The 57,671-nt window shown below is 23.8% G+C and carries 47 protein-coding genes and 2 pseudogenes (2 of these 49 only partly in view); 32 read left to right on the forward strand and 17 right to left on the reverse strand.

Features of this window, described 5'->3' with window-relative positions:
* The 14 genes from D500_RS04130 to D500_RS04195 all read right to left on the reverse strand — a co-directional run.
* Positions 1 to 4,016, reverse strand: the 5' portion of a protein-coding gene (locus D500_RS04130) for a PDxFFG protein (RefSeq protein ID WP_008363104.1). The gene continues 1,876 nt to the left of window position 1, outside the view; the window shows 4,016 of its 5,892 coding nt (coding positions 1-4,016); it begins with the start codon at positions 4,014 to 4,016; its stop codon lies beyond the left edge, outside the window.
* A 456-nt stretch (positions 4,017 to 4,472) separates the two neighbouring features.
* Positions 4,473 to 5,114, reverse strand: a complete 642-nt coding sequence (gene nusG / locus D500_RS04135; protein ID WP_008363102.1) for a transcription termination/antitermination protein NusG — start codon at positions 5,112 to 5,114, stop codon at positions 4,473 to 4,475.
* 17 nt (positions 5,115 to 5,131) lie between these two features.
* Complete coding sequence (gene secE / locus D500_RS04140) at positions 5,132 to 5,464, reverse strand: preprotein translocase subunit SecE (RefSeq protein WP_008363100.1); 333 nt, start codon at positions 5,462 to 5,464, stop codon at positions 5,132 to 5,134.
* On the reverse strand, positions 5,464 to 5,625 hold the full coding sequence (gene rpmG / locus D500_RS04145) for a 50S ribosomal protein L33 (RefSeq protein ID WP_008363098.1): 162 nt from the start codon (positions 5,623 to 5,625) through the stop codon (positions 5,464 to 5,466). Before rpmG ends, secE begins: the two co-directional genes overlap by 1 nt.
* Before the next feature lie 60 nt (positions 5,626 to 5,685).
* On the reverse strand, positions 5,686 to 6,420 hold the full coding sequence (rlmB, locus tag D500_RS04150) for a 23S rRNA (guanosine(2251)-2'-O)-methyltransferase RlmB (RefSeq protein WP_008363097.1): 735 nt from the start codon (positions 6,418 to 6,420) through the stop codon (positions 5,686 to 5,688).
* Between the two features lies 1 nt (position 6,421).
* Positions 6,422 to 7,747, reverse strand: a complete 1,326-nt coding sequence (cysS, locus tag D500_RS04155) for a cysteine--tRNA ligase (RefSeq protein ID WP_008363095.1) — start codon at positions 7,745 to 7,747, stop codon at positions 6,422 to 6,424.
* Positions 7,748 to 7,755: 8 nt separating this feature from the next.
* Positions 7,756 to 8,682 (reverse strand): ECF transporter S component, encoded by a 927-nt coding sequence (locus D500_RS04160; RefSeq protein ID WP_008363093.1) that lies wholly within the window; start codon positions 8,680 to 8,682, stop codon positions 7,756 to 7,758.
* 144 nt (positions 8,683 to 8,826) lie between these two features.
* Positions 8,827 to 10,119, reverse strand: a complete 1,293-nt coding sequence (locus tag D500_RS04165) for a lipoprotein (protein ID WP_008363091.1) — start codon at positions 10,117 to 10,119, stop codon at positions 8,827 to 8,829.
* Positions 10,120 to 10,183: 64 nt separating this feature from the next.
* Positions 10,184 to 11,500 (reverse strand): replicative DNA helicase, encoded by a 1,317-nt coding sequence (dnaB, locus tag D500_RS04170; protein WP_008363089.1) that lies wholly within the window; start codon positions 11,498 to 11,500, stop codon positions 10,184 to 10,186.
* Positions 11,501 to 11,502: 2 nt separating this feature from the next.
* On the reverse strand, positions 11,503 to 11,946 hold the full coding sequence (rplI, locus tag D500_RS04175) for a 50S ribosomal protein L9 (protein ID WP_008363087.1): 444 nt from the start codon (positions 11,944 to 11,946) through the stop codon (positions 11,503 to 11,505).
* A 123-nt stretch (positions 11,947 to 12,069) separates the two neighbouring features.
* Positions 12,070 to 12,630, reverse strand: coding sequence for an aminoacyl-tRNA hydrolase (pth, locus tag D500_RS04180; protein ID WP_008363084.1), 561 nt, complete (start codon positions 12,628 to 12,630; stop codon positions 12,070 to 12,072).
* 12 nt (positions 12,631 to 12,642) lie between these two features.
* A complete protein-coding gene (locus D500_RS04185; protein WP_008363082.1) occupies positions 12,643 to 12,963 on the reverse strand; it encodes a hypothetical protein in 321 nt (106 codons plus the stop codon).
* An 89-nt stretch (positions 12,964 to 13,052) separates the two neighbouring features.
* Complete coding sequence (locus D500_RS04190) at positions 13,053 to 14,090, reverse strand: ribose-phosphate diphosphokinase (protein WP_008363080.1); 1,038 nt, start codon at positions 14,088 to 14,090, stop codon at positions 13,053 to 13,055.
* Positions 14,091 to 14,887: 797 nt separating this feature from the next.
* Positions 14,888 to 15,649 (reverse strand): DUF3800 domain-containing protein, encoded by a 762-nt coding sequence (locus D500_RS04195; protein ID WP_008363079.1) that lies wholly within the window; start codon positions 15,647 to 15,649, stop codon positions 14,888 to 14,890.
* A 417-nt stretch (positions 15,650 to 16,066) separates the two neighbouring features.
* On the opposite strand from D500_RS04195, the gene D500_RS04200 reads away from it, so the two are divergent.
* The 3 genes from D500_RS04200 to D500_RS04210 all read left to right on the forward strand — a co-directional run bounded on the left by D500_RS04200 (position 16,067) and on the right by D500_RS04210 (position 18,543).
* Complete coding sequence (locus D500_RS04200; protein WP_008363077.1) at positions 16,067 to 17,047, forward strand: aspartate--ammonia ligase; 981 nt, start codon at positions 16,067 to 16,069, stop codon at positions 17,045 to 17,047.
* A gap of 58 nt (positions 17,048 to 17,105) precedes the next feature.
* Positions 17,106 to 17,729, forward strand: coding sequence for a hypothetical protein (locus D500_RS04205; protein ID WP_008363074.1), 624 nt, complete (start codon positions 17,106 to 17,108; stop codon positions 17,727 to 17,729).
* A gap of 406 nt (positions 17,730 to 18,135) precedes the next feature.
* Entirely contained in the window at positions 18,136 to 18,543 is a 408-nt protein-coding gene (locus tag D500_RS04210; protein ID WP_230197102.1) for a hypothetical protein, read from the forward strand.
* A 1,290-nt stretch (positions 18,544 to 19,833) separates the two neighbouring features.
* Here D500_RS04210 and D500_RS04215 read toward each other — a convergent pair.
* Positions 19,834 to 21,237, reverse strand: a pseudogene (locus tag D500_RS04215) (IS3 family transposase).
* Between the two features lie 191 nt (positions 21,238 to 21,428).
* Between D500_RS04215 and D500_RS04220 the strand changes: the two are divergent.
* The 23 genes and pseudogenes from D500_RS04220 (at position 21,429) to D500_RS04520 (ending at position 49,480) form a co-directional block, all read left to right on the forward strand.
* Positions 21,429 to 22,856, forward strand: coding sequence for a hexose phosphate transporter (locus D500_RS04220; RefSeq protein WP_008363574.1), 1,428 nt, complete (start codon positions 21,429 to 21,431; stop codon positions 22,854 to 22,856).
* Between the two features lie 312 nt (positions 22,857 to 23,168).
* On the forward strand, positions 23,169 to 24,119 hold the full coding sequence (locus tag D500_RS04225; RefSeq protein WP_008363575.1) for an HU family DNA-binding protein: 951 nt from the start codon (positions 23,169 to 23,171) through the stop codon (positions 24,117 to 24,119).
* Positions 24,120 to 24,201: 82 nt separating this feature from the next.
* The gene (locus tag D500_RS04230; RefSeq protein WP_008363577.1) at positions 24,202 to 26,856 is read left to right on the forward strand and encodes an HAD-IC family P-type ATPase; all 2,655 of its coding nucleotides are present in this window, start codon (positions 24,202 to 24,204) and stop codon (positions 26,854 to 26,856) included.
* Between the two features lie 57 nt (positions 26,857 to 26,913).
* Positions 26,914 to 28,455 (forward strand): APC family permease, encoded by a 1,542-nt coding sequence (locus D500_RS04235; protein ID WP_008363580.1) that lies wholly within the window; start codon positions 26,914 to 26,916, stop codon positions 28,453 to 28,455.
* Entirely contained in the window at positions 28,427 to 29,107 is a 681-nt protein-coding gene (locus D500_RS04240; protein ID WP_008363582.1) for an ECF transporter S component, read from the forward strand. The genes D500_RS04235 and D500_RS04240 overlap by 29 nt, the downstream gene beginning before the upstream one ends.
* 144 nt (positions 29,108 to 29,251) lie before the next feature.
* The gene (locus D500_RS04245) at positions 29,252 to 30,823 is read left to right on the forward strand and encodes an APC family permease (protein WP_008363584.1); all 1,572 of its coding nucleotides are present in this window, start codon (positions 29,252 to 29,254) and stop codon (positions 30,821 to 30,823) included.
* Between the two features lie 102 nt (positions 30,824 to 30,925).
* Positions 30,926 to 31,522 (forward strand): CDP-diacylglycerol--glycerol-3-phosphate 3-phosphatidyltransferase, encoded by a 597-nt coding sequence (gene pgsA, locus D500_RS04250; protein ID WP_008363586.1) that lies wholly within the window; start codon positions 30,926 to 30,928, stop codon positions 31,520 to 31,522.
* Positions 31,522 to 32,220: a 16S rRNA (guanine(527)-N(7))-methyltransferase RsmG gene (gene rsmG, locus D500_RS04255; protein WP_008363588.1), complete on the forward strand. Its 699-nt coding sequence runs from the start codon at positions 31,522 to 31,524 to the stop codon at positions 32,218 to 32,220. Before pgsA ends, rsmG begins: the two co-directional genes overlap by 1 nt.
* Before the next feature lies 1 nt (position 32,221).
* A complete protein-coding gene (locus D500_RS04260) occupies positions 32,222 to 32,425 on the forward strand; it encodes a DUF951 domain-containing protein (protein WP_008363590.1) in 204 nt (67 codons plus the stop codon).
* Between the two features lie 17 nt (positions 32,426 to 32,442).
* Positions 32,443 to 33,537 carry a redox-regulated ATPase YchF gene (gene ychF, locus D500_RS04265; protein WP_008363592.1) on the forward strand — a complete coding sequence of 365 codons (1,095 nt, stop codon included), beginning with the start codon at positions 32,443 to 32,445 and terminating at the stop codon, positions 33,535 to 33,537.
* The gene (locus D500_RS04270; protein WP_008363594.1) at positions 33,509 to 34,216 is read left to right on the forward strand and encodes a YgjP family zinc-dependent metalloprotease; all 708 of its coding nucleotides are present in this window, start codon (positions 33,509 to 33,511) and stop codon (positions 34,214 to 34,216) included. The genes ychF and D500_RS04270 overlap by 29 nt, the downstream gene beginning before the upstream one ends.
* A 66-nt stretch (positions 34,217 to 34,282) precedes the next feature.
* Entirely contained in the window at positions 34,283 to 36,052 is a 1,770-nt protein-coding gene (locus D500_RS04275) for a YfcC family protein (RefSeq protein ID WP_008363596.1), read from the forward strand.
* Positions 36,053 to 36,119: 67 nt separating this feature from the next.
* Positions 36,120 to 37,531, forward strand: a pseudogene (locus D500_RS04280) (IS3 family transposase).
* A gap of 117 nt (positions 37,532 to 37,648) precedes the next feature.
* Positions 37,649 to 39,484, forward strand: a complete 1,836-nt coding sequence (locus D500_RS04285; RefSeq protein ID WP_008363352.1) for an ABC transporter permease — start codon at positions 37,649 to 37,651, stop codon at positions 39,482 to 39,484.
* Between the two features lie 17 nt (positions 39,485 to 39,501).
* Positions 39,502 to 40,713: an aromatic motif membrane protein gene (locus D500_RS04290; RefSeq protein ID WP_008363351.1), complete on the forward strand. Its 1,212-nt coding sequence runs from the start codon at positions 39,502 to 39,504 to the stop codon at positions 40,711 to 40,713.
* Positions 40,700 to 41,530 carry an aromatic motif membrane protein gene (locus D500_RS04295; RefSeq protein ID WP_008363350.1) on the forward strand — a complete coding sequence of 277 codons (831 nt, stop codon included), beginning with the start codon at positions 40,700 to 40,702 and terminating at the stop codon, positions 41,528 to 41,530. Before D500_RS04290 ends, D500_RS04295 begins: the two co-directional genes overlap by 14 nt.
* Position 41,531: 1 nt before the next feature.
* Complete coding sequence (locus D500_RS04300; protein ID WP_008363349.1) at positions 41,532 to 42,416, forward strand: aromatic motif membrane protein; 885 nt, start codon at positions 41,532 to 41,534, stop codon at positions 42,414 to 42,416.
* A 125-nt stretch (positions 42,417 to 42,541) separates the two neighbouring features.
* Positions 42,542 to 44,413, forward strand: coding sequence for an ABC transporter permease (locus D500_RS04305; RefSeq protein WP_008363348.1), 1,872 nt, complete (start codon positions 42,542 to 42,544; stop codon positions 44,411 to 44,413).
* Position 44,414: 1 nt separating this feature from the next.
* The gene (locus D500_RS04310) at positions 44,415 to 45,119 is read left to right on the forward strand and encodes an ABC transporter ATP-binding protein (RefSeq protein ID WP_008363347.1); all 705 of its coding nucleotides are present in this window, start codon (positions 44,415 to 44,417) and stop codon (positions 45,117 to 45,119) included.
* Positions 45,097 to 46,461, forward strand: coding sequence for an aromatic motif membrane protein (locus D500_RS04315; protein ID WP_239759438.1), 1,365 nt, complete (start codon positions 45,097 to 45,099; stop codon positions 46,459 to 46,461). The genes D500_RS04310 and D500_RS04315 overlap by 23 nt, the downstream gene beginning before the upstream one ends.
* Positions 46,448 to 47,281 (forward strand): aromatic motif membrane protein, encoded by an 834-nt coding sequence (locus D500_RS04320; protein ID WP_008363609.1) that lies wholly within the window; start codon positions 46,448 to 46,450, stop codon positions 47,279 to 47,281. The genes D500_RS04315 and D500_RS04320 overlap by 14 nt, the downstream gene beginning before the upstream one ends.
* Positions 47,268 to 48,137: an aromatic motif membrane protein gene (locus D500_RS04325; protein ID WP_008363611.1), complete on the forward strand. Its 870-nt coding sequence runs from the start codon at positions 47,268 to 47,270 to the stop codon at positions 48,135 to 48,137. The genes D500_RS04320 and D500_RS04325 overlap by 14 nt, the downstream gene beginning before the upstream one ends.
* Positions 48,138 to 48,517: 380 nt before the next feature.
* On the forward strand, positions 48,518 to 49,480 hold the full coding sequence (locus D500_RS04520; protein ID WP_008363614.1) for a lipoprotein: 963 nt from the start codon (positions 48,518 to 48,520) through the stop codon (positions 49,478 to 49,480).
* Between the two features lie 153 nt (positions 49,481 to 49,633).
* Here the strand turns inward: D500_RS04520 and D500_RS04335 are convergent, their stop codons facing one another.
* Positions 49,634 to 51,610 carry a type IA DNA topoisomerase gene (locus D500_RS04335; RefSeq protein ID WP_008363616.1) on the reverse strand — a complete coding sequence of 659 codons (1,977 nt, stop codon included), beginning with the start codon at positions 51,608 to 51,610 and terminating at the stop codon, positions 49,634 to 49,636.
* Between the two features lie 184 nt (positions 51,611 to 51,794).
* Between D500_RS04335 and D500_RS04340 the strand changes: the two genes are divergently transcribed.
* Positions 51,795 to 52,610: a MurR/RpiR family transcriptional regulator gene (locus D500_RS04340; protein WP_008363618.1), complete on the forward strand. Its 816-nt coding sequence runs from the start codon at positions 51,795 to 51,797 to the stop codon at positions 52,608 to 52,610.
* A 31-nt stretch (positions 52,611 to 52,641) separates the two neighbouring features.
* Here the strand turns inward: D500_RS04340 and D500_RS04345 are convergent, their stop codons facing one another.
* On the reverse strand, positions 52,642 to 54,009 hold the full coding sequence (locus D500_RS04345) for an ATP-binding protein (protein WP_008363619.1): 1,368 nt from the start codon (positions 54,007 to 54,009) through the stop codon (positions 52,642 to 52,644).
* 378 nt (positions 54,010 to 54,387) lie between these two features.
* Here D500_RS04345 and D500_RS04350 point away from each other — a divergent pair, with 378 nt between their 5' ends.
* The 5 genes in view from D500_RS04350 to D500_RS04370 are tightly spaced (at most 54 nt apart) and all read left to right on the forward strand, a layout consistent with a single transcriptional unit that may run on beyond the window.
* The gene (locus D500_RS04350) at positions 54,388 to 56,100 is read left to right on the forward strand and encodes a PTS transporter subunit EIIC (RefSeq protein WP_239759439.1); all 1,713 of its coding nucleotides are present in this window, start codon (positions 54,388 to 54,390) and stop codon (positions 56,098 to 56,100) included.
* A complete protein-coding gene (locus D500_RS04355) occupies positions 56,100 to 56,609 on the forward strand; it encodes a protein-tyrosine phosphatase family protein (RefSeq protein WP_008363758.1) in 510 nt (169 codons plus the stop codon). Before D500_RS04350 ends, D500_RS04355 begins: the two co-directional genes overlap by 1 nt.
* On the forward strand, positions 56,609 to 57,328 hold the full coding sequence (locus D500_RS04360; RefSeq protein WP_008363756.1) for a hypothetical protein: 720 nt from the start codon (positions 56,609 to 56,611) through the stop codon (positions 57,326 to 57,328). Before D500_RS04355 ends, D500_RS04360 begins: the two co-directional genes overlap by 1 nt.
* Positions 57,318 to 57,548 carry a cytochrome c oxidase subunit II gene (locus D500_RS04365; protein WP_008363753.1) on the forward strand — a complete coding sequence of 77 codons (231 nt, stop codon included), beginning with the start codon at positions 57,318 to 57,320 and terminating at the stop codon, positions 57,546 to 57,548. Before D500_RS04360 ends, D500_RS04365 begins: the two co-directional genes overlap by 11 nt.
* A gap of 54 nt (positions 57,549 to 57,602) precedes the next feature.
* On the forward strand, positions 57,603 to 57,671 hold the 5' portion of the coding sequence (locus D500_RS04370; RefSeq protein ID WP_239759442.1) for a PTS transporter subunit EIIC. 1,563 nt of this gene lie beyond the right edge of the window; the window shows 69 of its 1,632 coding nt (coding positions 1-69); its start codon is at positions 57,603 to 57,605; its stop codon lies beyond the right edge, outside the window.

Below are 57,671 nucleotides of genomic sequence, written 5' to 3' on the forward strand. Positions count from 1 at the left end.
TTAAGGTTAAGAAGTGAACCAAATAAACCATTTAAAATGTTGTAATCAAGAGTTTTTAGTCCGTTAGAATAATTTAGTTCTAACTTACTAATGCCTGACAGATTTTGTGTTGCATTGTCAAAACTCATTATTTTTCCAGATTTATCCATCATATTTCAAATAGGATTTTGGTTCAATTTATTTGAGATAAAAGTTGGTGTGTAGGCAGACATTCATTTCAATACTTTTTTAGCATTAAATATTTTTTCATATTCTTTTGGTAATTTGCTTAAAAAATACAAATCTGTGTATGAATCTTGTAGTTTAACATTAGGCATATACATTTTATCCTTGCCCATTCATAACACTTGTCCTGATCCAGCATTAGTTGGATTATTAGCTGTTGTGCCAGCTGTAAATAAAGTTTTTAGTAATGAGTCAAAACTAACTTGACCATTATTAGAATCTGTATTAGAATTTTTAGGGTTTGCATATATTAAACTAGATTGTTGGTTTTTGTACTTTTCATTCGCGGTGGTTTCACTACCATCTAGGTTGTAATATTTAACCTTTGCAGAATTAGTACCATTACTTTTGTATGAACCTTTTTCAACATCTCTATTAGAAACATAATTACCATAAATTTTCTTAAACATTTCATTTACTTCACCTGGTAATCTACTTCCAAAAATTTCTTTAAGGGTTGGATAGTTGATATCTATTTTTGCATCTAAACTAAGACGTGTGTCGTTTTTATCTCATCCATTTATTGTATACTTATCAACGACTAAAGATTTGATTGTTTTTTCAACAACTTTTATGCTTTCGTTAACAAAGTCAATAGTTCTAGCATGATCTGTATCATCCTTGTTTAGTTCTTCATTAAGTGGAACATTAACAATCGGAGATCCATCCTTGTTATGAATTAAAACTTTTGTAACTTTGGTATATTTACCTTCCTTGTCCTTTTCTCCTTCAACAATTTTTGGATCTCCAGATTCAGTAAAATCTATAGGTTTTCCTAAACCATCTTTAATTATTCCTTTTAGCATTTTTAATGAAGCTGGCTGAAATTTTAATTTTCCAGTTTTCTCATCTTTATACATATACTTAACTACTTGATTTTCTTGTTTAGAACTGTTAACAGTTGGATTTAATGTACCTGAATAGTAGTCAATTGCGTTAGCAACCCATAGATCGAATGGACTTAATCATTTTTTATCATCATCACTAGTCAATCCACTTTCTTTTTGGCGCTCTTTTACTGCTTCTAAAAATCCTGCGAAATCTTGTAAAAATCTTCTCTTTTTATTACTGAAAGCATCTCTAATACTTGGATTTTCAATGTCTACTCCTCAAATATCAGAATCTTTTTCTAAAGCATTTTCATCTTTTTTAGTACTGAAAGTAATCTTTCCATCTTTAGTTTTTTTAGCAAAATTAAATACAGCGTATTCCCCGTAGTCTTTAATTACACCAAATTGATCTAAAAGACGTTTAGTTTCTAGTTCAATATGAGTACGGGCTTTTAAAAATAAATCAACAGCATCCCTACTGTAATAGTTATTAATATTTGGAGTTCCTCCAGGAGTTAAGGCGCTAATAAAAATTGGATCACTGCCTTTATTTCCTAGATCATGAGCACCATTTAAAGTAATGTGGTGTCCATATTCGTGAGCTCCAACAAACTTTAGAAAGTCTGTTGATATACCTTTAAAATTCTTATCTGACATTTTTAAAATGGCTCATAATCCAATACGATCATCTTTTGTAAATCCTAGATATTTACCATTTTCTAATTTGTATTGCATTACACCATTTTCATCAATTGTTTTTTTGATGTGGGGGCCTTCTAGTCATTGTGCAGCGTGGGGGACTTTTTCTAGTAATTCATCAATTAAATTTTCATAAGCATCTGCATAAACGTTAAAGGTTTTTTCAATTTCATTAGTTACTGGATTTCTTAAATCACTTTCTTCTTTTAAAACACTTGGTGAAACCATTTTCTTGTAACCTAATACACTAAATAAATCATTAGCAGCTCTAATTACATCACTTTTTGCTTGAGCATCAATTGAAACTTTTACTACTTTATTACCAAAAGCAGTTTGATTATTTGATGAACTTCCATTTTCTACATTTTTTAATGTAACTAATAATTTTTTACCTTCTTTTTTAAGATCAGCTAAATCTGATTTAAAAACCAGCTTATTAATTTGCTCTTGACTAGCTTTAGGCTCTATAATACCTTTTTTGGTTAATATGTCAACAAGTTCAACTTTAGAACCAGCAACAATTAACTCGTTTTCGTTTTTTAATTCTTCATACTTAACGTCATCAGATTTTTGTGAATCTTTAACATATTGTGAGTATACAAAAAAAGTAGTAGCCCCTTTTAAAATATTTTGTCTATCAGAAATAAATTGATCTAGATTATAAAAATCTCTTCAACTCAATCTTTTTTCATTAGACTGTTCAACTAAAGTTTCTAAAGAAATTAATTCAGGTGTTGAATAAGCAATATCACTATCGTAATATTCTTTTTCTATAAACTTCTTATTATTAGTATTTTGACCTAGAATTTTTGCTAATTTAGTTTCTATTTCAAATACTTTTTTATCAGCACTTTTAAGATCTTCTGATAATTTATCAGTTTGTTTTTCTTTATCATTCAATAGGTCAGCAAATGATTTAAGCTCTTTATAAACTTCACTTAAACTGCTTGTATCTTTATGTTTTGCTTTAATTAACTCATTAATTTGAGATTCTAAGTTTTTTATTTTGTCTTTAAGTGCTTGTTTAAATTTAGAAAACTCAAAGTAATTTTTTAGTGAAACATAATTTGTTTTATTATCGGGCGTTTTTTGCTCAGTTAAAACATCTAAAAGAGAATTGTGAATACTGTAAGTAGACTTATCATTAAATGTAATTACTAATTCTTTATCAATGATTTTTTTATTATCTTTTAGAGTCTGTAGTTCTTGTTTTACTTCAGCCTTATCAATAATTTTTTCTTCTAGTTTTACACTTGATGGAGTAATATTATCTAAGAATTTGTGTGGGTCATTTTTCTTATATTCATTAAATTTAGATTCTAATTTCTTACGAGCTTCATCTAAACTATTAGCAGAAACAATAAATAAATAATCTGATTTGTGTTCTAATCTTTTCTTTTCTAATTCTGAATAAGTTTTAGAAAATTTATTTTGTCAACCAGCTTGTTTATAAGCAAATACTTTTTGACCTTTTAAAAAACTAACGTTAGTAATTCCTCTAAAGTATGATTTATCAATTGTTTGTTGTGATAAATTAGCTAGTGAGTTATAGTTACTAATGTTAGTTAAAAAACTTTCTAAATCTTTTTGAGTTAAAACTTGTTGGTTTAACTTATATGTTAATGATTCATGAGCATTACCTCTACCACTTAAATTAGAATAAATTGGTAATGTTCCAAAAAAGGCATCTGGATAAAACTTAATTGTAGTATCTTCTTTGTTTTTGTTACTATGAGCACCTAAAGTAATACTATTACCATTCATTTCAACACCTTTAACGATTGAAAATGATTTTAAGGTAATGATTTCAGGACCTCAAGAAACGTTTTTCATAAATCATTGAGTAAATTTGTAAAATTCTTGTGGACTAACAGCTTCTATGTATTGGTTATAGAAATTAAATGATCCATATCTAATATTTAAGTATGGTAAAGCGTGATATTTTTTATAATATTCATCTAAATATTTTTCAACAGTCATTTCTTTTCCATTTAACTTAACAACATTTTTTACTGGATCATAATCGACCTTAAATTTATTATTATGAATTTCAGAAAATTGAGTTACAGGTAAAGTGTTAGGATCAATAAAGGCATTTTTAAAAGATTCTTTATCACTAAAATTTTTACGACCAAGCTTTTCAACAGAAGTTGTTGAGTACTTGTAAGCAGAACCTAGAATAGTAGCAGTTGCAGCAATAATTAAACCAGCAGATATAGCATATTTATGTCATACGTATTTTTTAAAATTTATTTTAGCCATAAGTAACACTCCTTAATGAATATGTAATATATGATTTTGAATAAAAAAAAGAGATATTTAATCTCAATATGAATAAAACGTTATAACTTTTTAATTATTAACATCAACCAAAAAATATTACTAAGCCAAAATAAAAATAAATTTTAAAAAATTATTTAACTTCCATATTAATAATATTTCACTTTCAAGTTGTTTATTCTATATTAATAGGTATAATACCATAAAGTTTTTTAGAATTGCAAATACTTAGTGTTTTTTTATTTAAAAATAAATTAAAAAACATAAATTAAATTTTTAGAAAGTATTTAAAAAAGTCTTTTAAATAGGCTTTTTTTTAATGTTATACACATTTATATTTATAAATTTAATTAAAAAATAAATTTTGTGTTTTTATTTAATTAAAAATAAAAAAAACTAGTTTTTAAACTAGTTTTAATTATATTTATTTTTTTTAGATTAATATTCTTTAATAGGTTCAACATTTTTAAATGAAACTTCTAAAGTTGTTCATCTTCCAAACATTTCAATAGAAACAAAAGCTACACCTTTAGAATAATCCATATCTTTAACAGTACCTTCTTCATTTTCATGAATACCTGATTTAACTCTAACAATATCTCCGATTTTAAAGTTAGCTGTATATAATTCTTTTTTAACAACAGCTTCATTTTTAGCTTTTTCTTCTTCAACTTCTTGTTCATGAGTTTGTTCAATTTCACCAAGATTTGGTACTAACATATTTAAAGTTTCTTCAATAGTTAAAGGAGAAGGTTTAGCTCCACGCCCACTTGATCCAATAAATCCAGTTACTCCTGGAGTGTTTCTAATTAAAAATCAAGCTTTTTCACTCATAACCATATTAATAAAAATATAACCAGGGAATTTATTTTTAACTGATTCTTTTCCAGATTTACTTACTAAATTAGCTTTTGAAATTTTAATTGAAAAAACTTCATCTTCAATGTTTGCTGATTTTATTTTTTGTTGAAGATCACCTAGAACTTTTTCTTCATGACCTGTTTGACAAGAAATAACAAATCATTGTCCTTTAGCTTCTAAAATCTCATCTTCTAGTTTTTTAATTTCTTCATAAGTCATATATTTATCTCTCCTAATTAAATTGCTTTTATTAATCTAAATAAGTGTTGGATTACAATATCTACACCAAAAAACAATAAAGCAAATATAGCCATAAAAATAATTACTATTAAAAATTTCTTACCTAAGCTTCCTGATCCAGTTCATCTAATTTTAATGAACTCTTTTGACATTCTTATTGGTAGTTCTTTGAATCATTTTCTAAAGTTTTTTGGTTCTTTTTCCTTTTTAACTTTTAGTTTCTTTTTGGTTGATTTTGAAATTTTATGAGTGTTTTTAGGTTTTATATTTTCTTGTTGTTCAACTTGATCGATTGGTTGTATTTGATCTAAATTAATTTCTTTTTCCATTATCTAGTTTCCTTATGTAAAGTGTGTGCATTACAAGTAGTGCAAAACTTTTTAATTTCTAATCTTTGTTTTTGTGTCAAACCACTCTTATTAACAGAATAATTTCTGCTTAAACACTCAACACAAACTAATGTTGCTTTTTTATTTGTTGAACCTTTCATATAAAACCTCCAAAGATACTAACAATTATTATTATATATGTATTTCTTTTAATTAAAAAACTATGACAATTTGTTCAAATAATTTGCTATTCAAAAACAAATAATTGAACAAGCTACACTTGCATTAAATGAATCAATATTTTTATTAGATGGAACATAAATATTAAAATCACTATTTTTAGTTAATAACTCACTAACACCTTTTTGTTCATTTCCAATAATAACAGCTGTTTTATTAGCAAAATCAGTTTTAGTCATATCAGTTGAGTTTTGATTTAAATTAGTTGCATAAATTCAAAAACCATTATCTTTTAAAACTTTAATAGCATTATTTAAGTTATTAGTTTTGCTAATTTTAATATCAAAAGCTGAACCACTACTTGTTTTTAAAACAGTTGAATTAACTTGTACTTGCTTTTTATCTAAAATAATAATTCCATCAACATTTAACAAACTACAACTTCTAATAATTGCTCCAAAATTATAAGGATCATGAATTTGATCTAAAATTAAAACTAATGATTTTGTTTTAGTATTTAAATCATTAACTAACTCATTAAAAGGAGTATAGTTATAATCTTTGATTTGTGCAATTATACCTTGGTGTTGAGCATCAAGTTCTAGTAATTGATCTAATTTTTCTTCTTTAACTACATTAATTCTAATTTTAGATTTTTTAAGATCAAATTCATTTAAAAGTTTTAAATCCTTAACTCAAATTTCTTTAACCATATTTTGATGTTTTTTTAATAATTCATAAACTACATGTTTACCATAGATTAAATTAGAATTCATATTATAAAATTCCTTGTTCTATTAAATCTTTTCTAATAAGATCTGCTTTATCAAATTGTTTTTCTTTAACTAGTTGTTGTCATTTTAAAAACAACTCTTTAGTTTTGCTATTAAACTTGTAGTTAAACACATCTTTAAATCCCAAAACATCTAAAATATAACTTAATGAACTAACTAATAAATTAAAATCATCTACATTTTTATCAATAATATTTTTATTAATTTGTTTTATCAATGAATCAATTAAAGATAAAACTAAAGAAGTATTTAAATCATCTTCCATATAATTATTAAACTGATCAATATATTCAGATTTTTTAATTTGTTTAATGTTTAGATCGTTTTTAATAATAAATTGAATAGTTTTTTTACTTAGATTAGTTAGCTTTTCAAAAAACTTATTGGCTTGATAAATTAAATCATTACTAATATTTAAAGGTTGAGTGTAATTAGTTGTTAAAAAGATTCATCTTAAAGTGTTTTTATTATGTTGTTTAATAAAATCTCTTACTAAAATTACATTACCTAGTGATTTAGACATTTTTTCATTTTCAATTTGTAAATGACCGTTATGTAATCAAATATCAGCAAGTTCTTTGTTGTTTTTTGCAATAAACTGAATTCTTTCATTTTCATGATGAGGGAATTTTAAATCAATTCCACCAACATGAATATCTATAGTTTGATGTTTAAAATACTCATCAATTAATAACACACATTCAGTATGTCAACCTGGTCTTCCAGAACCAAAAACTGAGTCTCATTTAATACCAAGCTCAGTTTTTTTTCACAAACTAAAATCTAAACTATAGTGTTTTTTAGAATCAATTTCAACTCTTTTTCCACTGATTAGTTCATCTAATTTATATCCAGATAATTTACAATATTCATTTTCATATTTTTTAATATTAAAATAAACATCTCCATCAAGTACATAAGCAGCATTAATATCAACTAAGTCTTTTATAAACTTAATCATTTCATTCATTTTAGTACTAATTAGAATAATCTCATCTGGTTTATTAATATTTAAAGATTTTAAATCTTCTAAATATGCTTTAGTGTATTTTTGTGAAACTTCTAATTCATTTAATTTATTATCTAAAGCTTTTAAAATAATTTTGTCATCAATATCTGTAATGTTTTGTAAGTAATTAACTTTAATATTTCTACTTTTTAAATATCTAATTAAAACGTCAACTAAAAGTACAGGACGTGCGTTTCCTATATGAATGTAATTATAAACAGTAGGCCCACAGCAATATAAATTAATACTCTTTTTATTTAAAGTCTTTTTTGTTTTAGATAATGAATCATATAATTGCATAAAAACTCCTATTTAACTTTAATTAGAGGTCTTAAAACAATATAAACAGTAGTTAAAATAGCAGTGTTAAAAAAGATCTTTATTGGTATTTGAATAATTCTTACTACTACCATTGTAATATATGGGTTTTCTGAACCTGAAGAGTTTCTTAAACCAAGCATTTGATAATCTCCTCAAGCAGCAACTAAAACTGTAACTAATATTTCACTAATTACACATAATAAAACAATAGGTAACATTACATTTAATCAATTATGTCTTTTTTTAATATGTAATACAAAAACTAAACCATAAATAACAGCTAATGTAATTGAAATCATTATTAAAAATAAGAATGGATAAATATCAGCTGGAATTTTAATCCCAAATAATGAAGTTTCAGGATTAATTTGCTTCATTCCTTGCATTAATCAAAACATAATACCAGCAGCTACTAGTAAAAATGTTGTAATAACTGTTAAAGTTAATCAGTTCTTTTTAAATTTAAAAGCATAAGAAGTCATTCCAGATCAAAAACCAAAAGAAAACGCAACAATTAAATAAGCTACATGAATATATGAAGGAACAAACATTAACGTTAATAATTCAGTAACAAGACCAACAGTTAAACCAACAAACGGACCAAAAATCATTCCAGTTATTTTGATCATAACCCCTTCAAAAGCAACTCTGATTGGTGGTAGAACTGTAATTGGTAATGTTAAAGAAATAACAGTTGTTGTTGCAACTGAAACTCCAACCATCATAGCTAGATATGTTATTTTTCTTGTACTAAATTTAACTTTATTACTAATGTGAAAACCACTACCATAGTTTTTAAAACGAGCTCTAGCTAATCTAAAAATCGAATAAATAAGAATAGCAGATAAAGTTATACACAATGAAGTGACTGCTAAATTATGACCATCTAGTAACAAATGTCTAAATTTATCCATAACTTACCTTCTTTTCTATTTATCAATAAAATAAACTTCACGTTATAAAAGTGTGGTAAATAATCCCACACTAAATTAACTTATTATTTATTTTACCTTATTCTTAAATTTATTAAAGTTGTTTTATTATTATTTGTTGGCAATCTATTTAGCATTAGTTGTGCCAAATGTTTTATCTGATATTTTTAATGAAATATCTTTAAATCTGTAAGGAGAATTATTACCTTTTGAATAATCATCACTAAATCTATATGAGTTAAATGCTCAACCTACAAATGCATGTTTTTTATCATCTTTATTTTCTTTTGGAGTATAACTTTCAACTAAAGGAGTATAAACTTTTCTTAACCCACCAAATTGAACATAAAACTTAAATTCTTTTTTATCCATTATATGAGTAATTTCTAATTCTAAAGTTTCATCTTTTGAATCCATATAGTAGAAATTATGTTCAGAACTTAATTCTCATTTTTGGTTTATATTGTAAACAAACTTACCATTAGTATTACCATTATTAGCTAAATTAACATATGAATCATCTTTTTTAGTTAATTTATCATTTGAATAATTAACAGTTGGTTTTAGTGATTTAATATCAGGATTTTTATTTTCACCAATTACATTCATTCCAAAAGGATCTTTTAAAGGAGAAGTTCCAAAGATATAAGGACTATGATCTTTAATGTCTTTAATGTCACCAACTACTTTTCCATTATTTTCATCTTTTAATTGGATGGTCTTATTGTCTTGGGTTGGAGCAGTTTTTACATCTTGTTCAAAAGTAAAAAATGATGAATTAGTTTTAGAAACCTTAGATACTAATTTAATGTCTTTAATTCTATTGTCAGTTGATGAGTTTACAACATTATCAAGATTTTTTGTAAAATCATCTGATCATTTTTTTACTTGATCAGTGTTATCTTTCAAACTTTTACTTCAAGAACTAACAATACTACTATTTTTATCATTTTTAACAAATTCTCTTAATTGTAATAACCCTTTTAAAGAAGAAATATGAGTATTTGAATCATCTAATTTCTTATAAAAATCTTGTTGAGAAATTCTATGTCTTTTTGAATCTGATCCAGTGTAATATCCAACAACACTAGTATCTTCAGCTTTTCCTCTAAATAGATCGTATGATTCTTTTAAATTTCTTTCTTCTTGAATATTTCTAGTTAATAAATTTAAAACATCAGTAACAATTCTACTATAAGCATTAGTTGTTCCATTTAACGAATTTGTAATATCTTGAACATTAGATGATTGACCATCATTTTGATATTTATCACCTTTTCATACTAATTTATCAACTTTAACACTATCATCAAAACTAGTTTTTATTGTATGAGTTATTGTAGTAGAACATGAAACTGCTGTTAATGTAGGAAGAACAGTTATTGATCCAAACATTAATATTCCTAATAACTTTTTCATTATTTTCTCCTTTTATCAGAATATAATACATCAAAATATTATAACAAAATTAAGTCTTTTTTCACTATCAGTCTCTAAATACACCAAAATCTTTAATAAATCTTAGAAAAACAGTTCCAGTAGCACCGTTTCTATGTTTTGCTAAAATTAATTCAGTTTTTTCTTTATCTAAATCAGTTAAATCTTTTTTATAATAATCATCACGATATAAAAATGCAACAATATCAGCATCTTGTTCAATAGCTCCTGAATCTCTTAAATCAGAAAGCATTGGTCTTTTATCTTCTCTAGTTTCAGCTCTACGACTTAATTGTGATAAACAAATAATTGGAATAGAAGTTTCTCTTGCAATTTGTTTTAATTGTCTTGAAATTTCACTAACTTCATTTTGTCTATCTTTATTTGATGATCCAACTATTAATTGTAAATAGTCAATAACACACAACTTAATATTATAATCTCTTTTCATTTTATAAAGTTTAGATCTAATTTCTTGAGTACTAATTCCTGGTGTTGCATCAATATAAATTGGAATTTGTTCTAGTTTTTCTTGTGCTATTTGAATTTTTTCTCAATTAGCTCTACTTAAACCTTTTCCTGTTCTTAGATTAGTTGAATCAACACTTGTAAGTCTAGTAAATAAACGTTGAGTTAGTTGTTCTGATGGCATTTCTAGTGAAAAAAAGGCAACAGGATATTTTTGCATAGCAGCATTAAAAGCTAAATTTAAAGAAAAGGCAGTTTTTCCAACACTAGGACGAGCAGCTAAAATAATAAAATCTGATTCTTGTCATCCTGAAGTTATTAAATCTAAATAATTATATCCAGTTGGTACACCTGAAATAATTTCAGCTTTCATTTCAAGTTCTTTGATTTTTTCAACAACTCTTTTAGCAACTTCTCCAATTGGTTCAATTTCAAATCTTTTAATAGATAGATCTATATCTAAAAGTTTAGTTTGAGCAACTTTTAATAATTCATCAACATCAGTATTAGAATCATTTCTTCTTAATTCTAATTCTTTGATAACTACATCTAATTTTCTAATAACTCCAGCTTTATGAATAATATCAATATATTCTTCTAAACCTTGATCAGTATAGTTTTCAGCAGCTATTTCATAAACTACTACATCTCCTCCAACTTGATCTAATTTATTCATAACTTCTAATCTATTAATTACTGAAATTGGAGAAATTGATTTGTTTTTGTTATTTAAATCAATAATTGCTTGATAAATATTTTTATTTGCTTGAATTGAAAAATCATCAACTTTTAAAACTGAAATAATATCTGCAAGAGCATTAGAAGAATTCAAAGCAACACCTAAAACAAATCGCTCTGCATATAATAATTCTTGTATTGATAATTCTTGTTTCATTTTTAAACTTCCTTAATATCAACTTTAATTATTGCTTCAATACCAAAATCTAATTTTACTTTTACATAACTTAATCCAATTTTATTAATGTTTTTAAAATGAATAAATTTCTTTTTATCTATTTCAATTCTATGAACTTCTTTTAATTGATTAACAATATCTTGACTTGAAATACTTCCAAATACTTTATCATCATTAGTTTGTAATTTAAAATGTAAAGTTAATTCTTCAAGAGTCTTTTTAACTTGTTTTGTTTGTGCTTTTGCTAATTCTTTTTCTTCTTGATCAGCTTTCATATGATCTTTTAAAGTTTTAATACTATTATTTGTTGCAATTTTTACTAAGTTATTAGGTAATAAGTAGTTTCTAGCATACCCATCACTAACTTCTTTTATTTCATTTTTTTTACCTTGATTAGGTACATCTTTTAAAAATATAACTTTCATAATAAGCACCTTTCTAGTTATTCTTATTATAACAATATCATTTTTATTATTTCTAATTACTAAGTTAGAAACATTAGCTAACTAGTTTAACAAGTTATTAAAAAACTTCGTTATAAACGAAGTTTAATTATACTTATTCATTAAATATATAAATGATTTATTATTAGTAAAATCATTTATAAAATCTATTTTATTAATAAAAGTTTGTTTTAATAAATTAAGTTCTTCATCACTAAATTTAGATAAAACTCAATCAACTATTTTTCATTCTTTTGGAACTTGATTAACTCCAATTCTTAACCTATAAAAACTTTGAGTATTTAGATTATTAATAATTGATTTAATTCCATTATGTCCAGCAGCTGAACCATCTTTTTTAAATTGGATTCTAGATATATTTAGATCTTTATCATCATGAATAATTATTAGATCATTTAAATCAATTTTATAAAAGTTTAGAATTTGTCTAACTGCTATTCCTGAATTATTCATATAAGTTAAAGGTTTAACTAGTAATACTTTTTGATTATTAATCATAGTTGTATAAATTAATGAATCAAACTCTTGTTTTACCAAACTATAAGAGTATTTTTCTAATAAAAGATCAATAGCTATAAAACCAGCATTATGTCTAGTTTTTTCATACTCTTTTCCAATGTTTCCTAATCCAACTATTACTTTCATTAAATTCCTTTATTATGTAGTTTTTCTAGTAGTTAAATATATAATTTTTTCTGCTCAAACATCATATTCAGCAGATCTAATATTATCATCAAATAAGTGTGATTCAATAGTTCCTTGAACTACAATTGTTGTTTTATCATAAAGATTAAACTTTTCTTGTAAAACATTAATCATATGCTTTATAACAAAATAATCGTATTCTTGTTCACCTTTTATATGATTTTCTCTTGGTACTTTTAAAATAAATTCATAAAACTTAATTGTCTTATCTTTTGATGTATCAATTAGTCTAGCATTTCCTTGGATTTGACCAATTAATGTTATAGAGTTCATCTGATTATTAGTCCTTTATACATTAAAAAATATATTAATTAATAAATAATCTAATAGATTAAATATTTTAAATATATTTTTAGTTATTATTATTGATTTTTATGATTCATGAAATCTTGAATTTTTAATTGGATTTCATCTTTATTTTTATTATAAACTTCAGTTAAAGAATGATGTTCTTGAGATTCTTTAATCATATTTGCAAGTAATGGGGCAACTGAAACAATTCTTAGTCCCTCAAATTGTCTTTCTTGTGGAATTTCAACAGTATTAGTTACAACAACATTTTTTACAATACCTTCTTTAATAGCTTGAGTCATTCTTTCTTTAGCAGGACCATTAAATAAACCATGACAAGCAAAAATAAATACATCTTTTGCTCCATTAGCTTTTAATGCTTTAGCTGCATTAATAATAGTTCCACCAGTATCAATCATGTCATCTATTATAAAGCAAGTTCTTCCTTCAATATCACCTAATACGAATTCAACTTCTGCTTTATTTGGTTCAGGTCTTCTTTTTCCAATAACAGCTATTCCATTAGTCATATTAGCTGTATATGAATCAACTTTATGAACTCTATTTAATCCTCCATAATCTGGAGATACTAAAATACATTTTTCAGGATCAAATTTTTCTCTAATAATAGTATCTACAATTTCGTTTGCTAAACTTTGTGAAGTATGGAAATTGTCCATTGGCACATCAAAAAATCCCATTGTTTGAGTTGAGTGAATATCAAAAACAATTACACGGTCAGCTCCAGCTTTTGTTAGTAAATCAGCAACTAATTTAGCAGTAATTGGTTGTCTACCTTTAGCTTTTCTATCTTGTCTTGCATATCCATAATAAGGAATAACTACATTAATTTTTTCTGCGCTTCCTCTTTTAAAAGCATCAATTGCAATTAATAATTCCATTAAGTTTTCATTAACTGGCATTGATGTTGATTGGATTACATAGATTTCTTTTCCTCTTACTGAATCAATTGATTCAACTAAAATTTCACCATCAGCAAATCTAGTAGTTTTTACAACTTTTTGTTCAACACCTAAAAAATGACATACTTCTTTTGCTAACTGTTGACTAGCTGAAAGACCAAAAACATATATATCTTTATTGTCCATAATTACCTCATTTCATTAATAATAATAACAAAAAAGGCTTTATTGATAACCTTGTTTTGCACTAAAAACAAAATTAAAAATAGATAAATCAAAATAATTAAAAAATAAAAAGCAACTCATCTAAAAAGAGTTGCTATTAGTTGGTTTTCTAGTTTTATTGTTTTTAATTTTTGAAAATAATAAACTTGAACATTTATGTTATAAGTGTCTTAATTACAATTGTTAATTCAAAAACAAAAAGCAACACGGACGCCCAATAATGTTGCTTTTTGAGAATTTATTATTTAATTCTTTTAATTGTATTTATAGATAAGCCGGAGCCTACCGCCCCTGCCAAAGCCGAGCGTACTCTGTGATGACCCACGTACGCTTAGGATATGCCTCGAATCTCTGGACTTAAGTAGCAACTTTATAATATCATTTTTTAGTAATTACTAAAGAATTTATTAATTTTTTTACTTTTTTATTAAATATTAAATTCTAAATTCATTGTGTTCTTAATGTAAATTTTTAAAATTTTTATTTGTCAAATAAAAAACAAAAAGTAACCCCGACGTCTGAGTTACTTTTTGAGAATTTATTAAAAAATTCTTTTATTAAGTTTACTTATGGATAAGCCTTACGCTTAACGCCGCCGCCAAAGTCGAACGCACTCTGTGGTGACCCACGTACGCTCAGGACATGCCTCGGATCTCTGGTCTTATGTAGCACTTTAATAATATCATATTTTTATTATTTAATAATTTATTTATTTTATTAATCTATTTTTTTATAGTTCTAGGAATTTTTAGAACACACTATAAATCAAAATCATTACTAAATTTTAAATGCTTAATGTGACTATTAAACAATTTTAATAAATTTTCTGAGTTGAGATCATAAGTTTTACTTCTATTATTATGAACTCTATCAACCGATCCTAATAATCCTACATAATAATCAGCATATCTAATAGTTGATTCTAGTTTTGAATCATATTGATAAACATTAATTTTTTGAATATTCAGAAATTGTGAATTTTCATACATTCTCGTATTTAAATATATATTTAATTCCTTAAAAGAATTACTTTTGGCCGTTCAATTTATACGTTTTCTTCTTTGATCAATATTCACTTCAATTGATATTAAATCAGTAATTTTTAAGTATTTAATTTCTAATAAATGAAAAAGAATTTTTTTAATAATTAAAAAAACACTAATATTATAGATATATTCAATAATTATCTTCTTATTAGTTGTTCTAATTTTTTCTAAATCAGATATCATAGAAACATTAATTTGCCCGTTGTTTTTTATATTATTAAACAGAAATAATTTATTTTTAAAATTCAAATCTCTATATTTTATTTCTTTATCAATCTCATTTTTTATATGCTTATTACTTTTTATAATACTCTCAATACTTAGAATATTCTTTCCTATTTTTTCTTCTCTTATAAGAATATCTTTTTGATTATATCCATATAAATAAAAACCACCTACAATAAAGCTTATAGAAGCACTAGATCCAGTTTCATCTAAATACAACTTAATATACTTTGTTATATTTTTCTTCATTTTCATCACTCTCATAATAGTATTAGTAAATAAAATTAGAAAATTACCAATTTAAATAAAAAATAAACAAAAATAAGTATTATTATAAGTTGAAATGTTTAAATATAACATTATAAATCAAACCTTAATTTATTTATAAATAAGTTAAATATTATGACCTAATCAAAAACAAACATACTTTCTAGGTTTTCTTGTATACTTACAATATGCCTAAGATCTTTAAATTTAAATGACAACTTTACAAAATTGTGTTCTAATTATTTCTTATAAAAACTAACATTAATTAAATAAAACTTGTAAACTATTTGATTTTTAAACTTTATCTTATATAGTTATTATTTAATATAGTTTAACTTTATGTTTTTTAAAATTTAATATTTAAAATAATATAATTTTAATAATGTAAAAAGGAGTTTTATGTATAAATCTAAATTAACTATTAAACAAACACAACAAGCTATTCAAGATATTAAATTTGGTCTAACTAAACAATTAAAACAAAACTTAAACTTAACTAGAGTATCAGCTCCACTTTTTGTAACTTCAGAATCTAAAATTAATGATGGATTAAATGGAGATATTCCTGTTGGATTTACTCCAAACCAATGAAAAGAAGAACTAGAAATAGTTCATTCACTTGCTAAATGAAAACGTCATGCTTTAGATAAGTACAACTTTAATGTTGGAGAAGGTATTTGAGCTGATATGAATGCTATTAGAAAAGATGATGTTGTAGATTACAAACATTCATTATATGTTGATCAATGAGATTGAGAATTAATCATAAATAAAGATCAAAGAAATCTTGAATTTTTAAAACAAATAGCTACTAAAATTTATGATTCAATTAGATATGTTGAACATAAAATTAATTTTAAATATCCTGAATTAGTAGATAAATTACCTAAACAATTAACATTTATTGATTCTTTAGATTTATATAATAAATATCCTAATTTAACACCTGAACAAAGAGAAGATGAAGTTGCTAGAGAATATAAAGCTGTATTTATTTATAAAATAGGTTATAACTTACCAGATGATAAACCTCATTCAAAAAGAGCGTTTGATTATGATGATTGAAATTTAAATGGTGATTTAATTTTTTATGATTTAGTTAATGATAAAGCTTTAGAAATTAGTTCAATGGGAATTAGAGTTGATGCTAAAAGTTTAGCTGAACAAATTAAAATTTTAAATAAAACTGATTCTGATTTAGGTTTATATCACGATCAAATACTTAATGATAAATTACCTTTAACTATTGGTGGAGGAATTGGTCAAAGCCGATTAAGTATGTTTTTATTAGAAAAAGCTCATATTGGTGAAGTACAAGTTAGTGTGTGAGAAAAAAACTATAAAGAAGAGTTAAAAAAACAAGGAATAATTTTATTGTAAAACAAGTTATAAAACTTGTTTTTTTGTATGCCTAATAATTAAATAGGAGATTTTAAAAATGTCAATATCTTTAATCAAAATAAAATTTGAAAATGAAATTGATCAACTAATTAAATATTTAGATCCAATTTGAACTAAAGAACTAGTTTTTAAAAAACTTGAACATTTTCAAAACACTATGTTTAAAACAGCTCCATTTTTTAATTTCAATCAATTAAAAATATTATTTAACTTAATGTTAATTGATAATGAGTTTCAAAATAAAATGAATTTTAAAATTCTTAATATTGTTTTTAATAAAGAAGTATTAGAATGAAGTTTTTTAGATGATTTAATTAAGTTTTATACTTTAGTTTTAACTTATGATGATGTTTGACAAGAAGATCTAATTTCATCATTTGCTATAAAAAATAACATTATTAATGTAGATAAGTTTTTTAAAGATTATTTATCTAAATATGAATTAAAGGGTGTTGATATTCAAAAAGAATATATTAAACAAAATCTAAATGATCTAGATATACAAAAACAATTATTAAAACAATTAGAAGATTCTGATTATGATTTTTTAACTATTGATCTTAATACACTAACTATAACTAATAAAATCAATGTTTCAGATATTAATTTTATGTATAAAGACTATGTAATAAATGAGTATATAAAACAATTAAAAGATTAATTATTAGTAACTTATTATTTACAAACAACCTATTTATTAGGTTGTTTTTTATTTTAAAAAAACCTAGTTAATTAACCTTACTAGATAAGTAAATAAAATAAAATATTTAAAGGTAAACAATATTATACAATTTCAAAAATATGCTAATCTCTTTAATTTATTTGTTAATAAATCAATCTTTAATTTACTAAATCTATCTATAAAAATAAATAGATTTTATTATTTTTAAGCCAAAATATAATTTAATATTTGATATTTTAGAAAAGAAAAAATGAAAAATAAATTCAAGTTATTTATTATTACCTTTATATGCATAATATTTTTTATTTGGTATTATACCAATATTGATAACATAGTTTTATATAGTATACCAATAAGTAAAAACAATGAATCAATAAGAATTACTATGGGTTCATCAAATTGAGTTGAAGAGTGAAATAGAATTTTAAATACTGCGCTGTTTTCAACAACTCCTATAAAGATTTGAGATAAATATATTAATAAAGCAGGATTAGATCTATATGGTATCACAGAACATAATTCAATATTTTACTACTTTATAAATTTAACAAAAATTGGATTTGGTTCATTATGTTTAACATTACTTACAATCTTTTGTAAAAAAACTATTTTTAATCCTTTTAGAAATGTTTATAGATATTTAAAACATAGAAATCTTTACGTTACTTCAAAAATGGATGAAACAATAAGTTTTCTTAATAAATTACGAGATAGAGTAGAAAAAAAGATGAGCAAAAAATATTGCATTCTATTAAAGCTTTTGAAAAAATTACATATAAACCAGTTTATTTAATAAGACTAATGAATGATCTTAATAACTCTTATTTAACTAATGAATTAAAAGAAGAATTATTACATTATACAAGGATGATATCCTTAGTTATTAAATGTATAAAAGAAATAAAAAACAAAGAAATAGAAGCTATAAAAAATAACAATAAACCAAATGAACTGTTTCCTATAGTTAGAAGATCTATAGAATACTACTCAAAAAGTTCCTCATATTATATTTATTATTGTCGAAATGCAAATTTAAATGATTGAGATTTTACAAAAGACACGATCATTTATAATACACTTATTTATCGAGCAATTATCCTTGTTAATAGCGTTTGTTTCTTTGTAATTTTTTTTATTATGTGTGAATTGATTATTAGTTTTTTATTTTATAATGAGTTAAAGCTTGACATATTTTCTAATAGGATAAATATTATATTATTATGTTTTTTTACTATGCTATTTTCTATAATCATAATTTTTCTTTATGCTACAAATACAAAAAGAGAGACGGATTGAAATAATAATGATAATGATGATAAAGCATACATTCTAACAAAATCAAATAATAAAAACAAATTGAATAATAATAAAAAAATAAACAAAAAATACAACTTGATAAAATATCTATATTTTACTTTATGTTTTTTTAACTTTTAGTTTATTCTTACTTTTCTATAATCAAGAGCTTCCTTTTCTAAAAATTTTTTTGAATCAATCTAAGCATTTATTATCCGAGTTTTTAGATATTTTTTTATATCTAGTTTTATCTTTATCTTTATTAGTGTATTGACTTTTTTCTTTTGATGTTTTAACTAAGGAGGAAAGAAAGATAACTAAGTCATCACTTTTTAAAAATGTAATACCTCAAATTTTTTGCTTCCCTATTTTTTTATTTGTTACTATTTTATTGAGAAATTTCTATAATAAAGGACTAATTGAAAATTATACTCGTTTGATTTTATTAATACTTATATTTATATGAATCTTTTTAATCTTATTCGAACCAGTAATTTATAATTTATTTTCTTTTGCTACACAAAAAACATGGAACATAATAATTAAATTAAAAAAAATATGGAAAAAATAAATTATAAATAAAAATGAGATTGATATTGAACGTTAAAGATATTGCCTAAACTACTTAATAAAATTATGAAATTCAAATAAGGTCAATAAATAATATATTAGTATTTTAGATTAAACTAAAAATGCTCTAAACCAAAAATACATTTGTTCTTATACAAATTTATACTTTTGGTTTTTTTATTTTTACTTAGTATCCCCCCGCTACCTTAAACACGGACTAAAAATTTTCAATATTATAACAGGATTGTTTTCTGAATTGTACAGGAGACAATCCTTTTAATTTTTCTTTTATTCTTATATTGTTGAACCAATAAATATATTTATGTATTGCTTTAGTTAAATCTTCTATTGAATTGTATTTCTCACCATAATAAATTTCTTGTTTTAATAAACCAAAAAAATTTTCTATAATAGCATTATCTAAGCAATTACCTTTTCTAGACATACTTTGTATTATGTTATTTTCTTCTAGCGTACTTACTCAACTCATGTGCTGATAATGAAATCCTTGATCAGAATGAATTACTAAACCATTTGTATTTTTACCCTTCTTAAGCGCTTTTTTTAGCATTGAATTAGTTAGGTTTAAGTTAGGTCTAGATTGAATTGAATATGAAATAATTTCACTGTTATAAAGATCAATAATTGGTGACAGATATAGTTTTTGACCATTAACTTTAAACTCTGTTACATCAGTACATCAAACTCTGTTTGCTTCTGTTGAAGAAAAATTTCTTTTAAAACATTGTCTGCGATTTTCCCAACAATTCCTTTATAAGAACTATATCTTCTGTTCTTTGTTCTAAATTTGACACACTGAATACCAAGTTCTTTAGTTAGCCTTAAAATTTTTTTGTGATTCACAATATATCCCATTGATTTTAAGGTCATTTTTAGCCGTCTATAGCCATATCTTTCAAATGATTTGTTGAATATATCAACAATTATATTTTTAATTCCATATCCTTATCTATTGAATTTTCTAATTTCTTTTTCATTCATAAAAAGAGGATTTAGGTAATTTTGCTATTTTTAAAAGAATAGAAACTTTAGCTTTTTGTGAGTTTTTAGCATTTCTAAAATTACTTTTGTTTTTTCCTTGTTGATTCTTCTTCTGTCAACAAGGTGTTTAACTTTTTTCAGAATTCAACCTCTAATTTGTAGTATTCAACTTCTTCTTCTAATTGTTTTATTCTATCTTCATTATTAGTTGTTATTTTTGTTTTCTTTTTTTAACTGGTTTTTCTTAGAGTTTTTCATAATTTTTTAGGTCTTCCTATATTATTATTTAACCCTAAAATTCCATTTTCTTTATACTTTTAACTCAACCAGCTATAGTTGATGAATGTATAATATTAAATTTTTTTGCAACTTCCCTGTATGATTCTTTAGTTTTAAGTTTATATAATACTATTTCTTGTTTTGCTTCCAAACTATAATGAGGTTTTGTTTTCTTGTGGGTAAGCGCTTCTATTCCAAACATTTCATATTTGTAAATTCAACCCTTTAAAGTATTAGCCGAGACATTATGCCTGTCTGCCAAATAGGTGCTATTTTTAACATTAAGTCTTTTAGCTTCTTTGACAATTTTTAATTTTTTTTCTAAGCTTCATTTAGCCATATAAAAACCCCACTCCCTGGATTTTTAGTCCGGAATATGGGGTTCGGGGGATATTTATGGTGTTTTTTATAAAAAATAGCTAATAAAATATCAAAAATATTTTAATTTAGTTTTTGAGTTAGTTTCTAAGTCTTTAAATGTTGTAAAATACAAGAGAAAGCATAAAAAAGATCAATTTTGAAAGGGCGTATATGAAATCTGTAGAAAAATGATCGCAAAATCATAGAATGCTTTATGGTAGTATCCTATGAGCTTTTATTGGTTTTGGTTACTTATTATTTATTGCTAACTGAGCTTTTGCTATTGGTTTAGCAGGTGGAGGAATTAAAGGTGGTGAAGCTACACCAGGATTTTTAGGTTATTTTCAAATCGAAAATAATGCATCATTTCAATTAACAAACACAGCTGCTAACTGAGCAATTACTTTTGGTAGAGGTATTGGTTCAGTTGTTGTTGCTTTCTTATTAGTTAAATTTGCTCATAAAAAAGCTACATTAATTGCTTGTGTAATGACCTTATTTGGATTACCAGCAGCTTTTATGCCAGCTGCTAATTATGGATATGTATTATTCTTAATCCTAAGAACAGTTATGGCAATTGGTGGAACTATGTTAACTATATTATTCCAACCTGTTGCTGCTAATTTCTTTACTAAAAAAGCAAAACCTATTTATTCACAAATAGCAATTGCATTTTTCCCACTAGGTTCAATCATTTCTTTAGTTCCATTTGTAATTGCTGGAGATAGTGCTAGTGTTGAAGCTTTACAAAATAACTGAAAAACAGTATTTATTGTTATGTCATTGCTTTACTTAATACCATTATTTGCAGTGCTTTTCTTAGGTACTAATTTTGATGTTAAAAAAGATTCAAATGAACCTAAAGTTAATGGATTTAAAATTCTAAAAGGTTATTTAAAAACTAAAGCTACTTATGCTTGATTATTAGTTTTTGGTGGATGATTAGTTGTTGCTGTGTTTCCAATTTCAGTAAGTTTAGCTCTATTTCCTTGAATTTCAGGACTAGAAGGTAATACTTTAGCAAATGAAATAAGAATTTGACAAATATTATTCTTATTTGCTGGAACAGTTGGACCAGTAATTGTTGGTTTATGATCAAGATTTAACTTAAAAAGAAGATGATATATTGTTGTTCTTATAAGTTTAGGAATCTTATTATTTGTACTTTCAATTATTGTTTATAAATTTGGACTAGCAACTAATTATAACAAAGATAGTAAATCACTTATGGGTAACTATAAAGGTTGATTAGCATTATTCTATATTTTAGGATTCTTATCAGGATTTTGTACTTGAGGAATTGAAGCAGTTATTTTAAACTTACCTCATGAATACAAAGAAGCTGATCACAAAACTATTGGTTGAATGTTTAGTTTAATTTGAGGATTTGGATACATGTTCTTTACATTATCATTATTTATTGTTACTTCAGTTCCTCTAATTGGTTCAATTACTAAACCAACTCAAGCAATTATTCAATTAGTTCTAATCATTATTTTTGGACTAATGTCATTTGTTGGAATTCTAATGTTAAAAGAACCTCGAGATGATGCTAAAACCTTTCCTGATTTTAAAGCTAAAAAACAACAAGTAAAATAGATTAAAAATTCCTAACAATCATTAGATTGAAAGGAATTTTTTATTTTGTTTAAATACTAATAAAAGATTGATTAGTAATATTCAAAATTTGCAAATACACTAGTTTTTATTAAAAATACACGCTTGTTTTATCAAATTTTAACCTTATATTTTCAAATTTTATTACCTAAATAAATTCATAAATTAATAAAATATATAATTTAATTATAGGTATTATTTAATAACATTTCAAAACCTACTTAACCTACTTATATTATGTGAATAGATCAGTTATTAGAACTGATGCAAGCTATAGAAAGAAGTAAAAACAATATGAAGATGTCAAAAAAACCATCAAGTAAACACTTACTTGTAGCTAGAATACTTCTAGGACTATTCTTTGTTTCTTTTGTTATAATCTTTATTTTAAAACTAGTTAACGTAAGCAAAACAAACGGAAAAATTGGTGCTGATTTCATGACTGTTTTAACTGGTTTTGGTGTTACATTAGCTAAACCAGTTAAATGAGGGGCTGGATTAGATGAATTTTGTAACATTGCAATGATTACTTGAATACCACTAATACTAATTGTTTCTTTAATTTTTTACATTCTATATTACAAGAACTTAGTAAAAACTATTCAAGTTGAAGATTCAACAACTAAAGTAGATATCACTATTAAAACTGAAGGTGATGTAATTGTTGAAACTGAAAAAGAAGAACAACCAATGAAAAAAGAAGAAGTTATGGTTGTTGAACAATTACCAATGAGTGAACCAGAACCAATGATGAGTGAACCTGTTGTTGAACCTGAACCAATGATTGAAGAACCAGTAATCTCTGAACCAATGGTTGAAGAACCAATGATGAGTGAACCAGAACCAATGATGAGTGAACCTGTTGTTGAACCTGAACCAGTTGTAATGCCAATGCCAGTTATGGTTGAACCTGAAACTAAACCTGCTAAAAAACGTAAAAAGAAAAAAGTTTACCCACAAGTTACAAAAGGTATGTTACTTGAAGAACTTTATGAAGATCCTGAATTTGTTGAAATGACAAAAGTATCAATCAAAACAATCTTTGATAAAGCCTTTATTGTAGCTGGTAAAAACTTAGTTGCTGGAGATCATGTTGTTTTAGCAAAATTTGGTAAATTTGAAACAATTGAAAAAGAAGCTCAAATGAAAATGAATCCTTTAACTCAAGAACAAGTTGAAGTTCCAGCACATAAAGTTGTTAAATTTAAATTATCAAAATCTGTTAAAGAAAAAATGAATGAATAAGGATAAAATGGCAAGTATATAACTGCCATTTTTTTATTTGCCTTGTTTTGATATATGATTATTATTGTATTGAAAGGTAAGTATGTTTAAAACAAAAAAAGATAATTTGAAATCTCTAGACTATAAAAAACAAGACTATGTAATTAAATTATCTAATACTAATCTTAATGATCTTAATAATGTTTTAGATTCAAAAATAGGATTAAATAATCAAACTAGAGCAAATAATATTTTAAAATTTGGTTCTAATCAAATTGTTGTTAAAAAGTTCTTTGTTTTTAAAAAAATACTTGAAACTTTGTTAGAACCTTTTAACTTGTTATTACTATTTATTGGAATTTTAGAATTTATTATTTATTTTTTATTTCAAAAAAATTGAATTACTTTAATATCTGCTTTTATTATTATTTTTATGATCTTTTTAGCTGGTGTTGTTGATTTTATTCAAGAATATAAAGCTTATAAACTTAATTTAAAACTAACTAAAATAATAGAAAACGATGTTTTTGTTCTTAATGATCAAATCACTGATTTTACTAATCTAAATTATCAAAACATTAAAAATAATTTAATAAAAGAAAAACAATCTAATTTAACAATTGGAGATGTTGTGTATTTATCTAAAGGAGATATTATTCCAAGTGATTGTAGAATCATTTGATCTGAAAACCTTTATTTAGATGAATCAACTTTAACTGGTGAATCAAAACCAATTAAAAAACAAACAACTAATAGTAAAACTAGTTTATTAGAACTAGAAAACATTTTATTTAAAGAAACTTTAATAATTTCTGGTAATTGTTTAGCAGTAGTAATTAATGTTAATAAAGATAATTATTCTAGTTCATTATTAGATTTAATTAATGATGATATACAAACTGATTATGAAAAAGGAATTAATAAAGTTACTAAAATTCTAATTTATTTAATTTCTATTTTAGTTTTTATTATTACTTTTATATCTTTAATAAAAAATGGAATTAGTAATTGAACATCAAGTTTAGTTTTTGGTTTATCTATTGCAGTTTCACTAACTCCTGAAGCTTTACCTGCTATTATTTCATCTAATTTAAAACTAGCTTCTAAAAGGTTATCTAAAAACAAAGTTGTTATTAAAAAACTTTCTGTTTTACAAAACCTAGGTTCAGTTAATATTTTTACAACTGATAAAACTGGGACTTTAACTTTAGATACAACTAATATCTTTACTTATTTAGATATTAATAATCATAAAAATAATCTTTTAAAAAACTACTTTTATTATAATTCATATTTTCAAAATAACTTATTTGATAATATTGATAAATCTATAGTTGATGAATTTAAAACAAATATTAATGATATTAAATTAATTGATCATTTAAGTTTTGATCATAATTCTAGAATTTCTTCAGTTTTAATTAATTTAAATAATTCTAATCTTTTAATTACTAAAGGTAGTTTAGAAGAAATACTAGAAATCACTAGTTTTATTAATGTTAATGATCAAATTATTAGTATAGATAATTATAAAAACCAAATCATAGATCAAGTTAATAGTTATACAAAGCAAGGTTATAAAGTATTAGTTTTAAGTTATAAAAATTGTGATGTTATAGATAATAAAGATTTAATTTATTTAGGAATGATCGTATTTAATGATCTAATTAGAGATAATGTAAAACAAGTTATAGATACTTTTAAAACTTATAATATTGATATTAAAGTTTTAAGTGGTGATAACTTATATACTTGTAAAAATGTATGTGATCAAGTTGGAATTAATTCAAATTCTAGTTTAATAGGAAAAGAAATAAATAATTTATCTAATAGTGAACTAGAAAAAATTAGTCAATCAATTAATATTTTTTATAAACTATCTCCACTAGATAAAGCAAAAATCATTGATAGTTTAAAGACTAATAATGTTGTTGCTTTTTTAGGAGATGGTGTTAATGATGCAGTTGGATTAAAAAAAGCTGATGTTGGAATTTCAGTAAATAATGCTTCTAGTTTAGCAAAACAATCAGCTGATGTTATTTTATTAGAAAAAGATCTAAATGCTTTAGAACACGCTTTTATTATTGGAAGAAAAACTTTTAGTAACGCAATCAAATATATCAAAATTACAGTTGCTTCTAATTTTGGAATTTTACTAACTTTATTAATTGGTACTATTTTATTTAAATTTGAAATAATGTCTCCTATTCAACTTTTACTTCAAAACTTAATTTTTGATTTTGCTAATTTAATTTTTGTTTTTGATAATGTTGAAAAAGATGTTGTTAAAAAAGTACAAAAATGAAACATTAAATCAATTATTCCATTTGCAATAATTAATGGTTTAACTCAAACAATTATTAGTTTTATTAACTTTATAATTTTATATTTTGGATTTAATTTAAAAGGATTAGATAATCACTCTATACAGTTATTTCAAACTTGTTATTTTATTGAATGTATATTAACTCATATTATGATTATTTTAGTTTTAAGAACTAATAGAGTTTCATTTGTTCAATCAATTGCTTCAAAACAAATGTTAATTGGGATGTTATTTTTTAGTATTATTCCTTTTATAATAGCTTTTAGTTGTAGTTATACAAATAGTTTAAATTTTAGTGTAATGGTTGGTCAATATAATAATCTTAATTTAGCTTGATGGTTTTTAATATTATTTGGTTTAGAAATATTTGCTTGAATTATTAGTGAATTAATTAAAAAAGTTTATCTAAAGATTTATAAAAACTGACTTTAATGATATTATAATATTTTAAGTTTATGCTAATTTTATTTAATAAGAAAGGTTTAACATATGAAAAACAAAAGTAGATTTTTTGAGTTTCTAACTTTGTTTATGATGTCTGTTGGGACAATTGTTGGTTCAGGTATTTATGTTAAAAACAGAGATATTTTAATTGAAACACACAACCCAATAATTGCTATTGTATTATGAACTGCAGTTGGAATTTCTTGTATTGCTGTAGTTTATTTATTTTTAGAAATATCATCTTCTACAGAAAATGGAACTATAGGTTCTTGATCTAGAGCATTTTTTGGTCATAAAGTTGGATCATTTTTTGCTAACTTTCAAACAATGTTTTATGCTCCTGTAAATCAAGCGATCTTTACTTCAGCTTTATTAGCTTATTTTTTAAATATTTTTCATCTTAAATTATATGGATATCAATATTTATTAATTTTTTTATTAGTTGGATTAATAATTATTATATTAACTAATGTTTTAAATGTATTTAGTATTAAAGGTTCTAAAGCAATTCAAATATTTGGAACAGGGTTTAAATTCTTTCCACTAATTATTGCACTAGTTGCTGGATTTATTCTAGCTGATCATTTTGGTGCATTACAAAACAATGGGATTGATGTTAGAGGAATAACTGATGCTTCTAAGCAATGATCTAGATCCGATTTTGATCCATTGTTATTTTTTAGAGGTTTTGGTGGTATTTTATTTGCTTTTGATGGATTTATTTATATTTGTAATTCTAAAAAAAGAGCAAAACACGCTGATGTAGTACCAATTGCTTTAGTTTCTGCAATGGCTTTTGCTGCAGTATTTTATTTATTAATGTCAATATCTTTAATTTTAGGTTCACCAGATGGATCAATTGAACAATTACTAGAAAGAGTATTTAATAATGGTCAACCATTAAAAACTCAAGTAAATCATACTGTTAAAGTAATGGTTGCTATTATTTCAATGATTATTTGCTTTTTAGGATTAAATGCTTATTCATATATTGGAATGGCTGGATTAGAATCAGATGTTATTGATGGTTTAAGTTATATAAATTCAACTGATGCTAAACACCGTTTTAAAAAGATCGGTTTAATTCAATGTGTAATTTCATATGCAATTTTTGCAATCTTTATTATTGTTGGAGCTAGTTCAAGTATTAGTTTAAATAAACCAATAGAAGTAATTAATGCAACTGATTCAGTATCTGGAATGTTGTATTTAATTCAAATAATGTCTTCAACTTGTTCTTGTTTATCATTTGCTATGATGGCTAGTTTAATTATTGCTGCTTTAGTTAATAGAAAAACTAATAAAGTTGAAGTTAAAAAAATTAAAGGTTTTGTTCCTTTAGCAATATTTGGACTAATTACTTTTATATTCTTTTCATTAATGGGATTATTTACTTTTATTGTTCCTTTAAGTGTTATTAAAAAAGGAGAGAGCTGATGAACAGCTCAACATTCTCAAGGACCATTATTCTTATTATTAATGATTTTAGGATTAATTTTTGTAGGTATTCTTTGATATAATCAAAACAAAAGACTTATAGGAGGTCTTCGTTTAGAAAATGATAACTTACAAAGAAAAACAAGATAATAATTTTGAACTTGAAAAAAGTAAAAAAATTAAAAAAGTTCAATCACTAAGAGAATACTTTTTATTATCTACTAACAAAGTTGCCCTTTTAGCTACATTATTAGCTTTACAAATATTACTTACTTTATTTTCTAAATATGTAATGGGAGCAATTGTATTATTTGCAAGTGCACCTTACTTAAAATTAGAAATTAACTACTGAGTTTCAGCTGTTGTATTAACAGCAACTAATTTATTTTGAAGTTTAATATTTACCATAGCTTCAGTTTGAATGAGACTATTATTAGGTAGTGAACCTGTTGGATTATTATCATTAATGATAGTTGATAGTTCAGCTATTATCGGTTTTGCAATAGTGCTTTATATTTTTAAAAAAATGTTTATTATGTCAAATAAATCAGAAGTATTTGCAAAATTTGAAGTATGATTTGTGGCTTTAGCTTCTATAATAGCAACACTATTTGGTAGTTTATGTGCATACATTAGTAACTCATCATTTATTTTTGATTTATATGGAGTGCCTAGACCATTTGAAGCTATATTAGTTATAACATTTTCATTTACAGTGATTAAATTAACACTTAACCACATAATCTTTTGTGTAGTTTATAAAAGAGTAAAAGTCTTAGTAAAAAAATTAGTCAAAGCTTAATTTGATATATTTGATAGGCTTAAAAAAGCCTATTTTTTTATTTATTGCAATTTTTATATTGTAATCAGTTGTTCTAATGTGTTATTATCATAACTAATAGACTTGAACTTATAAATAAAAAATAAAAAAGAAAGGAAGGGAAATATGAAAAATAAAGGTAAGCTATTAGAATTTTTAACTTTATTTGCAATGACAATAGGTTCTGTTGTTGGTGCTGGAGTTTATTTTAAAAATAAAGAAATTCTATTTGACACAAGAACTCCTATAATTGCTATTATTTTATGAATCATTGTTGGTTCTGTTTGTGTTTCAATGGTTTATTTATTTTTAGAAATAGCATCTTCAACTAGAAATGGTGGAAGTGGAACTATTGGAGTATGAACTAAACTTTTTATTAATAGAAAATTAGGTTCATTTTTTGCAATATTAAATGCCTTTTTTTATTTACCAGTAATGCAATCAATGTTTGTTTCATTTTTTATAACATTCATTTTAATGATGTTTAGTACTGTACAATTAAAAGGAATTCATTTTTTATTAATATTTTTAACAACTGGAATTGCAATTATAATTATTAATGCTTTAATTAATGTTTTTGATCTTTCTATATCTAGAAAATATCAAGCATTTGGAACAATTTTTAAATTCATACCTTTAGCGATTGCTTTAGTTGCTGGTGTGGTTTTATTTGATCATAATGGTGCTTTTTTAAGTAGTGGAATTGATGTAAGTACTCCAACTGGACAAACTCAAAAAGTAGAATGATCAACAAGTAATTTTAATCCATTGCTATTTTTTAGAGGATTTGGTGGAATTTTATTTGCTTTTGATGGATTTATTTTTATATGTAATTCACAAAGAAAAGCAAAATATAAAGATGTGGTTCCAAAAGCTTTAGTATTTGGAATGATCTTTGTATCAGTATTTTATACTTTAATAGCAGTTTCATTATTAATGGGATCACCAGATGGATCAATTGGTAAATTATTAGAAAGATTATTTAATGGTGGTCAAGTTCTAAAATCTACTGATAGTAGTGTTGTTTCAAGAGTTGCTAATATTTTAACTTCAGTAATTATTATAATAATATGTTCAATTGGAGCTAATAATTTATCATATGTATCATTTGTTGTTCTTGAATCAGATGTAATTGATAAATTATATCTAACTTCAAAACAAGATATTTCAGTTAAAAAAATAGCTATTATTCAAGTTGGTCTATCTGTATCAGTTTATTCAATATTTATTTTAGTTGGAACTTTAGCAACTGTTGGATTAACAAATACAGCTACTGCTGAACAAGCTGTAAGTTCAACTAATGGACTGATTTATCCAATTCAAATAATGGCTACTTCTAATGCTTGTTTATCATTTATAATGGTTATTACTTTAATTATTGCAGCTTTATTTAATAGAAAAACTAATAAAGTTGAAGTTGAAAAGAAAAAAGGATTTGTAGTTTTAGGATCAATTGCAGCTGTATGTTTAATTGTTTTTGTAACAATGAGTCTATTTACTATACTTGTACCTTTAGATGTAATTAATGAAGGTAAAAATTGGTTTAAATCAAACTACTACCAAGGTCCATTATTTATTCTATTAACTTTATTAGAACTTGGATCTGTATCTGTTTTCTGATTCATTCAAGAAAAAAGAAGAAAAAAATATGATTTAGAAAATCCAGAAATCCAAATCACTGCAAAACCTACAGTTTAGTGTAGGTTTTATTTTTGTTAAATTTAGGTTTTATAATATATTTAGTGAAAAACATATCTTATTTTTTTAAAATTTATATGTATATTAAAAAAGGTGAATATTATGAAACAAAAAACAATTAATCTTCCAAATATTCTAACAACAATCAGAATAGTTTTAGTACCAGTTATTATTGTTTTATTATTAGTTGATCATTATATGAATAATGAGTTTTTTACTAACTTTAGTAGAGTTTGCTGATATATTTCTGGAGCTATTTTTATTATTGCTTCTTTAACTGATTTTTTAGATGGATGAATTGCTAGAAAATATAATTTAGTAACTAATTTTGGTAAGTTTTTTGATCCAATTGCAGACAAGTTATTAGTAAATGCAACTCTAATTTTATTTTCTAGTTTGGGAGTATTACCTGTTTGAATGACAGTGGTTTTAATTTTAAGAGATACTTTTGTTGATTTTATTAGAATGATTTTAAGTTCAAAAGGAATTACTTTAGCAGCTGGAATGGGTGGTAAATTAAAAACTACTTTTCAAATGATAGGTTTATCAATTTTATTTTTCATTAACTTAAAAATATTTAATTGAGATGAATTTGATTGACAAAATCAATTAGTTTTACTTCCAATGTATGTTGCAACATTCTTTAGTATTTATAGTGGAGTTATTTACTTTTTAAAAGCAAGACCTAGTTTATTTTAATGTTTAATAATTGAGAGATATTTTTAAATTATAAAAACTTTACTATAAATCAAGAAATTAAAGATAAACTTAATCTTTATTATCAAATACTAATTGATGAAAATCAAAAATATAACCTAACAAGAATTACTGAACTAAACGAAGTTTTTGAAAAACATTTTTTAGATTCTTTACTATTTGTAGAACACTTTAAAATTAATGATCAAAAAATAGCTGACATTGGAACTGGTGCTGGTTTTCCTGGAGTTGTTTTAAAAATCTTTTTTCCAAATATCAAACTAACTTTAATTGAATCAAATAATAAAAAAGCTAATTTTTTAAAATATTTAGTTGATAAATTAGAGCTAAATGATGTTGAAATTTTAAATAAAAGAGCTGAAGAATTAACTAGTGATTATAAAGAAAAATTTGATATTGTAATATCTAGAGCTGTTGCTTATTTAGATATTATTTTAGAATTAGGTGTACAGTTAGTTAAAGTTGATGGATCATTTATTTTATTAAAAGGACCAAAAGCATTTCAAGAAATTGATGATTTAAAAAATAAAGATAAAAAAATGAACTTAAAACTAGTTGATGTTCAACAACTACAAGATACTGGATTTGGAACTAGAATTAATTTGTTTTATAAAAAGATTGGTAGCACTAGTAGTTTATACCCAAGAAAATATCAACAAATTCTAAAAGAGAGCAAATAATATGAACTATGAAGAACTTGAAATTGGAGATATTATAGAACTAAAAAAACCTCATCCAAGTAAAACTATAAGATGAGAATTAATTAGAATTGGGGCTAAATATAAATTTAGAAGTTGTAATCAATTTGATTTATTTATTGAACTAAATAGACAAACTTTAAAAACACAATTAAAAAAAATCATTAAAAAAACTAATAATGAATAAATATTGAAAGGTAAATTATGGGATTACAAGTTGGAATTGTTGGATTACCAAATGTTGGAAAATCTACATTATTTAATGCAATAACTAATTCTAAAGTTGAAGCTGCAAACTATCCTTTTGCAACTATTGAACCAAATGTTGGAATTGTTGAAGTTCCAGATTATAGACTAGATGAGTTATATAGAATTTTTAATTCTAAAAAAAGAGTGGCTACAACTATTGAATTTGTTGATATTGCTGGTCTTATTGCTGGGGCTAGTCAAGGAGAAGGTTTAGGTAATGCTTTTTTAGCAAATATTAGACAAACTGATGCTATTTGTCAGGTTGTAAGATGTTTTGATGATAAAGAAATTATGCACGTTGAAAATAGTATTGATCCAATTAGAGATATTGAAATTATTAATTTAGAACTAATATTAGCTGACCAAGCAACTGTTAAAAAACGTCTTGATAAAATTTTACCTAAATATAAGTCAGGAGAAAAAACAGCTAAAGTTGAATATGAACTTTTAAATCATTTATTAGATAATTTAAATAAAGGTTTATTATTAAATAGTTTAACTTTAGATGAAGAGCAATCAGATCTTTTAAAAAGTTATCAATTACTAACAAGTAAACCTATTATTTATGTATGTAATGTTAGTGATTCTGAATTATTAGAAGATAATGATTATGTTAAAAAAGTAAAAGAATTTGCTAAAAATTCCAATTCTCAAGTTGTTAAGATTTGTGCAAAAATTGAAGAAGATCTATCTGAAGCTTCAAAAGAAGAAAAAATAGAATTTTTAAAAGATTTAGGAATTAAAGAATCTGGATTAGATCAATTAATTAGAGCTGCTTATGATACTTTAGGTTTACAAACATTTTTTACAGCAGGATCTCAAGAAGTAAGAAGTTGACAGTTTAAAAAAGGTTGAACTGCTCCTAGATGTGCTGGAGTAATTCATACTGATTTTCAGAAAGGTTTTATTAAAGCAGATATTTATTCAATTAATGATTTACTAGTATTAGGTAGTGAAAAAGCTATTAAAGAAGCTGGAAAAATGCGTTTAGAGGGAAAAACATACATAATGCAAGATGGAGATGTATGCTTTTTTAAATTTAATGTCTAAAGAAAAACACCAATTAAGTTATCAAGGAAATACAATAACTTATTTTATTCATTATAAAAAACAAAAAAATACAATTCTAAGATTAATTGATAATCAAATAGTAGTTAGTGCACCATTTAATACTCCCATTTATTTAATTGAACAATTTATTTATAAACACATATCAAAAATAGTTAAAGTTCAAAACAACTATGAATTTTTAAGAGTTTATGATTTTTATACTAATAAACCTTGAATTAAAATTTTTGAAAAAACAGTTGATATCGAACTAGTTGATCAAAATATTCATCCTAAAAAAATTAATAATAAAATAATAATTAAGAACTATTATAATAATGAAATTCAGCTAGAAAAAATCTATAACTTTTTAGCAAAAGAGTATAAAAATTGATTTATAAATCAAACTTTAATGTGAGCTGAAAAGATGAATTTAAGCTTTGAAAACATAAGTGTTAAAGTTATGAAAGCTAAGTGGGGGTTGTGTTATTCGAAAAAAAAGAATATTATTTATAATACCAAGCTATTACATTTTGATCCTAAAATTATTGATTATGTAATAGTTCATGAACTAACTCATATTTTATATCCAAATCATTCTAAAGATTTTTGAAGATATGTAGCTACTTATTTACCTAATTATCAAGAACTACAACAAATTTTAAATTCTAAAGGAATTTAGATGACTTGCACTAATTAAAGTGCTTTTTTAAATATTTTTTATTGTTAAAATATAGAAAGGTTTATTATGCATGTTAAAGTTGAAAACACAGAGCCAAATAATAATTTTAATAACACTATAAAAAAGAAAAGACGTTTAAAAATGCTTTCTTCTTTTAGTATTATTCTTTTAATTATGTTTGTTTTAATGTTAGTTTCTTGAATTTTATATTGATCCAAAGTTAAAACTGATGTAGTAAAAACAATTAATTTTGATGATTGAAAATATGATGAAATTTTAAGACCTATATACGATAAATGAACTAGTTTACATTCTAATAAAAGTGCTGGAAATTCTCAAGCTTGAATTGATTTTATGAATACAAATCAAAGTTTAGGTTGAGTTTATAATTCTTTAGGATGAATTAAAGATGGTTATACTATTCAACATAGTGGAACTGCTGTTTTTAGTGGATTAACAACAATTCAACCAATAGGAATAGTTGATGTAATTTATGCTCCAATTAAAGGATTTATTTTAAAAGCAAATATCATTATTTTTATAGTTTCTATTGGTGCTTTTTTATACATTTTAGTATCAACAAAAGCTTTAGAAGGTTTATCACAAGCAATAATTAATAAATTAAAAGGAAAAGAAGTATTTGCTATTATTCCATTAATGTTATTCTTTTCAATCTTTGGAACAGTTGAAGGATTTGCTGAAGAAACATTAGGTTTTTATATGATATTTATTCCTTTAATGCTAATGGCTGGATTTGATGTTTTTACAGGTGTTTTAATTTTAATGGTTGGTGCTGGAACTGGAGTAATTGGTTCAACAGTTAATCCATTTACTATACCAATTGCAGTTTCAGGTATTAATAGTGGATTAGATACAACAACAGCTAAATTAACAATTGGTGATGGTTTAGTTTGAAGAATAATTTGTTGATTAATTCTAACTAGTTTTTCAATTACATTTACATTTTTATATGCTTTAAAAGTTAAAAAAAATCCTTCTAAATCAGTAACTTTTGCTACTTTAGAAGGTGATAAAGAATTCTTTTTAGCTCATGTAAGTAAAACAATTAAATTAGATTGAAAAAAGAAAACTTCTTTAGTTGTTTTTGCAATTAGTTTTTTAGTAATGATCTTTTATCTAGTTGGATGAGATGCAATTTTTAATAACACTAAAATGGCTGATCAATCTATATGAATTAAGAAAAACATTCCTTATTTAAGTGCTTTAATTCCTGGATGAGGAAATGGTGATTTAGATAATGTTGCTGCTTTTTTCTTATTAGCTTCTATTGTTTTAGCAATTATTAATTCAATTGGAGAAGCTGCATTTATTAAAAAATGATTTGAAGGAGCTTCAGATATATTATCAGTAGCATTTATTATTGCAACTGCTGCTGGAGTTGGTTATATTTTAGGTGAAACTAATTTACAATCTCTATTTGTTAAAGGAATATTAAATTCTATTGGTGGAATTAGTAATCAAACTGCAAAAGTTGTTGTGTTATTTATAGTATTTATACCACTAGCATTTTTAATTCCATCATCATCTGGATTTGCAACAACTATTTTTCCACTATTAGCAAAATCCTTAGTTGATAGTAAAACAAATCAATTACAAGATTATGCTTCTTCTGGATCAATTATGGCATTTACTTTTGCAATTGGATTAGTTAATTTAATCACTCCAACTTCTGGAGTTGTAATGGGTGCTTGTTCTTTATCTAGAATGACTTATACTAAATATTTAAAATCAATACTACCACTAATTGGTTATTTATTTGTATTATGTTTAATACTTTTATTAATTGGTGGGGCTTTACCTAATTCAATATCTTAACAAAGACTTACAAAAATCCCCCGAACCCCATATTCCGGACTAAAAATCCAGGAAGTGGGGTTTTTATATGGCTAAATGAAGCTTAGAAAAAAAATTAAAAATTGTCAAAGAAGCTAAAAGACTTAATGTTAAAAATAGCACCTATTTGGCAGACAGGCATAATGTCTCGGCTAATACTTTAAAGGGTTGAATTTACAAATATGAAATGTTTGGAATAGAAGCGCTTACCCACAAGAAAACAAAACCTCATTATAGTTTGGAAGCAAAACAAGAAATAGTATTATATAAACTTAAAACTAAAGAATCATACAGGGAAGTTGCAAAAAAATTTAATATTATACATTCATCAACTATAGCTGGTTGAGTTAAAAAGTATAAAGAAAATGGAATTTTAGGGTTAAATAATAATATAGGAAGACCTAAAAAAATTATGAAAAACTCTAAGAAAAAACCAGTTAAAAAAAAGAAAACAAAAATAACAACTAATAATGAAGATAGAATAGAACAATTAGAAGAAGAAGTTGAATACTACAAATTAGAGGTTGAATTCTGAAAAAAGTTAAACACCTTGTTGACAGAAGAAGAATCAACAAGGAAAAAACAAAAGTAATTTTAGAAATGCTAAAAACTCACAAAAAAGCTAAAGTTTCTATTCTTTTAAAAATAGCAAAATTACCTAAATCCTCTTTTTATGAATGAAAAAAAGAAATTAGAAAATTCAATAGATAAGGATATGGAATTAAAAAATATAATTGTTGATATATTCAACAAATCATTTGAAAGATATGGCTATAGACGGCTAAAAATGACCTTAAAATCAATGGGATATATTGTGAATCACAAAAAAATTTTAAGGCTAACTAAAGAACTTGGTATTCAGTGTGTCAAATTTAGAACAAAGAACAGAAGATATAGTTCTTATAAAGGAACTGTTGGGAAAATCGCAGACAATGTTTTAAAAGAAATTTTTCTTCAACAGAAGCAAACAGAGTTTGATGTACTGATGTAACAGAGTTTAAAGTTAATGGTCAAAAACTATATCTGTCACCAATTATTGATCTTTATAACAGTGAAATTATTTCATATTCAATTCAATCTAGACCTAACTTAAACCTAACTAATTCAATGCTAAAAAAAGCGCTTAAGAAGGTTAAAAATACAAATGGTTTAGTAATTCATTCTGACCAAGGATTTCATTATCAGCACATGAGTTGAGTAAGTACGCTAGAAGAAAATAACATAATACAAAGTATGTCTAGAAAAGGTAATTGCTTAGATAATGCTATTATAGAAAATTTTTTTGGTTTATTAAAACAAGAAATTTATTATGGTGAGAAATACAATTCAATAGAAGATTTAACTAAAGCAATACATAAATATATTTATTGGTTCAACAATATAAGAATAAAAGAAAAATTAAAAGGATTGTCTCCTGTACAATTCAGAAAACAATCCTGTTATAATATTGAAAATTTTTAGTCCGTGTTTAAGGTAGCGGGGGGAAATGTAAGTCTTTTTTTGTTGTTTAATTAGAATTTGTTATAATTTTATTTATAATTTTTATAAATAAGACTTTAAATATTAGAAAGAAATTTTATGAGACTGACTGCTTTTAAATACTCACAATTTGCATTTTATACAATTTTAAAGAAAAAAAGTTCAATCATTTTACCTATTTTTACTTTAATTAGTTCATTAATTATTGGAATGATCTTAAAGTTTGTAGTTAATAGTAAGTATGTTGAACTATTAAGTTTTTTATATATTTTTATTTTGATTACTTTAACAGTAGTTTTTAGTTGTATAAAAGCTTTAAACATTTTTAAAGACTTAGAACAAGAAGGATTAGAAATAATCAGTTTATCAAAACCTTTAACAAGAGAATCATTAATTATTGGTAAATTATTATGTTTAACTTTTTTTGGACTAATTTGATCTTTAACTTTATTAGTTAGTGGATTTTTATCACTATATGCAACTTATTCATTTTTATATTTACTTTTAACTAGTTTATTATTAAGTTTTGTTGGGCTAATTACTTATTTATTATTTAGTTTATTTACTGTTTTATTAAGTTATAAATTATCTCAAAAAATATCAATGATTATTCCTTTTGTTTTATTTATACCTTTAAGTTTAAGTGGAATGATTTTATCAAGTAATGTTAAATCAAACGTTGATCAAGCAGCTTTTTTTATAAATAAAGAATATAAAAATCATCACTCAGGAAACGAAGTGAATGCTGAACCTTATTATTTAAATAATAAAGATGAATTATTTTTAATACCAAATGGAGTAAATAATAAAGAGTTTAGTTTAGAACAAGTGAAGTATTTAGAAGACGTAGTTAATTATTCAAACAGTTCTTCAAATCTTTGACAAACCTATTCTTGATTATCAATTCCATACCAATTAGTAGATGTATTTAACTTTAAAAATAAAAATTTATTTGCATCGTTATCTGATAAAAGTAATTCTAATTTAGATAAATATATTTACTATAAAAATTTAGATGATATTTCTTATAAATATAAATTAGAAAAAAAACCTAGTGTTCAAAAATATCTAGTAGATAGTAAAAATAAAACTTATAAATACATAGTTCCAGGTATTTTAAAATCTCACTCTATTCATACTTCAAAAAATGATAATACTTCAGGTCATGAAGAAATAGTTGATTTTGATATTATTTATGCAGCTGATGGTGCTGATAATAAAGATAAAGAATTTTTAGAAGATAAAAACCAACTACATACTGATAATAAAACTAATTTAGTTGGAAGATTAAGATGAGTTTATGTTTATGAAGCTTTAAATGATCCTATATTTAATCAAATAGCAAAAGAGTTTGTAAATAACTTTAATAAACAAATTAAAACTAAAGATTTAAACCAAATTCATAAAGATTTAATGAGTTATTTATCTAATTATTTAAATAATAAAGAAAGTAAAATTTATAGTTATAAAAATAATAACATTACTATTTTTGATGAATATGCTATTAAAAGACATAATAAATTACAATCACAAAATGAAAGAATTTTATACTTTGCAATTTCATTATTAAACTATATTTACTTTAATCATCCTGATAGTTTAGTTTATCAAGCTATGTTAAAAAACCCTGATAATGATAGTTTTGGTGATTATCAAGTTAAATTAGATATTAATAGTTATAAATACAATATTGGTGGATATAGTAGTTATCAAACACAATATGAAAAAAAAGATAAAGAAACTAATACTGTTTTAAGATTTAGTTTAACTAAAAGTAATAATAACTACTTATTTGGATCAACAAATGAGTTATTTAGTATTAGTAGATCAAAAAGAGTAGTTAATAAATATGTATTATTTGTTTTATGAATTGTAGTTATTGGTATTGAGTTATTAGTTGTATTTAAGTTGTATCAGAAAAAAGATTATAAGTAGAATTTAAAAGGAGTTGTATGAAAAAGTTATTAATTAGTTTTTCAAGTATTTTTGCTTTTTTAACAGTTTCTTGTTCTACTAATGCACCTATTAATTCCAATACAACTGTTAATACAAATGACAATAAGTTATATAAAAATAAATATGTTGATCAGTTATTAAATCTTTATTTAAGTGATTCTAAACTAAAAGATTCTTATATTAATGATCAAGAAAATGTTCCTGATTCTAGATTTAGTGAATTAAAATATGGTCTTACTTTTTATCCAATATTTATTCATAGAAGTTTAGATTATTATGTTGGCCAACATTATAGAGTAGTTATTCAAAAGTCTAAAAATGCATTAGAACAAACTTTAAGAAATGATTGATATTGAGTTTTAGATAATATTACACAATTTAAATATAACTTTAATCCTTATGGAGATCTTTATAATGAATTTGATAAAGATGAAGATTTATTTAAACAAGTAGAAAAAGATTTAGGTTCATTAATTTCTAGTGTTAAAAATAAAAATGTTCAAAAAATTATAAGAGTAAATTTAGATAAAACAATTAATGAAAGAATCAAAGATACTTATACAAAAAAAGAAGCTTTATATTTAATATTTGATAATAATAAAGCTATTAAAATTTTTAAATATGAAAATAATGGTAAGACAGAATTCTTAATGACAACTGATTTATTTGTTTTTAAAGACCCTAATAATTTAGAAACACAAATTGAGCAATTAGAAAACACTATTTTAGATAAAAGAAAAAACGAATATGAGAATACACTAAAGACTATAGAAAAAAATATAGAAAGTGCAAAAAAACGTAAAGAGCAATATCAAAAAGAAATTAAAGAATTAGAAGAAAAAATTAAAAATAATAACAATAATGGGGTTGTAAATGTTGCACCACCAGTTATGGCTTTTGCATTTACTTTTGGAAAGTCAGATTCTAATTCAACACCTACAAGAGTCGAAAAAAAAGAACCTACATTAGATGATCTTAAAAAAGAACTTGAAAAAAAACAAAAGTGGTTACAACAATCAGAATCATCAATTAATGAGCTTTCAAAAAAAATTGAAAATCTTCCTAAAAAAAATAATGCTACTGAGTTTTTAAAATTTCATGCAACAGACCAATATAATGAGCGTTTAAAAGAGTCATTAAATGATATTAACAAAGGCGGTTGAAAAATAGCCAGATTTAGTATGAGAGGTATTTATGAACAAGAATAAAAAAACTCTTATTAATATCTCAATTGGTTTTGCAATTTTACCTTTTTTAATTTTACCTTCCTTGTTTTTTATAAATAAAAAGCCTAATACTTTAAACTTAGTTAGACCTCTTGGATTTGATGTTTATGATAATTTAAATAATGATAAAAGTGCTAAAACTAAAAAATTATTGTTGGCTCTTATTGATGATGTATTTAAAAACTCTAAATTAGAACAACAAGAATTTCTTAAAAAACAAGAACAAGAGAATAAAGAACTAAGTTCCAAAGCAAAAGAATTAAGTTCAGAATATTTAAAAAATCCAAATACAGAAAATTTAAAAAAATTAAAAGATTTTTACTCTAAAAATTGATTATTTGTTTTCCAAAATCTTAGCAAATTTGAAATGAAATTTATATCTTTTTGAAAACTAGAAGCAAATAATAAAAAAGAATTACACTCTAAGGAATTCTTAGAAGAAATTAATAAAAGAGAAAAACCTAAAGATAGTTACCATTTTTTAGACAATAACATAGATTTAATTAAGGTTGGAAAAGAAAATGAAGATTTGCCTAATTTAACTGTTTATTATTTAAGAAAAGATCGATTTATTATTAGAGCACTTCTTACAAATGATGGAAAAAAGATGAGTATTGATAAATTTATTTTATTTAATGAATCTATAGTTTCTAGAATCAATATAGATACAATTTCTGATGCAATACACCTAGGAGTGTTTCATAATCAACAAGATGCTTTCACTTCAACTTTTGAAAAACACATAATTAAAGAATATGGATATCCATGAGATGGTATTTTATTATGAAAGGAGAAATAATATGTTAACACTGAAAAAAAGTTTACAAGCAATTTTATTATCTCTTTTCCCAGTTTTTAGCCTAACTGCAATTTCTTGTTCTAATAAAAATTACAATATTACTAATTTATCTATTAAGAAAGATGAAAAAAAAGATAGTTGAGAGCAATTTGTTCAACGTGAATATATAAATCAAATTTTAAATATAGCTTTTGATAACGATCAAGAAAAAATTAAAAAATATAAAGAAGATCAATTTAATATTAATGATAATCAGATGCTAAGTACTTTAAATAAATACCTTACATATGCTAATAATATAAATGCAGGTTATGGAAATGATGGTGACTCTATTGGTGGTGGAGACCCATACCCCACTAAGGAATACGGTAATAAATTAACTACTTTTTTTAATGAAAATTGATTATGAACTTTATTTAATTTAGATAAATTTAATTTTGTATTGTACGATGTCTATAATGGTTTTAACGGTAATGTAACTAAATTAGGAGAAGATGCTGAAAAAAATGCAATTGATTACGGGCTTTTTAAACAAATACACTCTAATAACATTTCACAATTTGTTCTAACAAAAAGTAACTCGATAGCAGGTAAACTAGTCTATTACAACTTCTATCTGTTAACTGAAGATTGAAATATTTTAGAAATAAATATAGAAAAAAATCCAGATAAATTTAAGTTCATTGCATATACTAACATCTATCCAAAATTAACTAAAAATAAACTAGATAGAGAAGTGTTTATTTTAGATGAATATGCAAATGCAGTACTTAGTGTAGCAAAAGATAGAACCTCTCAAGCAATGAATAATTTCAACGCTAAATTTGGTGGTAAACCACTAAGATATGTAATGTTTGAAGTAAATAGTAAATATCTAGAAAAATAGCCTTTAAGGCTATTTTTTATTATTTGTTATAACTTTATTTATAATTTTTATAAATAAGTGTTACATTTATCAATTATTTATTTATAATTTTTATAATTAATAATATATAAATTTAAAAGGATTTTATGAAAATATCGATATTTAAATACTGCCAATTTGCTTTTCACACTATTTTATATAAAAAGAGTTCTTATCTTTTACCTATATTTACTATATTGTTTTCATCAATTATAGGATTAGTTTTTAAATTTATTATTGATCAAAAGTATTTAGAATTATCAGCTTATTTATATATATTTTTATTATTAATTATTACTGTTATTTTTAGTGCAATTAAGTCATTAAATATCTTTAAAGATCTAGACCAAGAAGGATTAGAAATTATTAGTTTTTCTAAACCAATTTCAAGAAATAATTTAGTTTTAGGAAAATTATTATGTTTAAGTTTTTATGGATTAATTTGATCAGGTGTATTATTCATTAGTTCATTAGTTAGCTTATATGCTAATTATTTATTTATTGACTTATTATTAACTAGTTTATTGCTATTATTTGTTGGACTAATTACTTATTTGTTTATTGGTTTAATTACAGCTATTTTAAGTTATAAATTAACTCAAAAAATAGCTATGAGTATACCTTTAGTATTATTTATATTCTTATCAATTATAGGAATGATTCTATCAAGTAATACTACTTCTAATCTAAATAAAATAGGTTATTATTTAAATCAAAAATATCCTTATCATCATTCAAATAATCAACTAAATTCAGAATCTTATTTTATTAATAATAAAGATGAATTATTACTAATTCCAAATGGTAGTGAAAATAAAGAATTTAACGAAGAACAAATCAACTATTTAAAAAAAGCTGTTGAAGTTTCTAACAATTCTTCAACTTTATGAACAAGTTATTCTTGAATTTCAATTCCTTATCAATTAATTAATATTTTTAATTTCAAAAATAAAAGTGTTTTTAATCAAATAGGTTCATCTAATTCTAATTTAAGTAATTTTGTTTATTATAATGATTTAGATGATATTTCTTATAAATATAAATTAGTTAATAATGCTAATCATAAAAAATATAGCGTTTTAAAAGATAATAAGTTAGTTAATATGTATGTAGTTCCAGGGTTATTACAATCACATACAATTCTTTCATCTAATAATATTAATAACAAAAACATTAACTCTAGATCAAGAGATATTATTTATAGTAGAAAAAATGCTGATGATATAAACACTAATTTTATAGAAGATGAAAATGATTTTTCAAGAGAAAACAACCTAGTTGGTGTTTTAAAATGAAACTATGTTTATCAAGTTTTAAGTGACAAAACTTTTAATAAAATAGCTAAAAGATTTGTTGATGATTTTATTAAACAAAACATTAATGAAAAACAATACTTAAACACTAAAGATAAAAACACTTATTTTAATAACTTACATAATAAGTTAATTGATCAAATTTCTAAATATATTAATGATGATAAATCTGAGATTAATAATTATTCAAATTCAAATTTAACTATTTTTGATAATAGAGCAATTATAGATAAAAAAATTGAATCAATTTATGAACAAAAACTTTATTTAGCTACTAGTTTAATGAACTATATTTACTTTAACAACCAAGACTCAATTATTCTACAAGCTTTATTAAAAGATGTTAATAAAAAAGATAGTTATTTAGATTCTCAAATTAAAATTAAAATCTTTGATCATGATTATTATATTGGTGGATATGATAAATATGAAAAACTGATTTTTCAAGAAGATAATAAAGAAACTAAAGAAACAAAAATTAAAATTAGATACAAACTAGATAAAAGTACAACTAATTATTTATTTAACTCATCACCTAGTTTATATGCAATAACTAGAGATAAACAAATCTTTAATAAAAATATTTTATTTGTTATTTGAATAATAGTTATTAGTAGTTTAGCTTATTTAGTGTTTTATATGTACAAAAGAAAGGATTATAAATAATATGAATGACATTTTAAAAATCGATCATCTAACTAAAATATTTCCAGATACTAATAGAGGTGTTAAAGATATTAATATGAGTGTTCAAAGCGGAAGCTTTCACGCTTTTATTGGCGAAAATGGAGCTGGTAAAACTACAACAATTAAAACAATAATTGGAGCTTTTAGTAATTATGATGGACAAATTTTAATTAATGATATTAATATTAAAAAAGCACAAGCAAAATCATATATTGGTTATGTTCCTGAAATTGCAATTTTTCCAAAAGAACTTACAACATTACAATATTTAACTTATTTAGGATTTTTATCTAATTTAGATAAAAATCAATTAGAAGAAAAAATTAAAAAGTTTTTAGAAATGTTTAATATTAGTAATTTAATTAATGAAAAACCTTATAACTTTTCTTCAGGACAAAAGAAAAAGATTTTATTAATTCAAGCTTTATTACATAATCCTAAACTTCTAATTTTAGATGAACCTGCTGCTAACTTAGACCCAACTGCTAGATATGAACTATTTTCTTTTTTACAAAAAATCAATAAACAAGAAAATATTAGTATTTTAATTAGTTCACATAATTTATCTGAAATTGATAAATATGTTGATTCATTAACTTTAATTCATAGAGGAAACATTTTATATTCAGGAGTTAAAACAAAAAGCTTAGAGGATATCTTTTATGAAAAAGTTATTGCTAAGTAGTTTGTTAGTATTTCCTATTTTAACTACAAGTTGTATCTATAAACCTAATAATTCTAATAATTCATCAAAAATTATTACTAATAAACAAGAAAAATTTTATGATAATAAAAATATTAATAACTTATTAGATCTTTATTTAAAAGATAAACAACAAAAACAAATATATGCTTTAAAACAAGAAAATATTAGTGATGCTAAAATTAATGATCTTAAATTTGTTTTAACTTTTTATACTGTTTTTAATAATAATAGAAGTATTGAATCAGTTACAACTCACTACCAACAAGTAGCTTTAAAAGCTAAAAAAACTTTAAAAAACACTTTAACTAATGATTGATATTGATTATTAAAACACATTAATCAATTTGACTTTAATTTTAATCCTTATGATGATTCATATAAGCACTTTAAATTAGAACAAAATCTAATTGATTATGTTTATAAAACTCATAATAATTTATTAACTAAGATCAATGATAAATATCCAGATCAAGTTATAGTTTTTAATATTGATGATATCAAAGATCTTGATAGTTTAAAAAATAAACAAGCAATCTATTTAGTTTATGATAAGTCTAAAGTTTTAAAGATTTTAAAATACAAAAAAGATAATAAAGTTCATTTTCAAGTTTTTACTGATCTATTATGATTTAAAAATCCTAATAATTTAAAAGAACAACTAGAACAAATCGAAAAAAAGATTTATGAAAAAAGACTAAGTAAGTTTAATGAAGCATTAAAAGAATATATAGAAGAAGAAAGAGACGAATCTAATGATGATGAAAATAGTGAAATAAGCGAGAAGCTAGACACTATTTGAAATGAATTTATTGAGAAATCTGAAGAAGTAGTTTCAAGTAAATATACCAATCTATGAAGACAATTGCAACGTGATTTATATATACCTAATAATACTTTTATTCGAAATTTTACAAACAAAAACGATTCTATACAAAAATGAAAAGAACAACAATTAAAAAATATTGGTAACTTTTTAGAAAAAAATTCTAATGCTATTATGGATGGTCAAGATATTAAAAAGGAATTAGAAAAAATTATAGACACAGTTGTAAAAAAGTTAAACAGCGAAAATTTAGATAAGATCAAAAAAACCGATGGCACAGATGAAAGCCAACTAAAAGAAAAATTTTTAGAATCTTACGTATCTAAAAACGATGACTCAGCTTTCTATGAACTTCATTCTAAACGTCAGTATAACGATCTTTTTGTTGAAGCATTAGATGAATTTAATAACATAAATAGAAATAAGGAAAACAAGGAAAACAACATAGATTTAAAAGTAATTAGATATAGTATGAGGAATATTTATGAAAAGAAATAATAAAAAACTTCTTATCCACATATCAATATTCTTTGGAATTCTTCCTTTTGTTATTCTTCCTTCCTTGCTTATAACATCTAAAAACAAACAAGATGATTATGTATTTAAACCTGTAAATGGATTTAACATTAATATCAGTGTTGATGATGTTAAAAGTAGTCAAACTAAAGAAATGATTAATGTTCTACTAGGTACTAGTTTTAAAAACAATTTGGCTGAATTAGATAAGTTTTCTAAATCTCAAACTGAAGAAAAAAGCACTAAAGAGTTATTTAAAAAAGCTAAAGAACTAACAAAAGCTTATAAAAATAAACAAGATCAAACTAATCTAAAAAACTTATTTGATTTTTATTCAACTAACTGATTATTTTTAATAAATAACATTTCTAAATTTGAATATAAACCTTTGGATTTTTGAAAATTAGAACCTACAGAAAAACATAGCAAAGAGTTCTTAGATAAAACTAAAAAAGAAAATCTACCAAAAAATAATTTTAAATTTCAAGATAATTATTTTAACAAATACACATTAGGTGAAGAATCAAAACATGGGTCTAATAATGTTTATTACTTAAGAAAAGATAAATTAATTTTTAGATTATTAGTTTCTAAAAACGATACAAAAGTAATTATAGATAAAATTATTTTATTTAACGAATCAGAACATAACACTATAAGTTTAGATCTAATATCAAATATTTTACATGCCATAATTCATAAAGATGAAGTGCATGCAACTTTTGAAAAAGAAATTGTTGGTGAATATAATTTACCATTACTTGGAATCTTTGTATTAGGAGAAAACAATGAAAAAGAATAGAAAATATATTTATATATTCATATCATTAGTTTTATCTTCACTAATAGGTTTAATTTCTTATTTTTCTTTTTCAAATAAAAACAATAATATAGAAAAAATAGAATTAAAATTACAAGATGATAATAAAAAATGAGATCTATTTTTAAATTATGATTATGTTGATATGCTTTTAAATTTAGTTTATAAAGATCCAAAAGAAAAACAAACTTATATTGAACAACAAAAATCAATAGATTCATCTAAAACATTAAATGAACTAAAAAATTATTTATCTTATGCAAATGGTGTAGTTGCTAATTATAGTTATGATGATTTAGCAAATAAAGAAAATGAACCTTTACTAAGAAAAAACAACAGTAAAAAACTAGATGAATTTTTTGAAAAGAATTGATTATGAACATTTTATAACTTAGATAAATTTGAATATGTTTTATTTGATATTTCTGATCAATTCATTAACCAAAGAGACCAAGCTTCAATTAATTCACAAAAAGATAGTTTAAATTATAATGCTTTTAGAAAAATTAAATCTAATAAAATGCAACAAGTTGTTTTAGAACAAAAATCTGATAACAATTACAAGCTTTACTTACTTTCAACTGATTGAAATATTCTAACAATTGATATTACAAAGACTAACGAAAAACCAACCATAGATATTAGTACTTATATTCACATCCATCCTGACTTTTATAAAAATCTATTTGATCCTTTCTTACATTTTGATTTAAGACAATATGTTAAAGGTGAAATATTACATTTAAAAAGTGCAAAAGATCAAACACACACTAAATATGATGAAAAATTTGGTGGTAAGCCCTTAAGATTAGTACTTATAAATGTTGATAATAATTAATCAATAGATATTAGATAATAAAAAAAACAGCTTCTAGAAAGCTGTTTTTCTTTGGTTTTTAAAACAATAAATGTTATAAAAACCAGCTGAGATTATATTGTGTGAATATACAACCTACTTTTATAAAATAACATAGGTTAATTATTTATGCAATAGTGATTTTATTTTTTATAAATGAATAAGTAAAATAAGCACTTTATATAAAATTAAGATTTTTTTAAGTTTATCTTAATTTTTAAAAGTGTGATGAGCACTAGGTGGTTTTTAATATTTTTATTTTTCGTGTAACTTTAAAATTAGTAAATTACTAACTTAGTAAAATTATTATATATATGCCTAAGGGTGTATTTATTTAATTTTTAAATTATAGGTGTGAATATATGAAAAAATTACTAACAATATTAGGTTCTCTAATGATTAGTACAAGTGGTGCAGCCTTAGTTGTTGCATGTGGAAGAACAAATGGTCAAAAAGATGAAAACAAGGTTCCAGTAACTCCTCCAAGTGATAAAGATCAAGGTAATAAAAAACCTGGAGAAATGAAACCTAGTGATAAAGATGAAAAGAAACCTGGAGAAGATAAAAAACCAGAAGGTGACAAGAAGCCAGATGGTAAAAAACCTAGTGAAGATGGAATGAAACCTGGTGAAGGTAAAAAACCAGAAAATACACCAACTGCTGCAGGTGAAACAATTAGAAATTCTCATTTTGAATTTATTGACACAAAAGACCCTAACATTAAAGCTGAAAGAGCAAAATTCTTAGATTTTAGATTAAAAGAAAAAGCAAAAAATCTTCTAAAAGAATACTCAAAAGAAAACTACAAAGCTCTTCAAAAATTTTTAGAAAAAAATCCTGAACAAGCTGAAGCATATAAAGCTTTTATTAAAGACTATACAGAATTAGTAGTTTATGGAGATTCTATATCTGGTTCTGAAATAAGTAGAACATTTTCTGATGAAAGAGATGCTTGAGAAGCAGCTAGAAAAAAACATCATCTTGAGTCTTCATCAGAAATGACAAAATCATTATTTGATGATTTTCTAAGCAAAGCCAAACATGAATATTATAAAACTAAGTATGAAAAACGTTATTATGAAGCAGCAATTAATCATGCTGCAAATAGTGTTGAAAAATTATTTGACAACACAATTGAAAAAGCTAAATTGGATTGAGGAAAAACCAAAAAAGATAATGATATCATAAGTAATTCTGAAGCTGTTCGTAATGGGGCTAAATGAGAAGGTGTCGAACCAGAAGCAAGAAGAAGAGCTGAGGAAGCTTCTGATTTAATTATTAACAACTCAAATGGAATAAATTCAAATAATAGTACTAATAACTAATAGCAATAATCTTATTTCTAAACATAATATAATAGCACTCTCGGGTGCTATTTTTTTATAACTTAAAAATTACAAAAATTACGATTATTACTAAGCCAAATAAAAATCCTTCATATGAAGGATTTTTTCATTATATAAACTAATTCTTTTTTTCTATTTTTTAGATTTAGTTGTTTTTGTTGATTTAGCTTTTTTCTTAGTTACTTTTTCTTGGTTAGAATCTTGATCAACTGGTTTTTCTTCTTTAATATATTCTTTTCAAGTTCCATCAGGTTGTTCATATTCTCTATAACCGCACTTAATTTCAGAAGTAAAGTTTGAACATCCTCTACCTCTATTAAATCTTGATTTAATATATACTAAATTAGCTCCACATCTAGGGCAAATTGCTTCAGTTTTAGCTTCACCAATTTCTTTTTTAACTTTAATATTTAATGCTTCATAGATATCTTTTAATCAGTTAACATAATCAAAATTACCTTTTGTAATTTCATCTAGTTTTTCTTCCATTTCAGCAGTGTAATTTAAGTTAAAGAAATCAGTGTAATGACCATATAAATAATCATTTGCTGAATAACCTTTATTAGTTACATTAATAGGTTTTGATTTAGGATATTCAACATATTCACGATCTTTAAGTTTAGTTAAAATTGGATTATAAGTAGAAGGTCTTCCAATACCTAGATTTTTTAATTCTTTAATTAAACTAGCTTGGTTAAACATTTTTGGTGGATTAGTTTTAGCATCTTCAATTCTAATAAATTCTTTAGAAATATTAACTTCAAAATCACTATTAAATTGATATTCAGGTTTTTGGTCTTTAGTTTTAACAACTTCTTCACCATCATCAGTTAATTCAATATTTTCATCACTTGATGAATGTTTAATTGCCTGATAACCTAAATCTTTTACTTCTTGTCATGATTGCTTAAACTCATAACCATTATTATTAAAAGTTCATCTGTGATTAAATCCACTAGGTCCTTTCATTAATGATTTAATTGAGTTTCATCAAATCAAGTTATAGACTCTTTGTAATAAACTATCATCAATTTCTAAACTAGCTTTTTCTGGAGTTAATCAAATATTAGTTGGTCTAATTGATTCATGAGCTTCTTGACTGTTTTGATCTTTTTTGCCAACAATTGGATCTTTAAATAAATCTGATGAATAGTTTTTAGTAATATAATCTTTAGCTTCATTTATAAATTGTTGAGAATATTTAACTGAATCTGTACGAATATAAGTAATATATCCTAATTCATATAATTTTTGAGCAGCTAAAGTAATTTGACTAGTACTTAATTTTAATTTATTAAATCCATCTTGTAATAACCCAGCTGTTGAATAAGGTTTAAAACTTCTAGTTTCATAAGCTGTAGATTTATAATCAGTACATTTATAAATTACACCTAATTCATCAACAATAACTTTTGCTTGTTTTTCATCAATATAATAAGTTTTTTCAGTATTAACTAAAACATTATTTTTATCTTTAGTTAAGCTTAAATTAATAGCTCTTTTTGGTTCAATTACAAAAATCTTTTTATAAAGTACTTCTTTAAAGTTTTTAATTAAAGTATCTCTTGTTGTTAGGATGTTTAAAGCAGGAGTTTGTACTCTTCCAGCACTCATTAAACCAGTTGATTTTTGTAGTGATTTAGAAACTAAATATCCAATGATTTTATCTAGTATTTGTCTTGAAATTTGAGCATTTACTAAGTTCATATCAATGTCTCTTAGATTTTTAAAAGCATTAGTAATTGCTTCACTAGTAATTTCATTAAATGTAATTCTTTTAATGTTAGTATGATCTTTAAATAAATTAGCTAAATGATAAGCAATAGCTTCTCCTTCTCTATCTGGATCTGAAGCAAGAATGATTAAATCAGCAGTTTTACCTTCTTTTTTAATTTGACTAATAATCTTTTTTTTCGAACTATCTGTAACAAAATTAGGTTGCATAGTTTCAAGATCAATACCAAGTCCTCAAGTACCTTTATCAGCAATACTATTAATATGACCACCACTAGCTAAAACAACATATTGATTTTCTGGAAAACTTTCTTCTAAATAATGTTTTATTTTATCTATTTTTGATGGTGACTCTAACAAAACTAAAACTTTCATTTTCTCTCCTTGACATACTTTAATAACTCAAAAATTATATATTATCTATAAAAAATTACACAAACTATTTACTTTTATTTATAAATTATATTTTTAATATTGATTATTATCTAAACTAAAAAAGTTTAATAATTAATAAAAGTTATAATTATCTTAGTAAATAATAATCGTTTAGGAGTAAATTGTGAATATTATTGAAAAGATTAAACAAAATAAAATTAATTTATCTCCACAAGAATTAAAAGTGTGTGATTATATTCTAACTAATATTTCAGATTATCAAAACTTTTCTGTTAAATCTATTTGTAAAAAATTAAATGTTCAACCTTCAGTAATTACAAAAACATTAGTTAAATTAGATATTGGTGGATTAAAACAATTAATCTCTTATTTAGAAAATAATGCTAACTTTTTTAAAACAGAAACAAAAGTATCATTTGATAATATCATTGATGAATTTGAAAATAGATTAGAAGATTCATTAAAACAATTAAAAACTAATTTAGATATTAATTATTTAAAAGAAGTTGTTTGTCAAATTCTATCAAGTAAAAAAATCATTTTGTTTTGTACTGGTAAAACTAAAATTCTTGCTAACTTTTTGTTTTTCCAATTACTAGAATTAAATTTATCTGTTGAATTATTTTCTAACTTATTTGATTCAAGAGCTTATGATGTTGATAATGCTTGTGTTATTGTAATTTCAACTTCAGGAAATAATAGTAAGATTAATCGTTACTTAAACTTTGTTAGTAAGAAAAATCTAAACACTATTATTGCTATTACTTCTTCACCAACATTAAAAACCGATGTTAAAGTAAACTATCATATTCATGGTAGTGAAGAAAACTTTTTTATAAATGATAATAGATCTAATCCTATGATAGAAAAATATAAAATTCAATATATTCTAGATCTAATATTTTTATTAATCATTAATCAAATTGATCTAAATAATTTAAAATTTCAAGAAAGAGTAAAAACAACTAATTTAATTTAGTTGTTAAGTAAAAAGATATTAATATCTTTTTTTATTTAGATTTATTTACAACTCATTCATTAGTTCTAGTATCACCTAAATTATCTATTAAACCTTTATCTTTTAACTTAGAAATATCTCTTTGAATTGTTGATTTTGTTACATTTAAAAATGATGTTAAATCATTATAAGAAATATTAGGTTGTTTTGATAATAAATCTAAAATCATTTCTAATCTTTGTTCTTTTTTTAGTTTTTTATTAGTAGTTATAGCTTGTAGATCGTTATTAATTAAAGGTTCTTTTACTAAACTATTTTCTATTTGATCAAAATTAAAGTCAAAATTTCTATTATATAAAATTACTTTTACAAAACTAGGTTCTATAAAAAACTCAGGTTGTTTTTTAAAACCTTTATAATCGTCAAAAACTCTTCTAATTCCTGAAGCATAATTTTCAATAAATTTTAATTTATATAAAACATTACAAATAGACACATTTCTCTTATAAGATCATCCTTTTTTAGCTTCATCTAAAGTTAAATTAAAAGGAAAAGAACCAGGAGAATAAACTTCTATTCTATTAGAATAAAACTCAACTCTAATATCTTGATCAGTTGAATAATCTCTATGACAAAAACAATTTAAAATAATTTCTCTTAATGAAGAAACAGGATAATCTCTAATTTCTTCTCTTTTAGCCTGAGAAAAGATTTGAGTTTTTGTTTGATTATTTAAATCACATAAGTATAAAAGATCATCAATTTGTTTTATCATTGAACCATCTAAATTTTGTCTATCAAGAAATATTTTATTTTCTGTTGATTGATAAACTGCAAATTTAGTTATTAATGGGTTTTGGTCACTTAAAAATAAAGCAGTTTTTGTATAAACACCATCTCTATTAATTAGTGATAATGCATTTTTATTAAAAACAATATTTTCTTTTTCAAATTTTTCTTCAACATATTTAAAAGTCAGATCTTTAAATAAAGCTGGTGAATCATCATATTTTGTTGTAATATCTTGTAAAAGCATTTTTTTAATTTGTTCAGCACTTGCTTTAACTGTTCTTGATGAAAATCTTATATAAATATTATTAAAATCAAAATTATCTTTTGTTTTATAACAATATGGTTTTGAATTACCTTCTAAAATCTTAATTATAAAAGGAAAAGAGTTTGGATATATAGTTATAAAATCTAAAACACTAGGAGAAAAAGAATCTACAAGTCAATTAGAAATAGTTTGCTCTCATTCTTTTCTTTTTTTTAATATTTGTTCTTTATCAATTTGACCATCATCAGTAACACCAAGATGAATTTCTCCACCTTTTGTATTTAAAAAAGCCACTATTTCTCTTTTAAAAGAATTATCTTTAGTAGATATATCGTATTTATATTCAATATTTTTATCTTCCATAACTATCTCCTTTTTTTGTTTTTTTGATTATACTCATTTTCTTTATTATTATACCCAAATATTCTTCTAATTATATTCAATTATACTCATTTTAGGTTTTATTATACTCATTTAGTGCTATTATGCCCATTTTATTAATATATTATATTCATTTATTATACTCATTATATTCATTTTGAATTTGATTAATAAATTTAATAATAATTAGAATGTGAAAAAAAATGAATTTTTATTTCTTTTTATTCTTTTTTATTCCTTATTTGTAATAATTTATTATTTTTCACATTTTTTGTAAAAAATATAAAAACTTAAATTTGTGTTTTTCTAAAACTGTTATTTAGCAAAAATAAGATATAAATAAGGAGGAAAAATATTAATATGGATTTTAAATCTAAATTTTCAAAAGACGGTTTTAAAGCTGGATTATCAGCATTTAGAGCTGCTCTTGAACAATTTGGTCGCGCTATTTTAGTTCCCGTTACTGTGATTCCTTTACTAGCTTTGATCGCTGCTATTGGATATACTGGTCAAGCAATTATAGCTCAAGTTTTTCCTAAAGGTGGACCTAAGGTTGCACCAAAAGAACTAGTACTAGCTATTGATGCTATTAAAGATCTAGGATTGATTGCGATTGCAAATATTGACTTTTTAGTTGCAGTTGGACTGGCTGCTGGATTAGCAAAATCTGAAAAAGTTTCAGCTGCATTGTCAGGATTAATGGCTTATGCTGCTATACACTTAGCAACAGCATTAATTCTAAAAATTATTTATGGTGATCCATCAAAAACTGAACTAATATTTGAAGGTGTTAAAAAAGGTGTTAAAGACATCTTTGGTTTAAAAGAACGTTTTGGAGTTTTATCGTTCCAATATAGCGCATTTGGTGGAATGTTAGCAGGATTATTAGGTTATACAATTCATAAATATACTTACAAATTAAAATTCCCTGAAGTGCTTTCATTTTTTGGAGGACCTAAATTCTCACCAGTTGCAGCAACTTTAGCTGGTTGATTATTTGGTTTACTTTTAGGTTATGTTTGAGTTTATATCAGCAAAGGTTTATATGCTAGTGGAGAAGGTCTAAGAAGATTAGGTGCATTTTCTCCATTCTTATATGCTTCAGCTGAACGTGCATTACTTCCATTTGGAATTCACCATGTTTTAAACTTCTTTGTATACTACACTCCAGTTGGAGCTAAATGAATTAATGCAAGCGGAAAAGCTGTTGAAGGAGCAATTAATGTTGCTTTAGCTAAATTAGCAGCTAACGAACCAATTTCAGCAAGACTAGATACTTGAGTTATTAATGGTACTTATGTAACTAAAGTCTTTAGTTTATCTGGAGCTACTTTAGCTATGTTTTTTGTAATACCAAAAGCTAATAGAAAAGTTTATGGATCAGCAATTATTTCAGCTGGTGCAGTTTCTACGTTATCTGGTGTTACTGAACCTATTGAATTTACTTTCTTATTTGTTGCTCCTATTTTATATGTAATTCATATTTTCTTAACAGGATTCCAAAACATGATAATGTATCTATTAAACTTTGGATCTGTAACAACTAGAGGTAGTGGAATTATTACTTGATTAATTGTTAACCCAGCTAACTTTAGATTAATTGAAAATGTTTGAGGAACTTGAGTTGTTGGACCAGTTATGGCAGGAATTTATTTTGCTATATTCTACTTCATGATTAAAAAATTTGATTACAAAACACCAGGTCGTCAAGAAGGTGGATTAACTCACTTTGTAACTAAAAAAGAATTTAAAGAATTACAAAAAGAAAAAAAAGAACTAGAAAAACTAGAATCAGAAACAAATCAAAAAGAATCTAAATCTGAAATTAATGATGAGTTTATTAATAATATTATCGTTGGATGTGGTGGAAAAGATAATATTAAAATCATGGCAAACTGTGTAACTAGATTAAGAGTTACAATGTATGATGTTAAAAAATTTGATAAATCAATTGTTGATAAAACTAAACCTTATGGATATAAAGAAATTGGAAATCAAGTTCAAATTATTTATGGTCCAAAAGTAACTAATATTGCTACTTTAGTTAGAGAAAAACTAGGAGTTGAGTCTTAATGCCTTGTGAAAATATCATTGAAAAGATTTATTTAGGTGATCAATTTTCAAAACGATTAGTCAATCCAGATAAAGAATTAAAAATTAGTAATGTTTTTTATAATATTTTAAAAAAAGATAAAGATGAAATATTGTATCAAACTAAAAACTTTATATTAACTAAAAATAAGTTAGCAATTAATTTATTAGATTCTCATGATGTTAGAGATTTTAGTGATGATCTATTTGTTCCAGCAATTAAGTTTTTAATGCAAAATCCAATTGATAAAACTTTATATACTCATTGTCAGTTAGGAATTAGTCGTAGTGCTTCAACTATATTTATGTTTTTAGTAATTAAAGGAGTAATTGATAATAATTTAAGTTTTGAACAAGCTTTAGAAAAATATGTTAAAGATATTTATCCTTTTATGAAAGTTAATTTAGGAGTTTATACATATTTAAAAAATAATTATCCTTTTTATAATATTAAAGCTAAATTAGATACAGATTGAAAGGATCTTAAATAATGATATATATTGATTTTGATTGAAATATAGTAAATATTTGAGATGAAGATAAACTAATTAAAACTGAAAAAGCTTTAATACTAAGAGACCTTTTAACTAAAGACATTATTGCTATTGGTAATAAAACTGATGAAGAGATGAGAAAACCTGGTAATTTTTTATCAATTAATTGTACTGAAAATAGAAAAATTGGATCTTTTGAAGATTTAGATATAAGAGTTAAAAAATTAATCAAAGATAATGATATTAAAGACTATAGATTAGTAAATAGATATAATGAATATATACCTAATCTAAATACAATTAGTGAAGTTGAATTTTTAAAAAAGATTAGTAAAGATTATGATTATTATGTTGAATTTAGAAATGATGAAATCACAATTTTTAATAATCAAACTAATGAAATTAAAAGTATAAAAAAAGGAAGAGCTTATCTTCAACATTATATTCAAAGTATTTTTTATCTAAACTATAATGCAACTTTAAACACTAAAAAAAGTTGAGATTTAATTAAATTAATTAATCAAAAACAAGAAATTAAAACAGTTGTTTGTAGATCTTTAATAACTGGAATTGATGAAGATATTAACATTCTAAATAAAGACTTTTTAACTAATGTTTTTCAACAAATTAATGTTGAAGTAAACAACTTATTAGATTTAACTAAAAAAATAAAATACGATCAAAAATATATGGAGAACTTTAACTGTGTCAGATAAATACATACCTTTAATAGTTAGTATAATTTTAGGGCTATTTTTACTAGTAATTGGAATAATTATTTACTTTATAACTAAAAAGAAAAAAGAACAAAATCTACAAGTATATAAAAGTAAAAATTCATTTGTTTCAATTATTGCAACAGCATTTATTGTAGCTGGTGTTTTAGTTATTTTATTTGGTGTAATTAGTCCTTTATTAAATGGTTTGCGCAGTTAATTTTTAACCCAATTCTTTTTAGAGTTGGGTTTTTATTTTATAGAAAGGAAAAAAATGAAGATAAATTTTAAATCTAAATTTTCTAGTATTAGAGCTAGTTTAGAAAATTTTGGACGAGCAATT

The sequence above is a fragment of the Mycoplasma feriruminatoris genome (genome assembly GCF_000327395.2).
Taxonomy (GTDB): domain Bacteria; phylum Bacillota_I; class Bacilli_A; order Mycoplasmatales; family Mycoplasmataceae; genus Mycoplasma; species Mycoplasma feriruminatoris.